The organism is Pandoraea sp. PE-S2R-1, from assembly GCF_002179865.1.
Lineage (GTDB): Bacteria > Pseudomonadota > Gammaproteobacteria > Burkholderiales > Burkholderiaceae > Pandoraea.
Genome location: NZ_NGUR01000002.1, coordinates 1 through 57,005 on the forward strand (window position 1 = coordinate 1; position 57,005 = coordinate 57,005).

Sequence of the window (57,005 nt, forward strand, 5' to 3'; positions counted from 1 at the left end):
TTCCTTCTGCTTCGCTGCTTTCGCTGCGTCGCTGTCGTTGCGAGAGACGGAATATTAGTGAAAACCCCGAACGCTGGCAAGCACTTTGTGAAAATAATTTGAAAAGCCATGAAAAAGCCCCGTCACGACGGGGCTTTTTCCTTATTCCATGCACCTGAGCCGTTACTTCTTACCGAAGTAGCGCTGATAGATGGCGTCGTACGTACCGTCGGCCTTGACCGCCTCGATCCCCTTATTGATCTTCGCGAGCAACTCGGCATCGCCCTTGCGCACGGCAATCCCGTAATACTCCTTCGGGAAGTTGCTGTCCGCCACGGTGCGCAGGCTGGCGTTGGGATTGTTCGCGATGAAGTTCACCACGACGCCGTTATCGGCCACCACCGCATCGACACCGCCCGCCTCGAGTTCCTTCATGGCGAGCGGCGTGCCCTCGAAGCGTTTCACCGCCGGGTTGTTCTTGCCCATCAGCTTCTGCACGACTTCATCGCCCGTCGTGGCCGTCTGCACGCCCACCTTGAGCGACTTCAGATCGTCAAAGCTCTTCACGCTGGAGCTGGCCGGCACGGCAATCAATTGCGACGCTTCGAAATAAGGCGTCGAGAAGTCCATCTGCTTGCGGCGCTCATCGGTAATCGTGATCGCCGAGATCAGGATGTCGCGATCGCCCTGCACCAGTGAATTGAAGATGCCCTCGAACGGCGTGTTGATGAAACGCACCGCAATACCCGCCTTGTCGGCGACGGCCTTCATCACATCGATATCGAAGCCGGCAATCTGCCGGGTGTCGGTCTCATATTCGAACGGCGCATAGGCCGCGTCCGAACCCACGACGTAGACAGGCTGGGAGCCATCCGGCCCGACCGAGCGGCCGGCAGCCGTTTCTTCTTTCTTCCCGCAGGCACCCAACAACAGCCCGGAAGACACTACCAGGGCCAGCGCAAATGCACGTCGCTTCATCGACATCGTCTCGTCCTTGCTGAAAAAACCGGCAGCCTAACATACGACGACCTCCAAAAAGGAGGCCGTCCCAGTTTCTCACTCAATTTCAGCGATGCTTGAAAACCGGCTTACGTTTTTCAACAAACGCCGCCATGCCTTCCTTCTGATCTTCAAGCGCGAACAGCGAATGGAACAGACGGCGCTCGAATTGCACGCCTTCATCCAATGTCGATTCGAAAGCGCGATTCACCGCTTCCTTGGCTGCCATCACCACCGGCAGCGAGTATTCGCAAATCGTATTGGCCGCGCCCAGCGCTTCATCGAGCAGCGTCGCGACCGGCACCACGCGCGACACCAGCCCGGCACGTTCTGCTTCGGCGGCGTCCATGAAGCGCGCCGTCAGACACATATCCATGGCCTTCGCCTTCGACACCGCGCGCGTCAGGCGCTGCGTGCCGCCTGCGCCCGGGATCACGCCGAGCTTGATTTCCGGCTGGCCGAACTTGGCGTTGTCCGCAGCGATGATGAAATCGCACATCATGGCCAACTCACACCCGCCGCCCAGCGCAAAACCCGAGACCGCCGCGATCACCGGCTTGCGGATGCGGCGCACCGTCTCCCAGTTACGCGTGATGTAGTCGCCCTTGAAGACATCGGCGAAGGTGTACTTCGACATCATGCCGATGTCGGCGCCCGCCGCGAATGCCTTCTCGCTGCCCGTGATCACCATGCAGCCGATCGCCTCATCGGCGTCGAACGCCGTCAGCGCGGCGCCCAGTTCATCCATCAGCGCGTCGTTCAGCGCGTTGAGGGCCTTCGGGCGGTTCAGCGTGATCAGACCGACGCGGCCACGCGTCTCCACCAGAATGTTCTCGTACGTCGTCATCCTCTTGTTCCTCCAGTCAAAGTCTCGTCTTGTGATTCAGGGGCTGGCATCTGCGCGACGCTTATTACAGTAGCGTCGGCGCAGTCACCGGAAACAGCCGTAAGGCATAAGGCGATGGGCACGCTGCCGGTTCGCAGCAGCGCGGCGGCGCGGGCGGCAGACCATGGATTGCGGCCGGCCGGGCGTCGACTGTAGTGGATAGGCATGATGCCATCGTTCCCCTGCCCACGCATCTCCCGTTCCACCATGCAAACGGCCCGCCAGACGTCGCCCCGCCGCCCATTCGCACCACCGAAAAATTCGGGGAAAACCCGGCGTCATGACCTGCCACGCCCGAAAGATTTGATGCTATATTAACAAACCAACCGGTCGGTCAATTAATGTTGATCGCTACCGAATGACAGCATGCCGTCTCCGCCGCCCGCAAGTCCTCGCTCGCGAGGGGGTGCGGGCAGACAGCGAACCCGCCAGCCGCACTCCGATACGGATAGACCCGCCACCATGACCCATCCCCTCTTCGCCAAACACCAAGAGACCCTTGAGCGCGCCCTTCAGGCCATCGCCACGCGTGGTTACTGGAGTCCGTTTACCGAAATGCCGAGCCCGCGCGCCTATGGCGAGACGGCCGCCGCCGACGGTGAAGCCGCCTTCAAGCAGTATCTGAACGCCGCCTTCCCGCTCGAACAGCGCGGCAGCACCGGCAGCGCCGGTCAGGAAGCCTCGCCGTTCGGCTTCGCGCTCGGCACGACCTACCCCGGCTTCGAAATCGACACCCTGCTCGCCCGCGTGAGCGAAGCGCACAAGACGTACCGCGCCGCCACCCCGGACGCCTGGGTCGGTGTGTCGCTCGAAATTCTCAAACGCCTGAACGCACGCAGCTTCGAAATGGCCAACGCCGTGATGCACACGACCGGCCAGGCCTTCATGATGGCGTTCCAGGCCGGCGGCCCGCACGCGCAAGACCGCGGCCTCGAAGCCGTGGCCTACGCCTGGGACGAACTCCGCCGCATCCCCGCCGACGCTTACTGGGAAAAGCCGCAGGGCAAGAACCCGCCGCTCGCGATGGAAAAGCGCTACACCGTCGTGCCGCGCGGCGTCGCGCTGGTGCTCGGCTGCTGCACGTTCCCGACGTGGAACGGCTACCCCGGCCTGTTCGCCAGCCTCGCCACCGGCAACGCCGTGATCGTCAAGCCGCACCCGGGCGCGATTCTGCCGCTCGCCATCACCGTGAAGATCGCCCGTGAAGTGCTCGCCGAAGCCGGCTTCGATCCGGATGTGGTCACGCTCGCCGCGACCAACCCGAACGACGGCGAAATCGTCCAGCAACTGGCCAAGCGCGGCGAAGTGCGCGTGATCGACTTCACCGGCAGCACGGCCAACGGCGACTGGCTCGAAACCAACGCCCGTCAGGCGCAGGTCTACACCGAGAAGGCTGGCGTGAACCAGATCGTGATCGACTCGGCAGACGACCTCAAGGGCGTGGCACGCAACATCGGCTTCTCGCTCGCCCTGTACTCGGGCCAGATGTGCACGGCACCGCAGAACATCTACATCCCGCGTGACGGCATCCAGACGGCCGAAGGCAAGGTGTCGTTCGACGACGTTGTCGCCGCCATTGCCGGCAGCGTGCAAAAGACGTGCAGCGACCCGGCCAAGGCCGTCGAACTGCTCGGCGCCATTCAGAACGAAGGTGTGCTCGCCCGGATCGACGAAGCCCGCAAGGTCGGCCGCGTCGTGCTCGACAGCCAGACGCTGCAACACCCGGCCTTCGCCGACGCCCGCGTGCGCACGCCGCTGATCGTGGCGCTCGATGTGGCCGACGAAGCCGTCTACACCCGTGAATGGTTCGGCCCGATCGCCTTCGTGATCGCCGTGGACAGCGGCAAGCAAGCCTTCGAACTGGCCGGCCGCATCGCCGCCGAACATGGCGCACTGACGCTGTCGGCTTACACGACGTCCGCGGAAGGGGAAGCGCAGGCACTCGACGCCGCCATCGAAGGCCGCGTGGCCCTGTCGCTGAATCTGACCGGCGGCGTGTTCGTGAACCAGTCGGCGGCGTACTCGGACTACCACGGCACGGGCGGCAACCCGGCCGCCAACGCCAGCCTCGCCGACGCGGCCTTCGTGGCCAATCGCTTCCGTGTCGTGCAGAGCCGCCACCACGTGCCGGCCAAGTCCGACGCGGGCGCTGCCTAAGGCGGTCGGACGACACCCGAGCGACACAGCACCCTTATATATAGAGCGCGAACGCGCGCACCGGCAGCGGGAAGTCACTACCATAGTGACTCCTCGCGGCACGGTGGTACCGGTGGTACGGGTGGCATCCGAGGCACGCATCGCCCGACGCCACCACACTGCGCGAACCCCGCCTTCCAAGACAGGAACGAGACATCATGACCGAAGCCTTTATCTGCGACGCGATCCGCACCCCCATCGGCCGTTACGGCGGTGCCCTGAAGGACGTTCGTGCCGACAACCTCGGCGCCATTCCCCTCAAGGCGCTCATGGCGCGCAATCCGAACGTGGACTGGCGCGCGATCGATGACGTGATCTACGGCTGCGCGAATCAGGCCGGTGAAGACAACCGCAACGTCGCACGCATGGCCGCCCTGCTGGCCGAGTTGCCGATCGACGTGCCGGGCGCCACGCTCAACCGTCTGTGCGGCTCGGGCATGGATGCCATCGGCAGCGCCGCGCGCGCCATCAAGGCAGGCGAAGCCGGTCTGATGATCGCCGGCGGCGTCGAATCGATGACCCGCGCCCCGTTCGTGATGGGCAAGGCCGACAGCGCCTTTGCGCGCCAGGCCGCCATCTTCGACACGACCATCGGCTGGCGTTTCATCAACCCGCTGATGAAGGCGCAATACGGTGTGGACTCGATGCCGGAGACGGCCGAGAACGTCGCCGACGACTTCAAGATCAGCCGCGCCGATCAAGATCTTTTCGCCCTGCGCAGCCAAGAGAAGGCCGCTCGCGCGCAAGCCGACGGCACGCTGGCTCAGGAAATCACGCCGGTCTCGATCGCCCAGAAGAAGGGTGACCCGATCGTCGTCGAACACGACGAGCATCCGCGCGCGACCAGCCTCGAATCGCTGGCCAAGCTCAAGGGCGTCGTGCGCCCGGACGGCACCGTGACCGCCGGCAATGCCTCGGGCGTGAACGACGGCGCCTGCGCCCTGCTGCTTGCCAGCGAAAGCGCCGCCAAGCTGCATGGCCTGACGCCGCGCGCTCGCGTGCTGGGGATGGCAACGGCAGGTGTGGCACCGCGCATCATGGGCATCGGCCCGGCGCCGGCGACCCTCAAGCTGCTCAAGCAACTCGGCATGACGCTCGACCAGTTCGACGTGATCGAATTGAACGAAGCGTTCGCGAGCCAAGGGCTGGCGGTGCTGCGTCAACTCGGCATTGCCGACGACGATGCCCGCGTGAACCCGAACGGCGGCGCCATTGCACTGGGCCATCCGCTCGGCGCTTCGGGCGCCCGTCTGGTGACGACCGCGATGTATCAACTGCACCGCACCGGTGGCCGCTACGCCCTGTGCACGATGTGCATCGGCGTGGGTCAGGGCATCGCCATCGCCATTGAGCGTGTCTGATCGCACTTGAGTCCATTGGCGCGCGTGGCCATAACAACTGACGACTTGACCACGCGCCTGCACGAGACACCCGGAGGAAGCCCCCGATGACTGCCACGATTCAACTGACGCTGGAAGCCAACGTCGCCACGATCACGCTCAACCGCCCGGAGAAGCTCAACAGCTTCACGCGGCAGATGCACGCCGAACTTCGCGAAGCCCTCGACGCCGCACAGGCACAGGGCGCACGCGCCATTGTGCTGACCGGCGCCGGACGCGGTTTCTGCGCGGGACAGGATCTGGCGGACCTCGACTTCACGCCGGGCGCCTCGACCGATTTGGGCGCGCTGATCGACGAGAACTTCAACCCGCTGGTGCGCAAGCTGCGCGCGATGCCGATGCCGGTGATTGCCGCCGTGAACGGTATCGCTGCGGGCGCGGGCGCCAATCTGGCGCTGGCTTGCGACATCGTGCTCGCCGCCAGTTCGGCGAATTTCCTGCAAGCGTTCGTGAAGATCGGCCTGCTGCCTGACACGGGCGGCACGTGGTTCCTGCCGCAACGTATCGGCATGGCACGGGCGATGGCGTTGGCGATGCTCGGCGACAAGCTCTCGGCCGAACAAGCCGCCGAGTGGGGTCTGATCTGGCGCTGTGTCGACGACGACGCGCTGACGGCCGAAGCCAACAAGCTCGCCACGAATCTCGCGACGCAACCGACGCGCGCGCTCGCCACCATCAAGGAAGCGCTTTACGCATCGGCCACCAACACGCTCGACCAGCAGCTCGATCTCGAGCGCGATGGCCAGCGTGCGCTGGGCGCATCGTACGACTATGCCGAAGGCGTGAACGCGTTCCTCGAAAAGCGCGCGCCGAAGTTCGAAGGCCGTTAATTTTTCAGCACCGAAATAGCATTCGAAGAAAAAGCAGCGACGCACACGAACCGCCAAAACCACACGCGCCGCGCGAGAGACCGGACCACAAGAAGACTTAATAAGACTGACGAGACGAGAGACACCATGAGCCTGACCGCCCCCGCAGGAAACGCCGCATCCCCGGAAACCCTGTCGCCCGAAGCCCTGGCCCGCGCCACCGGCGAAGCGATGTACAGCACCGACCGCGCCAGCCAGTGGCTCGGCATGGAGTTGCAGGAAGTGCGCCCGGGCTACGCGCGCATGACGATGCGCGTGCGCGACGAATTCCTCAACGGTCACGCGATCTGCCACGGTGGCCTCATGTTCACGCTGGCCGACTCGACCTTCGCATTCGCCTGCAACAGCTACAACATCAACACGGTCGCGGCCGGTTGCAGCATCGAATTCCTGAAGCCGGTGTCCGGCGGTGACACGCTCACGGCCGAAGCGCAGGAACAACTGCTGTCGGGCCGTCACGGCATCTACGACATTCGCGTGACCAACTCGGCCGGCGAAGTGGTGGCGATGTTCCGAGGCAAATCCGCCCAGATCAAGGGCAGCGTCATCTGACGCCGTCTGGCAGTGCGCGAGCCCGTGCTCGCGAGCAAAACCAACAGTATGTGTAAGACGTAAGCCCCAAGGAGACAGACATGACCACCGCCTTGCCGCTCGATCCGATCGAGAAAGCGAGCCTCGACGAACTGCGCGCCCTTCAGCTCCAACGCCTGAAGACCACGCTGCGGCATGCCTATGAGAACTCGCCGGTGTACCGGCGCAAGTTCGACGAGGCCGGCGTCCATCCGGATGATCTGAACACGCTGGCCGATCTGGCCAAGTTCCCGTTCACGACCAAGAAGGATCTGCGCGACAGCTATCCGTTCGGCATGTTTGCCGTGCCGATGGAACAGGTCTCGCGCATTCACGCCTCGTCGGGCACGACGGGCAAGCCGACGGTGGTCGGTTACACGGCCAACGACATCAGCACGTGGGCCGATCTGGTGGCGCGCTCGATTCGCGCCTCGGGCGCACGTCGCGGCGACAAGGTGCACGTGAGCTACGGCTACGGCCTGTTCACGGGCGGTCTCGGTGCCCACTACGGTGCCGAGCGTGCCGGCCTGACGGTGATTCCGTTCGGCGGCGGCCAGACCGAGAAGCAGGTGCAGCTGATTCAGGACTTCAAGCCCGACATCATCATGGTCACGCCGAGCTACATGCTCGCGATTGCCGACGAGCTTGAGCGTCAGGGCATGGCGGCCTCCGAGTCGTCGCTGCGCATCGGTATCTTCGGCGCCGAGCCGTGGACCAACGACATGCGTCTGGCGATCGAGAAGCGCATGGGCATCGACGCGGTCGACATCTACGGCTTGTCGGAAGTGATGGGCCCGGGTGTGGCGTGCGAATGCGCGGAAACCAAGGACGGCCCGACGATCTGGGAAGATCATTTCTTCCCCGAAATCATCGATCCGGAAACCGGCGAAGTGGTGCCCGATGGCGAATTCGGCGAACTGGTGTTCACGTCGCTCACGAAGGAAGCGCTGCCGATCATCCGTTACCGCACGCGCGACCTGACGCGTCTGCTGCCGGGTACGGCACGCACGATGCGCCGCATGGAAAAGATCACCGGCCGCTCGGACGACATGATGATCATCCGTGGCGTGAACGTCTTCCCGTCGCAGATCGAAGAGTTGCTGCTGCGCCAGCCGGTGCTCTCGCCGCACTATCAGATCGTGCTGGACAAGGAAGGCCCGATGGACACGATGGAAGTGGACGTCGAAGCCGCCGTGGGCTGCCATGACGATGCGGCACTGAAGTCGGCAGGCAGCGAGCTCAAGCGCGACATCAAGACGCTGATCGGCGTGTCGTGCGCGGTGCGCGTGCGTCCGGTGGGCGGCATCGAGCGCTCGGTCGGCAAGGCACGCCGGGTGGTGGATAAGCGTCCGCGTTGAGCGACGCATTCCTCGCCAGTCGTTACTAAGAAAAAAGCCCGCGAAACTCGCGGGCTTTTTTTCATCGGGCGTCTTTCATTGATTCGGCAGAAACACCCACATGCGGCCACTCTGGCGCATGCGGCCCGCCAGATCGCCGGCGTCGTCACCCAGCCCCCAGAAGAAGTCGGCGCGCACGCCGCCCTTGATGGCGCTGCCGGTATCCTGCGCGAACATCAGGCGGTTGATCGGCGCGTTGGCCTGCGGCCCGAACGGCGGACGGGTGGTCGAGAGAAACACCGGGCTGCCGAGCGGAATCGACGCGGGGTCGACGGCAATCGAGCGCTCGGCGGTCAGCGGCACGCCCAAGGCACCGACAGGCCCTTCGATACCGCCCACGCCGTGATTCGGCATTTCGCGGAAGAACACGAAGCGCGGGTTCACGTCGAGCAGCGCATCGACACGCGACGGATTGGCGCGCGCCCAGGCACGAATGCCCTGCATGGTCGCCTGTGCGGCGGTGATCTCGCCACGATCGATGAGCCAGCGGCCGATCGACTTGTACGGCTGATCGTTGTTGCCGCCGTAACCCACGCGCATCACGGTGCCGTCGTCGAGCAGCACCTGACCGGAGCCCTGTACTTGCAGGAAGAACGCTTCGATGGGGTCGTCCACATAGACCAGTTCGTTGCCGCGCAGGATACCGCTGCGGTTAAGTTCAGCGCGCGCGGGCAGCGAGCCCACCTTGCGTCCGGCCGGCCAGCGGTAGAGCGGCGTCTGGTAGATACCGGTGCGCACGCGCGAGCCATGCAGCAGCGGTTCGTAATAGCCGGTGATCAGGCCCGATTGCGTGCCGTCGGAGTTTGCGATGCGAAACGGCGTAAAGTATTGCTCGAAGAACTGGCGTACCGAAGCCGGGTCCAGATCGTCGAGACGTTCGGACGCGCGGCAGGCCGGCTGCCAAGTACTCTGCCGGCCCAGCTTGACGCAGGTTTGCGCAAGCGCAAGCCGTGCGCCGATCAGCGAATCGTCCTGCCAGCCGTCGACTTGCGACCACGACACGGCCTGCATGCGGCCAGCCCCCGTCGGTGGCGAAGGCACGTTCGACGGCGGTGTGCCTGGACGATAGGCGTCCTTCGGCGGCACACTCGAACATCCGTACAGCAATGCGGCAAACGCGGCGAGCGCCAGGCCCCGGCCGGCACGCCACCGCCCGAACACATTCAGGGAAAGCATCATGGGTAATTTGTTCGATGAATATCCGGCCTTGCTGGTCTTGCCGGAAGTCTTGCTGGCGATCGTGATCGTCGCCGCAATTGTTGTGATGCGCCGCAGGCCCTCGCCCATGCGCCGGGTGCGCCAGATGCGGGAAGCGCCGGCGCGTCCGATCAGACCGATGCCGAGCGATACGGTCGACGGCATCGATGCCGGTGACCCGGCGGAGCGCACGTCGACCAAGCCGCTGGACGACCCGCTCAAACGCGAAGACTGGTCCGACGACCGCCGCTGAACTTCCTGCTCCGCCTTCCCTGCGTTCCCCGCCTCGCTCATGCCGCCCCTCACCCTCAATGCAGGGTGCGCGGCATGGTGAGCGCAAATTCGGCGATTGGCGCTTCAAAGCGCGTGCCGTCCTCGGCCACGCAGAAATACTCGCCGCGCATGGTCCCGACCGGCGTGCCGACCATGGCCCAGCTCGTGTATTCGAACTGTTCGCCCGGTTGCAGGAACGGTTGATGCCCGACCACGCCCAGGCCATTGACTTCCTGCACCTTGTTGTCGCCGTCGGTGATGACCCAATGGCGCGAGATCAATTGCGCAGGCACTTCCCCGCTGTTGCGAATCGTGATCGTGTAGGCAAAGGCAAATTGCCGCCGATCCGGTTCCGACTGCTCGGGCAAGTATTGCGGGCGCACCGTGACGGTAAATTCATACTGGCTCATCGGGTGTTCCTATTGCGCATACGTGCGGTATTTGGGTCTGTCTGGTCACGCTGGCGGCGCCGATACCCTCGATTCGGGCACCTGCCGCGCGTCCAGCGCGTGTCGTATTGATTTGCAAGGCATTCTGCGGCAAGTCGTCGCACGGGGCAACCGGCTTTCAGACAGGCGTCAGGCGAAAGCTTTAAAATAGCGCTTTTGACGCTCCAGCCCCCTCACGCCATGACGCAATTCTGCATCGCCCCCAGCATCCTGTCCGCCGACTTTGCCCGGCTGGGCGAAGAAGTCCGTAACGTCGTGGCCGCCGGTGCCGACTGGATTCACTTCGACGTGATGGACAACCATTACGTTCCCAACCTGACCATCGGCCCGCTGGTCTGCGAAGCGATCCGCCCCCACGTGGACGTGCCCATCGACGTGCACCTGATGGTACGCCCGGTTGACCGCATCGTGCCGGACTTCGCCAAGGCCGGTGCCAATCTGATCACGTTCCACCCGGAAGCCTCGGAACACATCGACCGCACGCTGGGCCTGATTCGCGACAACGGCTGCAAGGCCGGCCTCGTGTTCAACCCGGGCACGCCGCTGAACTACCTCGATCATGTGATGGACCGCCTCGACATGATCCTCATCATGTCGGTCAACCCGGGCTTCGGTGGCCAGTCGTTCATTCCCGAAGCGCTCAACAAGCTGCGCGCGGTGCGTGCCCGTATCGACGCCTACACCGCCGAGACCGGCCGTGAAATCCGTCTGGAAATCGACGGCGGCGTGAAGGTCGACAACATTGCCGAGATCGCTGCGGCCGGTGCCGACACGTTCGTGGCCGGTTCGGCCATTTTCGGCAAACCCGACTACAAGGCGGTAATCGACCAGATGCGCGCAGAGCTGGCCAGTGTGGCGAACGCTGCGAACGCCAACCCCGCCACGAAGTAAGGCCGACACCATGTCCCTGCCCCCGAACGATATTCATCTGGACGGCATCCGCGCGGTGCTGATCGACCTCGACGGCACCCTCGTCGACACCGCCGGCGACTTCGGCGTTGCACTGAACGCCATGCTGGCCGACTTGGGGGCTGCCCCCGTGCCGGCCGAGCGCCTGATGACGTTCGTGGGCAAGGGCACGGCCAATCTGGTGCGCAAGACGCTCGCCGAGCGCTTCTCCGAGCCCGAGATCGACGCTCACTTCAGCCGCGCCCAAGACACGTACGAAGCCGTCTACACGTCGATCAACGGCGAGAACACGGCCCTCTACCCGGAAGTACGCGAGGGTCTGGCCGCATTGCGCGCCGCCGGGTTGCCGGTGGCCTGCATCACCAACAAGCAGCATCGCTTCGCCATCGGCCTGCTCGAGCACTACGGTCTGCTCGACCAATTCGATCTCGTCTACGGCGGCGATTCGTGGCCCAAGCGCAAGCCCGACCCGATGCCGCTCGTGAAAGCGTGCGAAGCGTTCGGGGTGGCACCGGCACAGGCGGTGCTCGTCGGCGACTCGGGCAACGACGCCCAGGCGGCGCGCGCAGCGGGCTGCCGGTCGCTCACGGTGCCGTACGGCTACAACCATGGCGAATCTATACAAACGATTGACACCGATGGTATAGTCGGCTCAATTCTGGGCGCTGCCCGGGCCATCGTGCCCAAGGCGACGCCCTCACTGGCTGGCTGAAACCCTTCAGCGCATTGCCAACTTCCACACTGCATTCAAACGCATGTTCCTGAACAAGAAACGGAGTCTGAGCGTGATCGACCGGGGGGCCTGGCCCTGGCGACGCTGGTCCTGCTAAACCCTTCTCACAGGGTGGCCGGGACCGCTGGAGCTCGTCTTCAGCAACCCGTTTCTTGCATCGTTGTTGTTCCCAAGATTTACTGCACTCACGCGCCGTTTTGCACGGCGCGCGTCTTCGTCAAAACACGATTCTTTCGTCGCACCGCCGTACGCTTGCGCGTATTGACGGTGCGTGCGCGGACCGGCAACCGACGAGGGGTGCAAGAGCGATGCAGTTCGACCGCAGGTCGGCCTCCCCGAAATACCTTTCAGGTTTTCTTAACGCCAATCCACGCCGAATCTGCGGGACCACCCGCCGGCAAACTTGCAGGCAGAGTGCACCATGACCGAACTCGAATTCAAATCGCTGGCCAACGAAGGCTATAACCGCATTCCCCTGATCGCCGAAGCCTTCGCCGATCTCGACACGCCGCTCTCGCTCTATCTCAAGCTGGCCTTGGGCGACCGGCGCGGTGCGAACACCTTCCTGCTCGAATCGGTCGTCGGCGGCGAGCGCTTCGGCCGCTACTCGTTCATCGGACTGTCGGCCCACACGCTGCTGCGCAGCTTTGGCCCCAAGACCGAAGTGGTACGCGACGGCGTCGTCGTCGAAACACACGAAGGCGACCCGCTCGAGTTCATCACGCAGTTTCAGGCGCGCTTCAAAGTGGCGCTGCGCCCGGGCATGCCGCGCTTTGCCGGCGGCCTCGCCGGTTACTTCGGCTACGACGCCGTGCGCTACATCGAGAAGAAACTCGCCCACACCGCGCCGCGTGACGACCTGAACCTGCCCGACATCCAGTTGCTGCTCACGGAAGAACTCGCCGTAATCGACAACCTGACCGGCAAGCTCTACCTCATCATCTATGCCGACCCGACGCAGCCCGAAGCCTATTCGAAGGCGCGCCTGCGACTGCGCGATCTGCGCGCGCGCCTGAAGGCGCCGGTCGACGCGCCGGTTACCTCCGGCAGCGTGCGCACCGAGACCTTCCGCGAATTCGCCAAGCCGGACTATCTGGCGGCCGTCGCGAAGGCCAAGGAAGCCATCGCTGCCGGTGAGCTGATGCAGGTGCAAGTTGGCCAACGCCTGATCAAGCCATATCGCGACTCGCCGCTCTCGCTGTATCGCGCACTGCGCTCGCTCAACCCGTCGCCGTACATGTACTTCTACAATTTCGGCGACTTTCAGGTGGTCGGCGCGTCGCCCGAGATCCTCGTGCGTCAGGAGCGTCGTCAAACGCCGGATGGCGTGCATGAAATCGTCACGATCCGCCCGCTCGCCGGCACCCGCCCGCGTGGTGCCACGCCCGAGCGCGACGCGGAACTAGCCACTGAATTGCTTTGCGATCCGAAGGAAATTGCCGAACACGTCATGCTCATCGACCTGGCACGCAACGACGTGGGCCGTATCGCGCAAACCGGCACGGTCGAAGTCACCGACAAGATGATCATCGAGAAGTACTCGCACGTGCAGCACATCGTGAGCTCGGTCGAAGGCCGCCTGCAAGACGGCTTGTCGAACATCGACGTGCTGCGCGCCACCTTCCCGGCCGGCACGCTCACGGGCGCACCGAAGGTTCGCGCCATGGAGCTGATCGACGAACTCGAACCCGTCAAGCGTGGCTTGTACGGCGGCGCCGTGGGTTACTTGTCGTTCGGTGGCGAGATGGACGTGGCGATCGCCATTCGCACGGGCATCGTGAAGGACGGCAATCTCTATGTGCAAGCCGCCGCCGGTATCGTGGCCGACTCGGTCCCCGAATCGGAATGGCAAGAGACGGAGAACAAGGCACGCGCCGTGTTACGCGCGGCCGAGCAAGTGCAGGACGGACTCGACGCCGAGTACTGATCTGCACAACGGATCTGCACAACGGTGCAACGCTGCCATGAACGCGTTGCACCAAAGTGAAGCCGGTTGCTGTTTGAAACGCGATCGCTTTACATATATTGCATACGAATAAGCAGACTCAATAAGCAGACGCAATAAGCAGGGCTCCGAATCGATCCTCTATTCGATTCGGGGCCCTTGTTGATTTAGCACAACCGTTCGCTTTTTTTCGGCCACTTTGGTATACGCCGATTGACGTCACCACGCTATAGTTGGCATGTCCTTCGGGAGGCCGAAACATCTATGGCGAAACCATGCAATTCACGTATGCGTTCGGGCGTTGCGAATACCCTCGCACTGTCTGCCAAAGCCGCACTGATCGTTACTGCACTCAGCACATTGAGTGCGTGTATTTCGATGGCGCCCACTTACGAGCGCCCCGCTGCGCCGATCGCAGGCACCTGGGCGTCTGATGCCCCCGCAGCACGCACAGCATCCACTTCCGCTGCATCGCAACCCGCCGCCACGTTGAGTTGGGGTGAATACTTTGCCGATCCGCAGTTACGCAGCCTCATCGAGACCGCGCTGGCCAACAACCGCGACTTGCGCGTGGCGCTCTCGCGCGTCGAGCAGGCTCGCGCGGTGTATGGCATTCAACGCGCCGATTTGTTTCCGTCACTGGGCGTGGGCGCGAGCGAAACCCGTCAGCGCCTGCCCGGCGATCTGAGCCTCACCGGCAACCCGTATATCAGCAGTCAATATCAGGTCGGGCTCGGCCTTGCCTCATGGGAGCTCGACTTTTGGGGCCGCATCCGCAATCTGAAAGATGCCGCGCTGGACGACTATCTGGCGTCCGACGCCTCTCGCCGCGCGCTCGAACTGAGCCTGATCTCGCAAGTGGCTCAAACATGGCTGAGTCTGCGCGAATACGACGAGCGCCTCACGCTGGCACAGCAAACCGTCGATAGCCGTGCCGAGTCGCTGCGCATCTTCACGCGCCGCGAGCAAGTCGGTTCTACATCGAAGCTCGATCTGACGGAAGTGACCACACTGTGGCAGCAGGCCCGCGCGCTCGTCACGCAGCTTGAACAGCAGCGTGCCGTGCAGGCGCATGCCTTGCAGGTACTCGTGGGCGCGCCCATCGATACCTCACCGCGCGCCCTCGACCGTACGGTCGACGATGCCGCCCTGATGCGCGACCTTGAACCCGGCCTGCCCTCGGCGTTGCTCGAAGACCGCCCCGACATCATCGCCGCCGAATATCAACTGCGCGCCGCGCACGCGAACATCGGCGCCGCACGCGCCGCCTTCTTCCCGCAGATCACGCTCACCGGGTCGGTGGGCACGGCCAGCAGCGCGCTCGACGGTCTTTTCAAAGCGGGCAGTGCCGCGTGGGCGTTCACGCCGAGCATCAACATCCCGATCTTTCAGGGCGGGCGTCTCGTGAACAATCTCGATCTGGCCGAAGCGCGCCGCGTGGAGTCGGTCGCGAACTACGAGAAGACGATTCAGGGCGCATTTCGCGATGTGGCCGACGCTCTGAGTGCACGTCACTGGCTCGCCCAGCAGGTCACGATTTTGCAAGCGACGCAGGACGCGCAGGCCGAGCGCGCCCGCTTGGCCAAATTGCGTTACGACCACGGTGCCGCAGCGTTCCTCGAAGTGCTCGACGCCCAGCGCGATTTACTCGCTATCGAACAACAGACGGTGCAGACGCGCCGCGCGCTGCTCTCGGCGCGCGTCTCGCTCTACTCGGCGCTTGGCGGCGGCAGCCGCCTGATGCCTGCGGCCGACGCGCCCGGCGGTCCGTTCGCGCGCACGCCGCGTGTGATCGTGCCCTCGACGCAAAGCGTTTCCGGCACGGCAACCGCAGCGCCCGCACAGCCCGTCCAATAATCAAGAGGTCAACGAACATGACGCTTCCGAACGCCAAGAAACTGGTTCCCGCACTGATCGTGCTGGTCGTCATCGGCTTGGGCTGGTACGGATGGAAGACCTACAGTCACACGGGCCCGGGGGCAGGCTTTGCCAGCGGCAACGGACGCATTGAAGCCACCGAAGTCGACGTCGCCACCAAGCTCGGCGGCCGTGTGCTGGATATCTACGTGAAAGAAGGCGACTTCGTCAAAGCGGGGCAAGTACTCGCCAAGATGCAGATCGACACGCTCAACGCGCAGCGTGACGAAGCGCGTGCGCAGTATCAGCAGGCCGTCACCAACGTCGCAGCGATTCAGGCACAAGCGGCAGCACGGGTGTCGGACAAGGCCACGGCGGAAGCCAACGCCGCCGCGCGCGAAGCCGAACTCGATGCCGCACAACGCCGCCTCGCCCGCTCGGAAACCCTCTCGAAGGAAGGCGCGTCGTCGGTGCAGGAACTCGATGACGACCGCGCGCGCGTGCGCAGTTCGCGCGCTGCCGTGAACGCTGCACGCGCACAGATCGCCGCCGCACAATCGGCAGTGGAAGCGGCCAACGCGCAAGTCACTGGTGCCAAGTCGACAGTCGAAGCCGCGCAAGCCACCGTCAACCGCATCGAAGCCGACATCACCGACAGCGACCTGAAAGCCCCGCGCGACGGCCGCGTGCAATACCGCGTGGCGCAGCCCGGCGAAGTGCTGGCGGCCGGTGGCAAGGTGCTGAATCTGGTCGATCTGTCGGACGTGTACATGACGTTCTTCCTGCCAGAGACCGTGGCCGGGCGTCTCGCCATGGGCGCTGAAGCGCGCATCATTCTCGACGCCGCGCCGCAGTACGTCATTCCCGCAAGCATCTCGTTCGTTTCGAGCACCGCGCAGTTCACACCGAAGACGGTGGAAACCGAGAGCGAGCGCCAGAAGCTGATGTTCCGCGTGCGTGCGCAGATTTCGCCCGAACTGCTGCAACAGCATCTGAAACTCGTGAAGACCGGCCTGCCCGGTGTCGCGTGGGTGAAGACCGATAGTCAGGAAGCGTGGCCGGCCCAGTTGCAGACCAAGCTGCCGCAGTGAGCGCCGCATCATGACGGCGCCCCTCCCTCCTCCTGCCGGCGGCAGCGGCAGCGATATCGGCAGCAACAGCACCGTGCCCGTCGTGCATGTGACGGGCGTGACCCTGCGTTACGGCCGAAAGACTGTCGCGCTCGACGATGTCTCGATCGACATCCCCCCGAACCGCATGGTCGGCCTGATCGGCCCGGACGGCGTGGGCAAGTCCACGCTGCTCTCGCTGATTGCCGGAGCGCGCGCGGTACAGACGGGGACCGTGGAAGCGCTCGGCGGTGACATGGCCAGCAAGGTGCACCGTGACCTCGTGTGCCCGCGCATCGCCTACATGCCGCAGGGGCTCGGCAAGAACCTGTATCCCACGCTCTCCGTCGAAGAGAATCTGCAATTCTTCGCGCGCCTGTTCGGGCACGACGCCGCCGAGCGTCGCCGCCGGATCGACGACCTGACGCGCAGCACCGGGCTGCACCCCTTCCTCGCGCGGCCTGCGGGCAAGCTCTCGGGCGGCATGAAGCAGAAGCTCGGTCTGTGCTGCGCGCTGATTCACGATCCCGATCTGCTGATTCTCGACGAGCCGACGACCGGCGTCGATCCGCTCGCCCGCGCACAGTTCTGGGATTTGATTGCACGCATTCGCCGCGAGCGGCCGACCATGAGCGTGATCGTCGCCACGGCCTATATGGACGAGGCGCAGCGCTTCGACTGGCTGGTGGCGATGGACGCGGGCAAGGTGCTCGCCACCGGCACACCGGCCGAACTGCTCGCCCGCACACATCGCGACAATCTCGAAGCGGCGTTCATCGATCTGCTGCCCGACGACAAGAAACTCGGTTACGAGCCCGTCGTCATCCCGCCGCTGCACATCGACGAACACACCGAGATTGCGATCGAAGCCAAGGGCCTGACGATGCGCTTCGGCGATTTCGTGGCGGTCGATCATGTGGATTTCCGCATTCAGCGCGGCGAGATTTTCGGCTTTCTCGGCTCGAACGGTTGCGGCAAGTCAACCACCATGAAAATGCTCACCGGCCTGCTGGAAGCCAGTGAAGGTCAAGCGTGGCTATTCGGTCGCGAGGTCAATCCGAAAGACATCGATACGCGCCGTCGCGTGGGTTACATGTCGCAGGCGTTCTCGCTCTATACCGAGCTGACCGTGCATCAGAATCTGGTGCTGCACGCGCGCCTGTTTCACGTACCCGAGGCGGAAGTGAGCGCGCGGGTGGACGAGATGGTGCTGCGCTTCGGTCTGGCCGACGTGCTCGACGCCCTGCCCGACAGCATTCCGCTCGGCATGCGTCAGCGCCTGTCGCTCGCGGTCGCGATGGTGCATCAGCCCGAGCTGCTGATTCTTGATGAACCGACGTCCGGCGTCGATCCGGTAGCGCGCGACAATTTCTGGCGCCTGTTGGTGGAACTATCGCGGCGCGACCGCGTGACGATCTTCATCTCAACGCACTTCATGAACGAGGCCGACCGCTGCGACCGCATCTCGCTGATGCACGCCGGGCGCGTGCTGGTTTCCGATCCCCCCGCCAAGATTACGAAAGACAAGGGCGCCGCGACGCTGGAGCAGGCGTTCATCGAATATCTCGTGGAAGCGGGCGGCGGCACGCCTGAAGCGCCTGAATCCCCCAAATCGCCGAAGACCGAACCGGCTGCCGCAGCGCCCACTGAGACCGCACACGCACAGCACAAAGCGTTTTCGTTCGGCCGCATGATCAGCTATCTATGGCGCGAAACACTGGAGTTGCAGCGCGACCCCGTGCGCGCCACGCTGGCACTCGTCGGCTCGCTGGTGTTGATGCTGGTGATGGGCTACGGCATCAGCATGGACGTGGAAGACCTGCGCTACGCCGTGCTTGATCGTGACCAGACCACACTCAGCCAGAACTACGCCCTCAATATTGCGGGCTCACGCTACTTCATCGAGCAGCCGCCGATCGTCGACTACGACGACATGGACCGGCGCCTGCGTGACGGCGAACTGGCACTGGCGATCGAGATTCCGCCGGGCTTTGCCCGCGACGTATCGCGCGGCAAGAACGTGCAGATCGGCGCGTGGATCGACGGCGCGATGCCGATGCGCGCCGAGACCGTGCAAGGCTACGTGCAGGGCATGCACCAGAACTGGCTGGCCGATCAGTCGTTGCGACGCCTTGGCCAGCGCGCGACCGCCTCGCTCGACATCGAGACACGCTATCGCTACAACCCGGACGTGAAGAGTTTGCCGGCCATGGTGCCCGCCGTCATTCCGTTGTTGCTGCTGATGCTGCCGGCGATGCTCACGGCGCTGTCCGTCGTGCGCGAGAAGGAACTCGGGTCGATCCTGAACCTGTATGTCACGCCGGTCACCCGTACCGAATTTCTCATCGGCAAACAGATTCCGTACGTGGCGCTCGCCATGCTGAATTTTCTGCTCATGGCGCTGATCGCCGTGACGCTTTTCGGCGTGCCGATCAAGGGCAGCTTCTTCACGTTGCTGACGGCCATCTTCATCTTCAACGTGGTTGCCACAGGCATCGGCCTGCTCGCGTCCACCTTCACCCGCAGCCAGATCGCGGCCCTGTTCTTCACGATGATCGGCACCATGATCCCGGCGATTCAGTTCTCGGGCATGCTCACGCCGGTGCCATCGATGGAGGGCTCGGGCCGGTTCATCGGCGAGATCTACCCGGCGACCTACATGCTGATCATCAGCCGGGGCGTCTTCAACAAGGCGCTTGGGTTTGCTGACCTCGGCAATGCCTTCTGGCCGATGCTCGTCGCCGTGCCCGTGATTCTGGGCGCCACGATCCTGCTGCTCAAGAAACAGGACAAATGATGGCGAGCCCCTCGACCCCTCAATCGCCAACGCCGCCGGCACCCCCGACACCTCCTGCCGCGCCAGCGCAAACCCCGGCAGGCGCTGACAAGCCGCGTCGCTCGCACGCGTGGCGGCGGCATCTGGCCAACATCTACCGCCTTGGCGTGAAAGAGCTGTGGAGTCTGGTGCGCGACCCGATGATGCTCGTGCTCATCATCTACACATTCACGGCCTCGGTGTATTCGTCGGCCACGGCGCAGCCCGACACGCTGCACCTCGCGCCGATCGCCATCGTCGACGAAGACGCGTCACCGTTGTCCGCACGCATCGTCTCCGCGTTCTACCCGCCGCAGTTCACGCAGCCGCGCATGATCAGCGCCGACGCCGTGGACCGGGGCATGGACGAGGGCGCTTACACCTTCGCGCTGAACATTCCGCCGAACTTTCAGGCCGACGTGCTCGCGGGCCGTCATGCGGAAGTGCAGTTGAACGTGGACGCCACGCGCATGAGTCAGGCGTTCTCGGGCAGCGGTTACGTGCAGCAGATCGTGTCGGCGGAAGTGCGGGAATTCGTCCAGCGATACCGATCGAATGCGGAGCTGCCGGTGGAACTGGCGTTGCGCGTGCGCTTCAATCCGACGCTGGAGCGGGCGTGGTTCGGCGCGCTCATGCAGATCATCAACAACATCACGATGCTGTCGATCATCCTCACCGGAGCCGCCCTGATTCGCGAGCGGGAGCACGGCACCATCGAGCATTTGCTCGTCATGCCGGTGACACCGACCGAGATCATGCTGGCGAAAGTCTGGTCGATGGGGATGGTGGTGCTGATCGCCGCCGCCATGTCGCTCTGGCTGATCGTGAGCGGCGCGCTGCACGTGCCGATCGGCGGGTCGGTGGCGCTGTTCTTGTTAGGGGCCACGCTGCACCTGTTTGCGACCACGTCGATGGGCATCTTTCTGGCGACGCTGGCCCGCTCGATGCCGCAGTTCGGCATGTTGCTGATTCTGGTACTGCTGCCGTTGCAAATGCTCTCGGGCGGGAACACCCCGCGCGAAAGCATGCCGAAGGTGGTGCAGGACATCATGCTCGCAGCACCCACGACGCACTTCGTCGAGCTGGGGCAGGCGATCCTGTTCCGAGGCGCCGGGATCGGCGTCGTGTGGGTGCAGTTCGTGGCGCTGGCCGTGATTGGCGCCGTGTTCTTCGCCATCTCGCTGCGACGTTTTCGCCGCACGCTCAGTTCGATGGCTTGATGTTGGTAACAGAGGTAGCGCGGGCATCACCGGGGTCTCTGGTGACGCCTGCGCGCTCACAGCATCCGCCAAGCCCTGTCATGCCGGATTTGCGAGGTCATTGCCATGCCTGCCAAGTCGTCTGCCGCACTCCAACGCCGAACGTCCCGCGCGACGTCTTCTACCGCCGCCGCATCGGCGGCTTCCACTGATATGCCGTGGCTCGCCGCCAATCCGTGGCTCGACAATATGCCGTGGATGGCTGCCGCTGCCGAATATGCGGTCGACGCGTGGCAGCGCAGCGTGCTCTTCGCAGACGTGATGCGTCAGCGCGGCAATCAGTATCAGGAACATCTGGCCGAATCGGCACCGAACGTGCTCGACTTCCCGTCGGAGGTGATTCTCGATGGTCACGATCTGCCGCGCCCGTGCAACTACTGCCTGATGCGGATTCAACCGCCCGACGACGCGCCGACGCTGCCTAACGCGCGCCCGTTCGTCGTGGTCGATCCGCGCGCGGGCCACGGTCCGGGCATCGGTGGCTTCAAGCCCGACAGTGAAATCGGTGCCGCCTTGCGGGCCGGTCATCCCTGCTATTTCGTCGGCTTTCTGCCCGACCCGGTGCCCGGCCAGACGGTCGAAGACGTGATGCATGCGGAAGCGGCGTTCCTTGAGAAGGTCATCTCGATGCACCCCGAGGGGGCGGGCAAGCCGGCTGTGATCGGCAATTGTCAGGCGGGCTGGCAGGTGCTGATGACGGCAGCCATGCGCCCCGAGCTGTTCGGCCCGATCATCGTGGCCGGAGCGCCACTCTCGTACTGGGCGGGCTGGCGCGGACGCAATCCCATGCGTTATTCCGGCGGCCTGCTGGGCGGCAGTTGGCTCACGGCGCTCACGAGCGATCTCGGCGACGGCCGCTTCGACGGCGCATGGCTCGTGCAGAATTTCGAGAATCTCGACCCGGCCAACACGCTGTGGCGCAAGAAATACCACCTGTACGCCAATGTCGACACGGAGGCCCCGCGCTACCTCGGCTTCGAGAAGTACTGGGGCGGGCATGTGTTTCTCAACGCGGTGGAAATGCAGTACATCGTCGACAACCTGTTCGTCGGCAACCGGCTCACCAGCGCCGAGCTGATCACGAGCGACGGTATCCGGCTCGACCTGCGCAACATCCGCTCGCCGATCGTGGTGTTTTGCTCGTACGGCGACAACATCACCCCGCCGCCGCAGGCACTCGGCTTCATCACCGATATGTATCGCGACGACGCGGAAGTGTTCAGCCACGATCAGACCATCGTGTACGCCACGCACGACAGCATCGGCCATCTGGGCATCTTCGTGTCGAGCAGCACGGGGCGTAAGGAGCACCGCAAGTTCGTCAACAACATCGATCTGATCGACGTGCTGCCGGCGGGCATCTATCAGGCGCAGATTGCCGACAAGACCGCCGATACGCCGCATCGGGAGTTGATCGACGGCGACTATGTGATGTCGATCCAGCGGCGCAGCATCGAAGACGTGCGCGCCATCGTGCAGCCGGACACCGAGAGCGACCGGCGCTTTGCGGCCGTGGCGCATCTGTCGGATATCAATCTCGGCCTGTACCGGAGTCTCGTGCAGCCGTGGGTGCAGGCAATGGTCACGCCCAACTCGGCGTACTGGATGCGCATGCTGCATCCGCTTCGCGTGAGTTACGAAATGTGGTCGGATCGCAATCCGTTTGCCGCCCCGATTGCCGAGAAAGCCGAGCGCATTCGCGAGACCCGGCAGCCGGTGTCGCCGGACAATCCCTTCCTCGCGTTTCAGACCGCCATGTCGACGGCCATCGAGCAGTCGCTCAACTTCTATCGCGATATCCGTGACGACGGCTACGAGAAGGCTTTCGAGCTGATCTACGGTCAGCCGTGGGTGCAGGCGCTCGCGGGGTTGCACGGCAGCGACGGGGCGGCGGTGCGCGTGCATCCGGGCACCTCGCCGGAGCACATTGCGTTCGTGAAAGAAGCACTGGCCAATCGTCAGCACGAACTGCATCACGGCGGCGCACTGGAGGCAGGGATTCGTGCGCTGCTGTGGGTGCATCGTCTGCATGGCGAGGCCGATGAGCGTCAGTTCAATCTGGCGCGGTCGCTGCCGCGCAGCGAACGGGACATCCCCATCGAAAGTTTCCGCGAGATGATCCGCCGGCAGGCGGGCTTGCTGCGGATGTCGCCGGACGCCGCCATGAACGCCATTCCGGGCATGCTGGCGCACGCCTCGCCCGAACACATCCGTCTGGTGGCGAAGGCGGTGAAGGATCTCAGCTTCGCGGTGCCGATCGACGGCGACGAGCAAAGTGATCTGGAACGGGTTCTGGCGGTATTCGAAGACGCCGCATTGAAGCAGGAACCCAAGCAGGCACAGAAGCAGGCAACAAAGCGGACACCCGCTGCTGCGCCCCGCAAACGCACGACGGCGGTCAAGAAAAGCGCCCCAGTGGCGACGAAAGCCGCGACGAAACCTGCGACAAAAGCCACAACGGCCCGGAAGCCGAAAAAGGGCGCCTGAGCGTCGCATTCTGCCCCCTGACCGGGGGGCAGAATCATCGAATGACGGGCCCAGTCGCGCGCACATTCTTGCGAGAAATGGCCCGATCACGCGAGAAATTCGCCGTTTGACCGCTTTTTGCGACACCCCGCCCACGAGCAACGGCGGTTACTGCTACAATCGCCGTCACTATGAAGTCGATTCAGTCTTCCTCCCTCCTCTGGTCGTCCCTGACCGTCGCCCTGCGCTGGTGGCGGTAACCCGCCACGTCTATCTCATCCCCATAGCGCCCTCCCCCGCGGACCGCGAAGTCAATGTGGGGGCACGCTCAGGGGAAATTCGCAAATCTCACGCGTTCGACATTTCAATGTCACCAGACGAACAGGGACCATCATGCTGCTGATGATCGACAACTACGACTCGTTTACCTACAACATCGTCCAGTACTTCGGTGAATTAGGCGAAGACGTCCGCGTCTTCCGTAACGACGAGATCACGCTCGACGCCATCGCCGAGCTCTCCCCCGATCGCATTTGCCTCTCGCCCGGCCCTAGCTGCCCGGCCAACGCCGGCATCACGCTCGACGTGCTCAAGCGTTTCGCGGGCGAAATTCCGATTCTCGGCGTCTGCCTCGGCCATCAGGCCATCGGCGAAGCCTTCGGCGGCAAGGTCATCCGCGCCCAGCAGATCATGCACGGCAAGGTGAGCGAGATCGAAACCACGCAACAAGGCGTGTTCGCCGATCTGCCCAAGCGTTTTACCGTCACCCGCTATCACTCGCTGGCCATCGAGCGCGACTCGCTGCCCGATTGCCTCGAAGTGACCGCCTGGACCGACGACGGTGAAATCATGGGCGTGCGCCACAAGACGCTCGACGTCGAAGGCGTGCAGTTCCACCCGGAGTCGATTCTCTCGGAACACGGCCACGCCGTGCTGCGCAATTTCCTGCAAGCCGCGCCGCGTGTGGCGCAGGCCGCCTGAATTCAGCACAGCGCTGCACCCCAAGCGATTTCGAATGACATGAGCAGGTTGCCCGGCATCGATGCCGGCACCTGACGGACAAGACAGCGGATCGCCGCGACAATCGCGCGGCCGGCCCGGCAGAGGAGAGAAGTCTTCCATGATTACCCCGCAAGAAGCCCTGCAACGCACGATCGAACACCGCGAAATCTTTCACGACGAGATGCTCCATCTGATGCGTCTCATCATGAAAGGCGAAATCTCGCCGGTCATGTCGGCCGCCATCATCACCGGCCTGCGCGTGAAGAAGGAAACCATCGGCGAGATCGCTGCGGCCGCGCAAGTAATGCGTGAGTTCGCCAATCACGTCGACGCCCCGGCCGACGAGCATTTCGTCGATATCGTGGGCACCGGCGGCGATGTGTCGCACACGTTCAATATCTCCACGGCATCGATGTTTGTCGCCGCCGGCGCGGGCGCGAAGGTCGCGAAGCACGGCAATCGCGGCGTGAGTTCGAAGTCGGGCAGCGCCGACGTGCTCGAAGCGCTGGGCGTGAACATCATGCTCTCGCCCGAGCAAGTGGCCGAGTGCCTGCGTGAAGTCGGCATCGGCTTCATGTTCGCGCCGAACCATCACCCGGCAATGAAAAACGTGGCCGCCATCCGCAAGGAAATGGGCGTGCGCACGATCTTCAACATCCTCGGCCCGCTGACCAACCCGGCCGGCGCACCGAATCAGTTGATGGGCGTATTCCACCCCGATCTGGTTGGTATTCAGGTGCGCGTGATGCAGCGTCTGGGCGCAGAGCACGTGCTCGTCGTCTACGGCAAGGACGGCATGGACGAGGTGTCACTCGGCGCATCCACGGTCGTGGGTGAGCTCAAGGACGGCAAGGTCACGGAATACGAAATTCACCCGGAAGACTTCGGTTTGCAGATGGTGAGCAACCGCAGCCTGAAAGTGGGTAGCGCCGACGAGTCGAAGACGATGCTGCTTGAAGCGCTCGACGACAAGGCAGGCACCGCACGCGAAATCGTGGCACTCAACGCGGGCACGGCGCTGTATGCCGCCAATCGCGCAGCGTCGATCGGCGACGGCATCCGCATGGCACGCGAGTCCATCACGAGCGGTGCCGCGCGCGCAAAACTCGACGAGTTCGTGACGTTCACGCAACGATTCAAATCGTAATCTGACGGTCGGACGTCGAACGTGTCACGTCGACGTCCGACCCACTATTGAAGCCCGAAATACTGATCGCCATGTCTACCGTTCTCGACAAAATCCTGGCCGTGAAGGCCGAAGAAGTTGCCGCCGCCAAGCGCGCCCGCGACCTGATCAGCCTGCGCCGCGATGCCGAAGCCACCGTGGGCGACAGCGAGTTGCGCACGCGCGACTTCGTGGGTTCGCTGCGCACGAAGATCGACGGCGGGTTGTCCGGCGTGATTGCCGAAATCAAGAAAGCGAGTCCGTCGAAGGGCGTGATTCGCGAGAACTTCGTGCCGCCAGCCATCGCCGAGTCGTATCAACGTGGCGGCGCCGCGTGTCTGTCGGTACTGACGGACGAGCAGTTCTTCCAAGGCAAGACCGAGTATCTGAAGGCCGCGCGCGCCGCGTGCGATCTGCCGGTGCTTCGCAAAGACTTCATGATCGACGCCTATCAGGTGTATGAAGCCCGCGAGATGGGGGCGGACTGCATTCTGCTGATCGCCGCTGCACTGGAACTGGCGCATATGCGTGATCTGGAAGCGCAGGCGCACGAGCTGGGTATGGCGGTGCTGGTGGAAGTGCACAACGGTCGCGAGCTCGATGCGGGCCTCGAGTTGAGCACGCCGCTGCTGGGCATCAACAATCGAAACCTGCATAACTTCGAAGTCACGCTGGACACCACGCTGGGTCTGCTCAAACACATTCCGCAGGATCGTCTGGTGGTGACGGAGTCGGGCATCCTGTCGCGTGACGACGTGACGCGCATGCGCGCGGCCAACGTCAACGCCTTTCTCGTCGGCGAAGCCTTCATGCGTGCGCCCGAGCCGGGCGATGCCCTCGCCACGCTGTTCGACATGCCGCGCTGATACAGGAGCGGCCCATGGCCATCGAACGCGAACTCAAACTTGCCCTGCCGGGCGATCTTCCCACCGCACGCGCCGACGCCCTTATCGCGCATCTCGATCACCTGCCCGGTGCCGAGGCGCGGGGCGAGCGCCATCTCGTGAACCGCTATTTCGATACGCCAACGCTCGCGCTGTCGCGGGCCAAAGCGGCCTTGCGCCTGCGTTTCGTCGCGCGCGACGGTCATCCGGGGCAGTGGCTGCAAACGTTGAAATCGGTGGGTGAAGCGCGTGACGGCTTGCATGTGCGCCACGAGTGGGAACAGCCGGTCAAGGGCGAGGCACTGGAGCTTGATGCGCTGATCGCCGCGTGCGACGTTCCGGCGACGGCGGCGATGCTGCGCGACGAAGGCGCTAGCGTGGTTGCCCAGTTCGAGACGAACTTCGTGCGGCGGTTGTGGCGCTACGTTGCGGGTGACGGGACCGCGGTGGAGATTGCCTTAGATCGTGGCGAAGTCGCCGTCGAAGCCAATGGCCAGCGCCACACGGCACCGCTGCTGGAAGTCGAACTGGAATTGCTCGAAGCGCCCGATGACGACCGCAACGCTCAGGGCGAGCGCATTCTCTTCGCGCTGTCGCAGGACCTGCGGCAAGTGCTGCCCGAGCTTCACAGCGACGACGTGAGCAAGGCGCAACGCGGCTATCGTCTGCGCCAGAAGGTGCTCGGCGGCTGACGCCGTTGAGCGGGCGCAACCGTCGCAACGCGCTGATGGGACAACGCCTGACGGGCGTCGTCTGCCTTCCGAATTCACGCATTTCAAAAGACCTATCGCATGACATCACGCGCACGAGCGAAAGCCAACGACGAGCATCAGCGCTCCCTGTTCGACGATCCCGCACCGGCCGCCGAGGCTGCCGACGCCGACGCGAACGCCAATGAGCCGGTTGAACCAAGTTCGCCTGCGGGGGTGAGTGGCGCGAGTGAGACCGTGGCGGCACCTGCCGTCGCGGGGCCGCTGCAAGGCCGTGTCGAAGATCAGTTCGGCGCGCTGCCTGCCGCATGGAAAGCACTGACCGCCCCGTTCGTCGCCAGCGATGCGTATGCGCCGTTGTGCCGGTATGTCGACGCCGAAGTGGCCGCAGGCAAGACGGTCTATCCGGCCGACATTTTCCACGCGCTGCGCATGACATCGCCGCAGGACGTCAAAGTCGTGATTCTTGGACAAGACCCGTATCACGGCGACGATCACGGCATTGCGCAAGCGCACGGCATGGCGTTTTCGGTGCAACGCGGGGTGCGCGTGCCGCCGTCGTTGCGCAACATTTATAAAGAAATAGAGCGCGATCTCGGGCTATCGCCGCCGTCGCACGGCAATCTCGATGCGTGGGCCAAGCAAGGCGTGTTGCTGCTCAACACCACGCTGACGGTCGAAGCAGGCAATGCGGCAAGTCACGCGAAGCCGTTCAAGAAAGGCGGCTGGCAGGCGTGCACGGACACGCTGCTTGGCGGTCTCGCCGCGCAACAAGGGCCGCTGGTGTTCCTGCTCTGGGGCAGCCACGCGCAGGCAAAAGCGCCACTGCTCGCCGGGCACGGTCATCTGCTGCTCGAAGCCCCGCACCCATCGCCGCTCTCGGCGCATCGGGGCTTCCTCGGCTGCGGCCATTTCAGCGCCGCCAACGCCTTCCTCGAACAGCACGGCAAGTCGCCCATCGACTGGCGTTTGCCGGATTGAAGCTGCCGATGATCGCTTTGGCGATCATTTTCAACGTTTGGTGCCAATTTGATAGTTTCAGCTATCAAAAAGCCGGACCGTGTCGGTTCAATGCCATTCCGGTTTTACCCACCGAAATATACGAACGCATAGATCATTTCAAACGTTTACACGCTTTCTTGAACATATTAAACTTCCGGCCGTAATGAGAATTCGTCTCATTATCAACTGATAAGAATCGTGCGTTGCCCGGCCCGTCAGGCGTCCGACGGTGACGCCATAGCCGGAACACACGTATGTCTACCGCTTTCCAGACGCGCCAGCGTCTGCTCGTGACCGCCTGCGCCCTGCTCGTCGCCGGTGGCGCCCTCGCCCTCCCCGCTACCGCACAGACCACCCAGCCAGCCCAGCCAGCCCCGACCGGGAACACGGACCCGGCTGCCAGCGTCGCCCCTGCCGCCGCCAATGCCGTTACCCTGCCGACCACGCAGGTGAACGACAGCGCCGTGCCGTCGGCCATGCAGACCAAGACGTTGCCGTCGTACAAGTTCGTCGACCCGCTGCGCGACACGCCGCGCTCGGTCACGGTCATTCCCGAAGAGCTGATCAAGCAGACGAACGCCACCACGTTCGCCGACGCGCTCAAAACGGTGCCCGGCATCACGTTCCTCGGTGGCGACGCCGCCGCGAACCCGTCGGCCGACCGCCCGGTCATTCGCGGCTTCGAATCGCGCAACTCGATCTTCGTCGACGGCATGCGCGACTCCGGCGTGCAGAACCGTGAAACGTTCGCCATCGAGAACATCAGCGTCATCAAGGGCCCGGATTCGGTCTACGCCGGACGCGGCGCCGTTGGCGGCAGCATCGACATCACGACGAAAACGCCGCGGCTGGAAGACTTCACCAACGCCAGCCTTGGCTTCGGCACCGACAGCTACAAGCGCCTGACGCTGGACGTGAACCGCCAGCTCAACGACCAGACCGCCGTGCGCCTGAATGCCATGGGCTTCGACGCCGATCAGGCCGGCCGCACGAACGCCTACAGCAAGCGCTGGGGTATCGCCCCGTCGGTGGCGTTCGGCCTGAACAGCCCGACCACCGTCACGTTCAGCTACTACCACCTGAACTCGTACGACATGCCGGACTTCAGCGCACCGTTCCGCTCGGCAGGCGGCACGCCCGACGGCGGCTTCCAGCGCAACCAGTTCTACGGTCTGAACAACCGCGATTACCGTCGTGGTCAGACCGACACCGGCGAAATCAAGATCGAGCACCGCCTGAACGACACGTGGAAAGTGAAGAACACCACGATGGTCGGCCGCTCCACGCTCGATTACGTGGCGACGAACCCGCAGTTCCAGTCGGCCAGCTCGAACATCATTTCGCTGCAAGCCAAGAGCGGCAAGTACGCCACCAACAGCATCGCCAACCAGACCGAACTCACCGGCAAGGCCACGTTGTTCGGCTTCGAGCACACGCTCACGGGCGGCGTCGAATTCAGCAACGAACAAAGCCGCTACGAGGGGTACCTCGTCGCAGACAGCGCCGGTAACAACATCCGCTCGGGCGGCCCCTGCTCGGTGGCCTACAACTGCACGACCATCGGCGGCTGGAACCCGGACAACCCGTGGACGGGCAAGCTCGTCCTCAACGGCGACAAGGCCTTCCCCGGCGCCGCAACGAACACGCGCACCGATGTGGCCTCGGCCTATCTGTTCGACAGCGTGAAGCTCTCGGAGCGCTGGCTGCTCAACGGCGGCATGCGCCTCGATCGCTTCGACGTTCACGCCGTGCAAGCCGGTGCCCCTGACCTGAAGAACATCTCGACCCTGTTCAGCTTCCAGTTGGGCGTGGTCTACAAGGTGCTGCCGACGCTGAGCCTGTATGCGTCGTACGGCACGTCGGCGAACCCGCCGGGCGCGAACAGCGGCCTCGGTGGCGGTACGGACCAGATTACGACGGGCAACTCGAATCTGTCGCCCGAGCGCAGCCGCAACATTGAAATCGGTGCGAAATGGGATGTGCTGGAGCAACGCCTGTCGCTCACGGCAGCACTGTTCCAGACCGACAAGACCAATGCTCGCGTGAGTGATGGTCTGGGCGGCACGATCAACGCCGGGAGCCAGCGCGTGCGCGGTGCCGAACTCGGCTGGGCCGGCAATCTGACGCAACACTGGCGCGTGTTCGGCGGCTATTCGTATCTGGATGCGATCACGACCGATGCGGGTCCGAGTGCGCCGGGCGCGTCGGGTCTGCCGATGGTGATGGTGCCCAAGCACAACGTCACGCTGTGGACCGACTACGAAGTGCTGCCCAAGCTCACGCTCGGTGCCGGCATGACGCTCTCGAGTCTCACCTACGCGTCGGTGTCGGCCACCACGCGCAAGTGGACGCCGGGCTATGCACGCTTCGACGCCATGGCAACGTATCGCGTCTCGCGCAGCGTCGATCTGCAACTGAACGTGCAGAACATCTTCGACAAGAAGTACTACGCCAGCGCCTACCCGATCTACGCCACGTGGGCCCCGGGCCGCAGCGCCATGCTGACGCTGAACTTCCATCAGTGATGCATGACGGCCGTAGTGCCGCAGTGCCATTGCTGCAACGTGATGCAGTGACTTAGTGCGCTGAAGTCATACGGCAGCGTAAAAAGGGGGATTCGGTCGCAATGGCCGAATCCCCCTTCTGCATTCATTGGTCACTGACTTCAGTCACGCAGCATCAAAGCGTGCCCATCGAGCCTTGCTGGTAACGCCGCATGAGGTTGATGAGATCGCCCTCGTCGCGCGCCGCGAAGTTGCCGCGAAAGACCACCGGCTCATCGAGTGGCGTACCGCCGACGAGCAGCAGGCGTGCGCCAGCGCGCCCCGCCATCTGCCATTCACCGGGCGGCAGCAACATCGCTTCCACATCGCCGCCATCGGCACGCAACGCATGGCCAGCCAATGCCGCCTCGCCCTGCGCGATCAGCGCAATCCAACGGCGGCCGTCGCACGGAATGGTGAACGTACGCACATCGTCGTCGCGCCAGTCGAGTCGCAACAACGTTGTCGGTTTTTCCTCACAGGAATGGCCGCCACCGCTTTGAGGCGTCTCGTCGCTGCTTACGCAATCAGAACGATCAGCACGATCAGCACGATCAGCGCGATCGACTTGCAGCTCACCCCACTCGCCACACACGAGCGTCAGGTCGAGCCCGCCTGCTTGCCACTGCGGCATCGCGGCGGCGCGCACCACGGTCTGATCGGGGGCGCCATGCGCATGCCGTCCGGCGCGATTGACGACCAGACGCACGCCGCGCACGGTCTTGCAAAGGTCTTCCGGGACGTCGTCATGCACGGTGCCGCAATTCGCTTCCAGCCAGAGCAGATCGCCCGGTTGCAGCGTGTCGTCACCGCCTTGCGCGTTTCGACAGCGCATCGACGTCGTAGATTCGGGAAACAGATAGGTCGCCACGGCACACCCTGCATGCGGATGCGGCGGAATGCACGCGCCGTGACGGCGGAATACATCGACCGAGAGGAACGGATCGGTCTCGGCGGTCTGATCGAAAACACCCGCCCCCGCGGCCGCAGCACAGCGGCCGGGCCGGGAGACGGGAAGCACGCGCGGAATGACCGGCGCGTCGGCATGGGCGGCCGGGCGCTTCTTGACACGAGTCCGTAACGACACGAGAGATTCGAGAGATACGGGACCCGATGCGAGACCCGGGACGGAATTCGGGTTGGTCATTGGGGGTTCCTGCGCGTGCGGGACAACTAGCGGTAAGCGACGCGGCGCGCCCGCTCGCCGGGAGGATCCGGCGAGTCGGGCTACGTTCGCAGCCCGACCGGGCGCGCCACTTCAGTACGCTGAATTACAGCGCTGCGATGGCGTCGCGGGCGTTCTTGAAACCGGCAGCGGCCGATTCCGGGCCACGTGCAAGACCTTCGGCGAAGATGAACGTCACGTCGGTCATGCCGAGGAAGCCCAGAATGGCCTTCAGGTACGGGGTTTGGCTGTCGGCCGGCGTGTCCTTGTAGTTGCCGCCGCGAGCAAACGCCACGAGCACCTTCTTGCCTTGGATCAGGCCTTCCACGGTGCCGTCTTCACGGTAACGGAACGTCACGCGGGCACGGGCGATCCAGTCGAAGTACGCCTTCAGTTGCGACGGCACCTGGAAGTTGTACAGCGGCACGCCGAACACGACATAGTCGGCGGCTTGAATTTCGGCGATCAGCGCATCGCTGCGCGCGATGATGGCGTTCTGCTCGGGCGAGCGTTGGTCTTCCGGCGTGAAGAACGCGCCGATCACGGCTTCGTCCAGATGTGGCACGCCGTCGGCCAGCAGATCGCGCACGACCACCTTGGCACCGGGGTTCTTCGCGACCAGTTGCGTCACCGTTTCGTTGGCGAGCGTGGTCGAGTTGGCACCCTGCGAGCGGGCGGCGGAATTGATTTGCAGAATCGTGGTCATTGCTGTGGCTCCTGAGCCTGGGTTCGGAAAATCCGTCCACGCAGGCCCCCTTCACCGGGGATGCCGTCAATTGCGTGTCGGCTTAGGGTGAATTCTAGTTACCCACAAAAATGAAACAAGCCGCTAAAATCGAATTGTTTGTTCCTATTTTGGAACAATGAATTCGTCCCTCCCAGGTAGCGGATTCACGGGCGGTTCATGAGCGGTTCATGGGTGATTCAGCGGGTTTGACCAGATGCCATCAGGCGTCACAAGGAGCGCAGTGCGATGATTGACGATCTGAACGACATGCTGATCTTCGCCGAAGTGGTGCGCTCCGGCAGCATCACCCGGGCCGGTGAACGGCTCGATCTGCCGAAGGCAACGGTCAGCCGCCGCTTGTCCCGGCTGGAGACGCGACTCGGCACGCGGCTGCTGCACAAGACCACCCGGCGCCTTGAACTCACGGAAGTGGGCGAGGCGTATTACGAGCGCTGTCTGCCGATTCTCGAAGAAGTGGAAGAGACGCGCGACTTCGCTTCGCAGCTCTCGAACAAGCCGCGTGGCCGTTTGCGCATCACCGCACCCGCCGACTTTGCGACGCAATGGCTGGCGCTTCCGCTCGCCACGTTCTGTGCGGCGTATCCCGAAATCACCGTCGATGTCGATCTCAGCTCGCGGCAGGTCGACCTGATCGCCGAGCGTGTGGATGTCGCCATTCGCGCGGGCCAGCTCTCGGACTCCACGCTGGTGGCGCGTCCGTTGCTGATGCTCACGCGCAGCCTCTACGCCAGCCCGCTCTATCTCAGCGCCACCGGCCTGCCCGGTGAGCCGGAAGAACTTGCCGGCCACCGGTACGTGATTCTGCAAGGCGCGCGGCGGCTCTTCAATACCGACACACTGCACAAAGGGCGGCAGCGCGTGGACATCACGATGCACGGCGCGATTCAGGTCAACAGCATGGGGATGGTCAAGGAGATGGCGCTGGCGGGCAGCGGCATTGCCGCGCTGACCGACATTCTGGCCGAGGATGCGTTGCGCACGGGCCGTCTGGTCAAAGTGCTGCCCGAGTGGTCGTTACCGGCCAGCCCGGTGCATCTGGTCACGCCCTCGCGCCGCTTTTTGCCGAGAAAGACACAGGTCTTCATCGAACATATGCTGGCGGTCGCGCGGACGTGTCCCGAAGAAAACCGCGACCCGACGGTGCCGGGTCCGGCACCGGTCGAGGCCAAGCGGTAATTGGGCGCGAATCAAAGACGAATCAAACGCGATTCAAACACCCATCAAACACGGATCAAATACAGATCAGGCGCTCAGCCACTTCTCGCGGCGTTGCGCTGCGGCGCGATCGCGCGTGGCGGTAATGCGGTATTGCGTCACTTCCGGGGCATCGAGCGTAAGCGTGGTTTCACGCAACTCGTCACGACGGAACGCATGCACGCGCACCTGATCGCCTGCACGATAGCGTTCGAGCAACTTGTCGAGATTGCCCGCCGTCACGCGCAGACCGTCGATGGCGACGAGCGTATCGCCTGCCGACAGACCCGCCGCTTGCGCAGCACCACCGTCGAGCACCTGCGCGAGCGCGAGATCGTCACCGCGCTTGGCCGTCTTCGCGCCCAGTGACGGACGGCCGTGATCCGGTGTCACCGGCGCCAGCGTCAGGCCGACACGTTCCAGCAACGACGCGAGCGGCAAGTCGCGCGTGCCGTTGACGGCCGTCGCGAAGAACTCCGACAGGTCGATACCCGACACCTCTTCAAACAACGGCTGCACCGCGTCTTCATCGATGCCGACCGGCGAGCCGCGATAGAAATCGCGTCCGTAACGCTGCCACAGCGCGCGCATGATGTCGTCGAGCGACTTCTGGCCACGGGTCTGCGTGCGAATGGTCAGATCAAGTGCCAGCGCGATCAGCGAGCCCTTCGTGTAGTAACTCACGATGGCGTTCGGCGCGTTCTCGTCCTGACGGTAGTACTTGGTCCACGCGTCGAACGAACTCTCGGCAACGGTCTGCTTGAGACGGCCGCTGCCGCGCAGCACATTGGCCACCGTCTTCGCGACCAGATCGTAATAAGCGGGCGCGTCGATCACGCCGCTGCGCACGAGCATCAGATCGTCGTAATACGACGTGAAGCCTTCGAACAACCACAGCAGGCGCGTGTAATTTTCCTGATCGAGCGTATAGGGCGCAAAGGCCGCCGGTTTGATGCGTTTGACGTTCCACGTGTGGAAATACTCGTGGCTCACCAGACCGAGGAAGCCGCGATACGCGTCGCTCATCTTGGCCTGACCCTGCACCGGCAAATCGTTACGACCGGCCAGCAACGCCGTGGATGCGCGATGCTCCAGCCCGCCATAGCCGTCGCCCACGGTCATCAACAGGAAGACGTAACGCGACATGGGCACACGCGAGCGCGCGCTGGCGCCCGGTTCGAACAATCGGATCTGCGATTCGCAGATCTTCTTCATGTCGCGCAGCAAGCGATCGAGATCGAGCTTCGGCACGGGGCCGGTGATGGCCACCTCATGCGTCACACCGCACGCCTTGAAGGTGCCGTGCACGAAGGTGCCCAGTTCCACCGGCGAATCGATCAGTTCGTCGTAATCGGCGGCGGCATAGCGTCCGAAGTCGAGCGCCGCCGTCCCCTGTGCAGGCTCCAGCGCCGTCGCCACGCGCCATGCCTTGTAGACAGCACCGCGCGGACGCAGGATGTCGACTTCGCACGGCGAGTTCTCCTGCCCGTGCACACGCAGAAACACGCTGGTGCCGTTGAAGAAGCCGTGCGTGTCGTCCAGATGCGCGGCGCGCACCGAGAGATCCCACGCATAGACCTCATACGTCACGATCAGCGTGCCCTTGCAGGGCGCCGCCTGCCACGTGTGCTTGTCGAGCTTGTCGAGCGCCACCTTGCGGCCACGGCACGTCGCGCCGATGGTCACGATGTTGCGCGCGAACTCGCGCACCATATAGCTGCCCGGAATCCACGCCGGCAGCGTGAAACGCTGGCCTTCAGGCGCAGGGCTGGAGACCGTGACGCTCACTTCGAACAAGTGAGCGGCGGGCGACTTCGGGACAACGGCGTAGCGAATGGAAGGCGTAGCTTTCATGACGTGGGCGGCGCGGGCAGGCGCTTCTTATGTGAGAGGGCTTACTTGACGGTGGCGAGGGCTTTTTCGAGCTCGTCGGCGGGCACGGCACCCGGCAGGCGGCGGCCGTCCGACAGAATGATCGTCGGCGTGCCCGTCACGTTGTAGCTGTGACCCAGCGCCACGTTCTGCTTGACCGGACCGTCGTCGCACTTGGCGCTCGGCGTGGCCGGTGCCTTCTTGTCGAGCATCCAGTCGTGCCATGCCTTGAGGCGATCGGTCGAGCACCAGATGGCCTTCGACTTGGCGTCCGAATCCGGGCCGAGCACCGGGTACAGGAAGGTATAGACGGTGATGTTGTCGATGTTCGACTTCAGGGTCTCTTCGAAGCGCTTGCAGTACGGGCAATTCGGATCGGAGAAGACCGCGATCTTGCGGCTGCCGTTGCCCTTCACGAACTTGATGGCGCGATCGAGCGGGAGCTTCGAGAAGTCGACCTTGTTCAGCTCGGATTGACGCGCTTCCGTGAGGTTCTGACGCGTCTTGGTGTCGATCAGATTGCCGCCCAGAATGACGTACTGTGCCTTTTCGTCGGCGTAGATGATCTCGCCGCCGACCGCCACTTCATAGAGCCCCGGCACCGGCGTGCGCGACACCGACTTCACGGGGGCATCCGAACCGAGCGTCTTTTGCACGGCGCTCTTCACGCGGTCGAGCGTCGCGTCCGGCTTGTTCTGCGCGACGGCCAGCGTGGTGACACCGGCGGCGCAAACCGCTGCGATAGCAAGCGCCGCGGCGCGATAACGTTGCAACATCGAATTTCTCCAGAAGTAGTGTCGTGCTTGATGGTGCGTATGGGGATGCGAGGGCGTGCGCAGATACTTGCACTGTCCCGCGCGTCGTTTCGCCAGTTGCGAATCGACGCCGTAGACGAATGCCTTAACCCAGCGCGCGGCCGATCAGGAATTTCTTCACGAAGGGCAGCATGTTCACGCCGTCGAGACCGGCGTTGCGTGCAAATTTCGCGAGCGGGCTGCTGGTCGAGAACAGTTTGTGCAGCCCATCGGTCGTGAACGCCATGCTGCCGATATCTTCCTTGCGCGCACGCTCGTAGCGACGCAGCACGGTGGCATCGCCACAGTCGCGGAACGATTCCCGCGCAGCCACGGCGTCGCCCAGTGCGGCAACATCGCGCAAACCGAGGTTCATGCCCTGCCCGGCCAGCGGATGCACTACGTGCGCCGCGTCGCCGATCAACGCCACGCGTTGGGCAATGAGACGCTTCGCTTGCGCGAGCACCAGCGGAAACCCCTGTGCGCGGGCTGAGACCGGCGTGAGCTGACCAAGTTCACCCTTCGAGAACGTACCGATACGCTCGGCAAGGTCTTTGGGGTCGAGCGCAAGCAACTGACTGGCGTGGCTCTCGGCCGCCGACCAGACGAGCGAGACGTGCTGATCCGGCAGTGGCAGCAGCGCGATGATCTCGCCGTCGTGAAACCATTGAAACGCGGTATCGCGGTGCGATCGCTCCGCGCGGAAGTTGCACACCACGCCAAGTTGTTCATACGGGCGCACCGTGCCATCGAGGCCTGCCGTGCCACGTACCCACGAGTGCGCGCCGTCGGCCCCGACCACGAGCGATGCGCGCAGTACCTTGCCGTCGGACAAACGCACCGAAGCGGCATCCGCGTCGACTTCGAGCGCATCGGCGCGGGCGTCGACCCAATGGACTTGCGGAGAGAAGCGCAGCGCGGCGTCGAGGGCGCGTTCGAGATTGGACGATTCGGCGATCCATGCCAGTTGCGGCACGGCGGCCTGATAGGCCGAGAAGTGCAGGCTGCCACGTTCGTCGCCGAACACTTCCATGTCGTAGACGGGATTCACGCGTGCAGGATCGACCGCCTGCCAGACACGCATGCGCTCGAAGAGGGCTTGCGAGCTGGACGAGAGCGAATAGATGCGGGCGTCCCAGAGGTCGGCGCCGGGGGCCGTCGCCGGTGCTGGCGCGGCGGCGGGCTGGGCGAGCAGTGCGACCGACAGGCGCGCTTGCGAAAGCAGCAAGGCGGCGGCCTTGCCGATCAGACCGCCACCGACGACGATGACGTCGTGCGTCTGGCTGGAAGTTTGGGATTGGGCCATGCGGCGAATGCAGCGCCCGCGCCATGACTGCGCGAGCCGACTGGTTCAGAAAACGAGATGGCGTATTGTCGCACGCCTGCCGCCGGGGCGATGACCGGCCGCGCGGGGCCCGGCTGCGACCGAGCGTCGCGCCGTCGACGCCCGGCGCTATACTTCCGCGCAGGTAACGGGCATCCATGCAGGGGAGATTCAAAATGCGTCTCGACGACGAACAGGAAAGTCAGAACGTAGAAGACCGCCGGGGCAGTGGCGGCGGCTTCGGAGGTCGCGCGACCATCGGGATCGGCACGATCGTGGTGGCGCTGGCGGCCTCGTACTTCTTCGGCATCGACCCGCGCGAGATCATCGAAGGCTCGCAGATGATTCAGGGGCAAACGCAGTCGCAGCCCCAGCGGGCACCGGCCAACACGGCACCCGCCAACGACCCCAAGATTGTTTTCACGCGCAAGGTGCTGGGCAACATCGAGCACACGTGGGCGAGCGTTTTCCCCGCGCAGTTGAACCGTCAGTACGTGGCGCCCAAGCTGGTGGTGTTCTCCGGGGCGACGGCCACGGCGTGCGGGACGGGGCAAACGGCCATGGGGCCGTTTTACTGTCCGGGCGACCAGAAGGTCTATATCGATCTCGAGTTTTACGACGAATTGCAGCGCAAGTTCGGTGCGGGTGGCGACTTCGCGCAGGCTTACGTGATTGCGCACGAGGTGGGCCATCACGTGCAGAACCTGCTGGGCATTTCCGAGCAGTTCGACGCGGCGCGCCGGCGGGTGAGCGAAGCGCAGGCCAATGCGCTGTCGGTGCGGCTGGAGTTGCAGGCGGACTGCTTTGCCGGCGTCTGGGCCAACAATGCGGCCAAGGCGAACCAGCAGTTGTTCGAGCCGGGTGACATTGAACAGGGGCTCAAGGCGGCGGCGGCCATCGGCGACGACCGGTTGCAGCAGCAATCGCAGGGACGCGTGGTGCCGGAGTCGTTCACGCACGGCACGAGTGCGCAGCGGGTGTATTGGCTGCGTCAGGGGTTGCAGTCGGGCGATGTGCGCAAGTGCGACACGTTCTCGGCCAAGCAACTGAGCTGAGCGCCTGCGCCCCCCGAGGCCCCGGGGGTGGCGGAGCGGGTGTTTCGGGCACGAACGGGTACAATAGCGGACTTTCCGCGACGCAATACCGGATTTCACAGGATTTAGCATGAGCCTCAAATGCGGCATCGTCGGCTTGCCCAACGTCGGCAAATCGACCCTTTTCAATGCGCTGACCAAGGCGGGCATCGCTGCCGAGAACTACCCGTTCTGTACGATCGAGCCGAACGTCGGCGTGGTCGAGGTGCCGGACCCGCGACTGGGCAAGCTGGCCGAGATCGTCAAGCCCGAGCGGATCATGCCGGCAACGGTCGAATTCGTGGACATCGCCGGTCTGGTGGCGGGCGCGTCCAAGGGTGAAGGGCTGGGCAACCAGTTCCTCGCGAACATTCGCGAGACGGACGCGATCACGCACGTCGTGCGTTGCTTCGAGGATGAGAACGTCATCCACGTGGCCGGCAAGGTCAACCCGATCTCCGACATCGAAGTGATCAACACCGAACTCGCGCTGGCCGATCTGGCCACCGTCGAGAAGTCGTTGCAGCGTTACACGAAGGCGGCCAAGTCGGGCAACGACAAGGAAGCGGCCAAGCTGGTGGCGGTACTCGAGAAGATTGCGCCGGTGCTCAACGAGGCACGTCCGGTGCGCTCGCTCAAGCTGTCAGAAGACGAACAGGCGTTGATCAAGCCGTTCTGCCTGATCACGGCCAAGCCGACGATGTATGTGGCGAACGTGAAGGACGACGGTTTCGAGAACAACCCGCATCTGGATGCGGTGCGCAAGTACGCTGAAGCGGAAAATGCGCCGGTCGTGGCGGTGTGCGCGGCGATCGAAGCGGAAATCGGCGATATGGAAGATGCCGACAAGGCCGAGTTTTTGGCCGACATGGGCATGGACGAGCCGGGTCTGGACCGCGTGATTCGTGCGGGCTTCAAGCTGCTGGGCTTGCAGACGTACTTCACGGCCGGCGTGAAGGAAGTGCGCGCGTGGACGATCCACGTGGGCGACACGGCCCCGCAAGCGGCTGGCGTGATCCACACCGACTTCGAGCGCGGCTTCATCCGCGCGCAGACGATCGCGTTCGACGACTACATCCAGTTCAAGGGCGAGCAAGGCGCGAAAGAAGCCGGCAAGATGCGCGCCGAAGGCAAGGAATACGTCGTGCATGACGGCGACGTGATGAATTTCTTGTTTAACGTGTAACGTCTGACAGACTGATTGTCGTGGCGCTCCCGTGCAAAACGGGTCGCCACAAACAAAAACACCCCGGATCACAGCGGTACGCCGCTGATCCGGGGTGTTTTTGTTTAGTCGAGTGAAAGCGAGTGAGTCGGCTAACTTGAGAGTAAGCGATCTTCGAGAACCGACTGCATATCGCGCCGACCGTCAGCGACGACGTAGATCACGATTTGTTTGCCGAAGATCCGATAAATGACGCGATAGGGTTTGAAGGCAACTTGACGGAACTCCTTGATACCGAGCGACACCAGCTCTCTGGGATAACTACCGCGTTCAGGCCATTGAGCGAGGCTCTCTACAACGCTCAGCAACTGATCGAGAACTCGCTCTGCATTCTTCGGACAATCGAACTCGGCAATGTAGTCGTAAATCGCTTCGAGGTCACTTTCTGCACCGGCAGTCATGGTCACTTTGTACTTGACCCTCCCTCCCGTCATTCCGCGGCGCTCCGCTTTTTTCGAATACGCGCCACGACATCGGCGACTGGTGCAACGTTGCCCGCCTCCACATCTCGATTCCCAAGCGCCAGCAGTTTGAGAAGTGCGAGCGTTTCCTGCGTCGCTTCATACGAAGCCACATCCACCAGTACGGCTTTGGCTTCGCCATTCTGCGTGATAATCATCGGCACGCGTTGTTTCGCGAGCGTCGCCAGGACTTCCGCGGCGTTCGCCTTCAGATAGCTGATAGGCTTGACTTGCGTTGAGTAGCGCATTTCCATAGTTCCAAATCCCAGTGAGACTGAATATAGTCCTTTTAAGGTCCACCCTCAATGACATCGGTCGAGAGGAGGTACTTAAGGGAGTATGGAAGCGCTTCGCTGACATCTCGTTCGATAGGCTGCGACGATCAGGATGTGTTCCTCGTCTCTCTTCCCTCGGCAATGGTTCTCCGAGCACAAACCATCACAAGCAGATGTGACACTTATCAGACAGCACTCAATCGGCAGCTCATCAAGCTCGGGCAACCACGGTCACCATATCCTCGTAATCCCCCTCTTCCGACGTCCCCGCCCCGGTCACAACACAACCGTGACGCAAGTAGAACGCCCTCGCCCGCGAGTTCTTCACCAGACATTTGAGTCGATATACGCGCGACTGCCAGCCCGGGAGCGCTTTCAACAACGCCGCCCCCACACCTGCGCCTTGCGAGGTCTCACGCACGTAGAGCATGTGAATGAAGTTATCCGCAGGCCAGACAGAGATGAATCCGAGGATCTCCTCGTTGGCAGCTCTCGCTACTTGAATCGTCTCGCCCGCGGCATCCGACGCGAAGTCTTCATACCGGAACCGGTCGGGCGTCAGCCACGTCATCGTCTGCCGTCTGACGTCGAGGTACAGCTGTGCGAGCACAGGCAAGTCCGCCGGTCTCACCACTTCAATGACAAAGGCGCGGCCGTTCGTGTCGACATAGCTCACGCGTCCCAACCCTCTCGAATGATTTGCGCAATCCGCTCGCCGGTTTCCCGGTTATGCGCCTGCACCAGTGCCACCGCCCCTGCATCGTCACCGGCCGCACAAAGACGCAGTAGCTCGCGATGTTCCTCGTGCGAGCGCTGCGCATTCCCCTGCGTGCGCCACGCCAGAAACAGATACCGGCCGAGGTTCAGCCGCGCCGTCGCCACTGCACGCTGAAAGTAAGGGCGCTCCGCCTTCGCGTAAAGCATCGCGTGAAACGCCGCGTTGCGTGCCACCACATCCGCAAGATCCGACGTCGCTTCCAACGCATCCAACGACGCCTCGGCCCGCGCCAAATCGGCGCGCGACAAGTTCGGCATCGCCAACGCCATCAACCGCCCCTCCAGCAACGCGCGGTAGTCGGCCAACTCCAGCGCGTCGCGCTCGGTGAGCGACGCCACCACCGTGCCGCGATTCACGCGGCTGAGCGCCAACCCGTCAGCCGCGAGCATCGTCAGCGCTTCACGCACCGGCACATGGCTCACGCCCAGCGCCGCCGCGAGATGGTCCTGCCGCAGCGCTTCGCCCGGCTTCAATTCACCTCGGCCAATCTGTTCACGCAACGCTTCATAAGCCCGCTCCGTCGCAGTGCCCGCCTGCGACTCCGATCCCGCTTCCGATCCGGCATCTTTCGCCATTCGTCGACTCTCCCGGCAAATTATATATAATCACGCAAAATTATATATTATCTGGAGTCACCATGTCACAAACCAGCCCGACACCTGCTGCTGGCAGCACGGTCGCCCCCATCCCCGGCGACGCCTTCGCGCCCGGGCGACGCTCGCGGCATGGCTTGCTTGTGGGACTCAGCGCCCTCGTTGGCTTCGCGCTGTACTCGGCAGGGTTGCGTGGCGACACGCTCTCGGTGGCCGTCATCGTGACGCTTTGCCTCGGCTACTGGGCCACCGGCTGGCTGCCCGACTTCCTCGTGTCGTTGCTGTTGATGTTCCTGCTGGTTGCGGGCACATCGCTCGGCGCAGGCGTGGTCTTCTCGGGCTTCACGTCCGGTGCCTTCTGGCTGGTGTTCAGCGGCGCCGTCATCGGCATGGCGCTCGCCGTCACCGGACTCGGCGAACGCGTGGCACGCCGCCTCGCCGCCCACTGCGGACACGCTTACGGGCTCGCCCTCACCGGGTTCGTCGCCATCGCCTTCGTGCTGTCGCTGGTCATGCCCTCCACGCTGGGACGCATCGCCATTCTGGTGCCGATCGTGCTCAGCTTTTGCGACCGCGTCGGCTTCGTCACCGGCCGCCCCGGACGCACCGGGCTGCTGCTCGCCACCGCACTCGCCAGTTGCGAGTTGTCGACCGCCATCCTGCCCGCCAATCTGCCGAATCTGGTGATGGCCGGCAGCGCGGAAACGGTGCTGGGCATCCGCCTCGGCTATGCCGAATACGCCAGCGCACTCGTGCCCGCGCTGGCCGTCGTGCGCGGCGCGCTGTTGGTCGTCGTTGCCATGTGGATGTTTCCGGACCGTCTCGTCGCAGCAGACCTCGCGTCGTCATCCCCCTCGCCCGCAACCGCATCGATGAGCGCTGCCGAACGCCGCCTGCTCGGCGCGCTGACGCTGATGTTGGGGCTCTGGTTCACTGAACCGTGGCACCACGTCTCCGCCGGTTGGGTCGGGCTCGGCGTGGCGCTGCTTTGCCTCGGCCCACTACGCCTCGTGAATCCGGAAGCGTTTCTCAAGCAGGTGAAGCTCGCGCCGCTGTGGTTTGTGGCCGCGATCATCGGATTGACAGCGGCCGTCGATCACGCAGGTCTGGCCGATGCGTTGCGTCCCGCGCTCTCGCGCCTCGACCTTGCGCAAATGTCTGCAACGCCCGCCTATCTCGTGCTGGTCGTACTTTCCGTCGTGCTGATGTTTGCCGTCACCTCGAACGCCGCGCCCGCGTTGTTCACCCCGTTAGTCCCCGCCCTCGCACAGGGCGCGCCACTCAGCATGAAAGCCGTGTTGCTCACGCAGGCCGTCGGTATCTCGACGATCGTGCTGCCGTATCAAGCGCCGCCGCTGATTCTGGCCATGGCGCTCGCCGGTATCGGGCTGCGCGACGCGACCCGGTTTTGCGTCGCCACCGCCTTGCTGTCGCTCGTCACGGTGCTACCGGCCAATGCGCTTTGGTGGCACGTCATCGGCCTGATGTGACGCGCCGTGACGTTTTGCGTTGCCATCCGAATTAACACTTCAAACGCCGGTTTGCCACAGTCACCCGATAGACGTGATCCTTTCGGAGACCGTCTCGTCTAATATCAGAGCGTGGCCCTGCCATCTCGGGAATGCCCTGCTTGAGCTCGGCGTGCCCGCGCAGTGACAATCGTTACAACAACAACTCGCAACACCAAAACAGCAGCGCAATCGAGCATCGCAGTCTTCATGCAGCCAGGGGGGTGTTGGCATGACATCGAAGCCGTCCGCAGTGGTTGACGTAGCAGCGCCCTCGCGCCGGCACTGGAGCGACGATCGCGATCGCATTCGCCTGTATGCCGCCGCCGGCCTGCTTTGCGTGCTCGGCGTGATCGGCATCTGGTGCTATCAGCATTTCATTCAACAAAACCCCAAGGTCGGCCCGTTCGGTCTCGACTTCCTGCCGTTCTGGGGCGCGTCGCATCTCGTGCTGCAAGGGCATCCGCTCGATGCCTACAACATCGAGATCATGAACGGCGTACAACTCGCAGAAGAACCGTGGACAGCCAAGATGGGCGGCTACATGCCGTGGCTCTATCCGCCCGTGATGATGGTGTTTCTCGCCCCCGTCGCGCTGCTGCCTTTCACTTTCGCTTACGCGGCCTATGCCTGCGTCGGCTTCGGCTTTTTCTACACGGCGCTGCGGCGTACCGCGCCGTGGCAGGACGCGCGCTTGCCCATCATCGGCTTCCCCGGGGTGTTGCTCGTCGTGGTCGCCGGACAGATCGGCCTCTACACCACGGCCATCGCCGGCTTCTCACTGGTGTTCCTGCGAAAACGCCCCGTGTGGGCCGGCATCTTCGCGGGCCTGCTCTTCATCAAACCGCACATCGCACTGCTCTTTCCGCTGGCATTCCTTTGCGCCCGCCAATGGCGCGCCCTTGCCGCCTGTATTGCCACCGTCGCCGTCACCACATTGTTGGCCGCAGCGCTCTTCGGCATCGACGTCTACGCGGCCTTCCTTCATGCCAACGAGTACGCACGCCAAGGCGTCGCCAACGGCACGGCGCAGGTTGCACGCATTCCCACGTTCTTCATCACCGGACGCATGCTCCGCCTGCCGGTCGTCGTCGCACTCGCGATTCACGCCGTGATTGCGCTGGGTGCTGTGGCCGCCATGATCGACTTCTGGCGACGCCCCACGGCCTTCGCGTTGCGTGCCGCCATGCTCATTTGCGCAACCACGCTCGTGAGCCCATACCTCTACGACTACGACCTCGCGCTGCTCGCGCTCGTCATCGCCTGGTACGTGCGCGATGGTATGGCGCGTGGCTGGCTGCGCGGCGAGCGAGAATGGCTCGTGCTGCTGTGGATCACACCGCTGCTCGGCCTGTTCGGCGTGCTCTTCATTCACTTCCAGTTCATGCCGTTCATCACGCTGGCGACACTCGGCATGCTCTGGCGCCGTCGTCGCAAGCTCGCACATGTTCCCGATCTGCCCGATGCGTTCGATCGGCGAATCGATGCCGCCGACCGCCGTGCCCCCGGCATGGCCCATGTGTTCACGAGGTGACCCGATGCCACGCGCTGCCGACACCCGCCACACACCCGACACCACTCGCGCACCGCTCGTCTCGCTCGTGGTGCCCTGCCACAACGAAGCCCCGGCGCTCGATGCGTTCTTCCGGGCCGTCGTCCCCATTCTCGACAGCGTGGCCGGCGTTCACTTCGAAATCGTTTGCGTGAACGACGGCAGCACCGACGACACGCTCAACACGTTGCTCGCGTTACGCCGTCGCGACGCCCGCATCCGTGTCGTGGACTTCACGCGCAACTTCGGCAAGGAAGCCGCACTCAGTGCCGGCATCGACGAAGCCGTCGGCGACGCCGTAATTCCCATCGACGCCGACTTGCAAGACCCGCCCGCCCTCATCCCCGTGATGATCGAGCGCTGGCGCAACGGCGCCGAAGTCGTGCTCGCCAAGCGCACCAACCGCGCGAGCGACAGCTTCGCCAAACGCGTCGCCGCCGGGTTGTACTACCGCGTGCACAACCGGCTCTCCGAAGTGAAGTTGCCCGAGAACGTTGGTGACTTCCGGTTGATCGACCGGCGCGTGGTGACAGCGCTCAAGCAGTTGCCCGAGCGCCGCCGCTTCATGAAGGGTCTCTTCGCGTGGGTCGGCTTTCAGACGGAAATCGTGGAGTACGTGCGCGAACCGCGCAGCGCGGGGGAGTCGAAGTTCTCCGGCTGGCGGTTATGGAATTTTGCGTTGGAAGGCATCACCAGCTTCAGCACCGTGCCGCTGCGCTGCTGGACTTACATTGGCGTATCGCTGGCGTTCGTCTCATTCGCCTATGGCTGCTTTATCGCGCTGCGCACGATCATCCACGGCATCGATGTGCCCGGCTATGCCTCACTGCTCGTCGGCATTCTGTTCCTCGGCGGTATCCAGTTGGTCGGGATTGGCGTGATCGGCGAATACGTCGGACGGATCTATTACGAATCGAAGGGACGTCCGCTCTATCTCGTGCGCCGGCGCTATCAGACGAGCGGCAAGGTCAGCCATCTGCCCGCTCGCGTGGGCGGCCGTGCGCAACGCCATTTGCATGAAAGCCTCGCGCTCACGCGTCGCGATACGTCCAGAGCCGATGCAGCAAAAACGTCGCGGGCGGCACGATCAGCACGACAGCGATAATGCCCAGCCAGTGATTGCCACCCAAGCGCTCGACGCCTCCGGCAATCATCGTCGTGAGCCACAGCCCGAACAGCGACACGCCCACGAAGCGCAGCAGACTCGTGCGGTGTAGCCGCGCGGAAAAACTCCAGAGCGTATTGAGCAGATAGGAACACGGCGTCGCCACGCAAAACGCCGTCGCGTTCGCCAGCACCGGTCCCACGCCGTACCCATCGATAAGTGTGATCGCCACGATCACATGCACAGCCGTCGAGATCACCCCCGTCACACCGAATCGCCATAGCGGCACGAACAACGTGCGCACATGACGCGACGCACGCCAGCGTTGCAGACGCGAAGCCGGTGGCGGTGACGATGGCGGACGGGGTTCGTGCATCAGCGGCGTTGTGCGTAAAGGCGCGGGCAAGTAAGAGAATTCGGAAGCGCAAGGTGTAAGAAAAACACCGGCGGCCGATCGAGTATAGGGATTTCTTCCACCTCGCGGAATATGGGTTGCAAGTCGCCGGGATCTGCATAGGATTGCTGGGTACTTCGCAAGAACAATAACCCCAAAGAAGACAGGAGGAAGACAATGCAACGTCCCAATGCCACATATGCCATCCACGCCATCGGCGCACTGGCCTGTGCCTTCGCCACGTGGAGCGCGTCTGTGCACGCCGCCGACACTGCCCCCTCGGCCGCCCCCCCCGCATCCGAAACACTTACGGTCGCCGGTCTCTCGCAGCCGGCCGATATCCTGATCGATCGCAACGGCGTGCCGCACATCTTCGCGGCGAACGAGCGCGACGGCTTCTTCGTGCAAGGCTTCAATGCCGCGCGCGACCGCCTGTTCCAGATCGACCTCTGGCGACGCCGGGGTCTCGGCGAGCTGTCGGAAGTCTTTGGCCGCGCTTACGTTGCGCAAGACGACGCCGCCCGCCGCTTCGTCTATCGCGGCGACATGGCGACCGAATGGCGCCGCTACGGCCCCGATGCCAAGCCGGCCGCCGAAGCCTTCGCCGCCGGCGTGAACGCCTATATCGAATGGCTCGCCGCGCACCCCGACCAGATGCCGTACGAATTCCGCACGGTCGGGTATTGGCCAGCGAAATGGACCGCCGAGGACATCGTGCGCATTCGCAGCCACGGCCTCACCCGCAACCTCAAGAGCGAAGTCGCGCGCGCCAAGGTCGTTTGCAAGGCCTCGCTCGACGCCGACAGTGTGCGCGTCGGCCTGCAACCGGCATGGAAGACGCAAGTGCCCGCCGGTCTCGATCCGTGCCTGCCCGACGATCTGCTCAAGGTCTTCGATCTCGCCACGCAAGGCGTGAAGATCACCAAGGAATCGCTGCAACGCGCCGACGCCGACATCATTCAGGTGGCCGAAGCCGGCCCGTACGACGTATCGACCGAATCGGCGGAAGGCAGCAACAACTGGGTCATCTCGCCGCAGAAATCGGCCACCGGCCGCGCCATCATGGCCAACGACCCGCACCGCGCCTATGCCGCACCGAGCCTGCGCTACATCGTGCAGGTGAGCACGCCGACGCTCAATCTGATCGGCGCAGGCGAGCCGGCCATTCCGGGCGTGGCGATCGGACATAACGGCACCATCGCGTTCGGCCTCACGATCTTCAACATCGATCAGGAAGACCTGTACGTCTACGAGCTGAACCCGGCCAACCCGGACCAGTACCGCTATCGCGGCAAGTGGGTGTCGATGCGCACCGCCCACGAGACGATCAACGTGCGCGACGGCGCGCCAGTCGAGACCGATCTCAAGTTCACCCGCCACGGCCCGGTGATCTATGTCGACAAGGACAAACATCGCGCGTACGCCGTGCGCACGGCATGGCTTGAGCCGGGCATGTCGCCCTACTTCGACGCCATGCGCTACATGCGCGCGAAGAACTACGCGCAGTTCCAGAAGGCACTCGACACGTGGGGCGCGCCCACGGTCAATCAGGTCTATGCGGATACGTCGGGCAATATCGGCTGGGTGCCGAGCGGCATGGCACCGATTCGCCCGAACTGGGACGGCCTGATGCCGGTGCCCGGCGACGGCCGCTACGAGTGGGCCGGCTTCTGGCGTCGCGATCAGTTACCCTCGGCGTACAACCCCGCGACCGGCTACTTCACCACGTCCAACGAGATGAACATGCCGGCCGGGTATCCGTACGATCAGCGCAAGCTCGGCTTCGAATGGACCAACGGCTCGCGTCATGCGCGCATCGACGAGGTGCTGAAGGCGAAGGACAAGGTGTCGATCGAAGATTCCGAGCGCTTGCAGAACGACATCGTGTCGATTCCGGCCCGTCGTTTGATGGCGCTACTCGCGCCGCTCTCCAGCGACGATCCGCAAACGGCTGCCGCGCTCAAACTGCTCAAGGGCTGGGACGCCCACATGGGAGCCGACTCGGCACAGGCCGCGCTGGAAGAGGTCTGGTTCAGCCGTCATCTGGGCCGCGCCTACAAGAACGCGGTGCTGCCGAAGGCCGCTGCGGACAGCTTCGGTGCGCCCGACCCGGCACCGATGCTCGACGCGCTTGAGCAACCCGCCGCCCGCTTTGGCGAGAACGCCAACGCCAAGCGCGACGCGGTGCTGCTCAGCAGTCTTGGCGAAGCGTGGGGCGAGATGGTCAAACTGCAAGGGGCCGCCCCGAGTGCGTGGCAGTGGGGCAAGCTTCAGACCAACCTGAACGCGCACCCGCTCGCCGACGCCGTCGACCCGGCCATGCGCGCGAAGCTCAACGTCGGTCCGTTACCCAAGGGCGGCAGTGCCTTTACGCCGAACCAGTCGACGTATCGCGTGAGCGACTTCCGCCAGACCAACGGACCGTCGTTCCGGATCGTGGTCGACGTGGGCAACTGGGACAACACGCGCGCGATGAACCTGCCCGGCGAATCGGGCAATCCGGACAGCCCGCATTACCGCGACCTTGCGCAGAAGTGGCTCGACGGCGAGTACTTCAAGCTGCCGTACACCCGTGCCGCGGTCGAAGCCGAGACGGAGTCGCGCCTGCATCTGGTGCCGGAAGCATCGCGTTGATGTGACGTGATGGATCAGGCTGATTGAATAGAAAACGGCCGGTCGGGGTTGCGCCCGTACCGGCCGTTTTCATTGGCGCGCCTGCATGCCAATCGCAATCTGACGATCAATGCCCGCCGGGCACGAACTCCGGCTTGTCGCGCTTCACGCCACGCGCGCTGTCGACGGCGTTGGTCGGCACGAGCAGCAGCAGAATGACCACGCCCACCGAAATCGCGAGAATCGACAGGAACGTCAGGTGCAGCGAGTGTTGCAACACCGCGCGAATCGCCTGATCGGCCACGGTCGCCACGCCGCGATCTTCCAGCACGTGACGCAACTGGTCGGAGCTGACAGTGCCCAGACCGCTCGAATGCGTCAGCCCGTAGTTGAGCACTGCACCGAACAACATCGCGCCCAGCGTGCTGCCCAGATTCCGCGAGAAGATGTTCGACGCCGTGGCACTGCCGCGCTGCGACGGCGCGACAAGCTCCTGAATCAGCACCAGCGCGCTCACGCTGCCGGTACCCATCGAGAAGCCCATCAGCAACGAGCCGAACCCTGCCAGTACCGGCGAGCTGTTCGGGCCGAGCAACGCGAACACGATACCGCCCATCGGCATCAGCAGGCTGCCTAGCACCAGCACGCGGCGCAGGCCAAATCGGGTGAACGTCTTGGCGGCGAGCGTGGCACCAATCGGCCAGCCCACCATGATCATCGTGAGCGCCATACCGGCGACTACCGGCGTTTGCTTGAGCACGCCCTGCGCGTACATCGGCAGGAACGTCGTCAGTCCCATGAGCACCATGCCCGAAAGCATCGTCGCCGCATTGGCCGCCGCAATCGGACGGCGGCTCCACAGCGCGAACGAGATCATCGGATCCTTCGCGCGGCGCTCCTGCCACACGAACAGCATCGAGGCGATGGCGCATACCAGCACGCCCGACCACACATGCGTATCGGTGAAGGCATTCGCATCGGTGAGCGCAATCATCAGCGCCGCCACGGCGATGGTGAAGAACACGGCCCCGAGGAAGTCGATGCTCGGTTTCTGGCGCGGGGCCTCTTCGTGCAGATAGGCGATGAAGCCCGCCGCGGCCAGCAAGCCGATGGGGATGTTGATCCAGAAGATCCACGCCCACGACAGGTCACGGATGATGATGCCGCCGAGCATCGGTCCAAGCACGGCCGAAATGGCCCACACGCTCGCCAGATAGCCCTGCACCTTGCCGCGTTCGCTGATCGGGTAGTAGTCGGCAATGATGGTCAGACTCACCGGCTGGATACACGCCGCGCCCACGCCCTGCAACAGGCGGAACACGATCATCGCGGGCATCGACCACGCGAGCCCGCCGCCGAGCGAGGCAATCAGGAAGATCACGATGCCCGCGAGCACCACCGGCTTGCGCCCGTAGAGATCGGCGAGCTTGCCGAACACCACGGTCATGGCGGTCTGCGTGAGCAGGAACGCGGAGAAAACCCAGCTGTACAGATTCAAGCCGCCGAGCTGGGCGACGATTTGCGGCATGGCGGTGGAAATGATCGTGGCTTCGATGGCGACCATGGAGGTCGCAGCCATGACGGATGCCACGATGAAAGGCCGCACGGAATTGCGGTTAGCAGTCATTGTTTTTTTGAAGTGGGGGCGACGCGTTTGAGACGGCGGAAGACGGGGATCGAACGTGGCGGGGGTACCGCGCGCGTAGTCAAGACGACTCGGGCCAGAGGATGGCGACAAGCATAGCCGAACACCGACAAACGCGTATGACGTGCGCGGGCGACCGCCCTCGCTTCCCGGAAAGCCTTATGCCACGGGGCTTACGGACTGAGAAAACCCTGACCGGAAGCGGGTTTTGGAAGGTTTGGCGCGGCCAAAGCCTCGCCATGAGCGATCAACGCTCGATTTTTCCGCGATCACACGCCGGTGGTGTTGCTTTTGCCGCGAAACCACCCGGTCGCGATGCGGCCTATCGTCGCACCAGCCGCAACAGCGCGAGCAGCACAATCGCACCGATGGTGGCCGTGATGATGCGCCCGAAGGTGCCGTGCCCGATGGCGATGCCCAGATGCTGAAGCAACCAGGCGCCGATGAACGCGCCGATCACCCCGACGACGATGTCGCCGATCAGCCCGAAGCTGCCGCCGACGACCAGTCCGGCAAGCCAGCCGGCCACCAGCCCGACAAGCAGGAGAATGAGAATGCTCATGATCGCTCTCCGGGCGCGGACGTCAGGCGGTACCGCGGCTGCGCTTGATGGCGCCGTAAATCACCAGCAGGACGATCGCGCCAATGATCGAGGCGATCCAGCCGGCCGATTGGCCTTCGGTATAGAGATGGAGGAACTGTCCGACATACCGGGCGAGCAGCGCGCCGGCAATGCCGAGGATGATGGTCATGATGATGCCCATGCTGTCCCGGCCGGGATGCAGGGCGCGTGCGATGAGACCGACGATCAGACCGACGACGATGGTGCCGATAATGCCCATGACGTGTCTCCAAGGACGGGAACCCGAACGCAGTATATCGCCTATTTCCGGCATGTCGACGGTCGCGTCATCGGCGCCACAACGGCATTTATTGCTCAATATTTCATCACTGCGTCCCGAAATCCGGCCTAAGATGCCCCCACGCTGCACCTCGCCTATGTTCGGTATAAGGGATCGCTATTTGTCAAAAGGGCGTCACTGCGCGATGATGGCAAGCACTGTCCCGGTGCGTCGCGCGTGGGTTGGCCTGAAACGGGCATCGCGTCGACGCGCTATAATCTGGGGCTATTAGATCCCCCACACCATGCAACTGCTCGCTCTCGGCCTGAACCACCACACGGCGCCCGTCTCGCTGAGAGAACGGGTGGCGTTTCCGTTCGAGCGGATCGAGCCGGCACTGGCAGGCCTGAAGAGTTTGTGGAACGACCGGTCGAGCGCCCCCGAGGCCGCCATCCTGTCGACGTGCAACCGCACGGAAATCTACTGCGTCACCGACGATGCCGCCGCCCGCGAGCGAGCCGTGCACTGGCTGTCGCAGTTCCATAACATTCCGGCGAGCGACCTCGCCCCCCATCTGTATGCCCTGCCCCAGTCCGACGCTGTGCGACACGCGTTTCGCGTGGCCAGCGGTCTCGACTCGATGGTGCTCGGCGAAACCCAGATTCTCGGCCAGTTGAAAGATGCCGTGCGCACCGCCGCCGAAGCCGGCGCGCTGGGTACGTATCTGAATCAACTGTTCCAGCGCACGTTCGCGGTGGCCAAGGAAGTACGTGGCCAGACCGAGATCGGCGCGCATTCGGTGTCGATGGCCGCTGCGGCGGTGCGTCTGGCCCAGCGCATTTTCGAGAGCATCAGCACGCAGAAAGTGCTGTTCATCGGCGCGGGCGAGATGATCGACCTCTGCGCGACGCACTTTGCCGCGCAGAACCCGAAAGCCCTCTACATCGCCAACCGTACCGCCGAGCGCGGCGAGAAGCTCGCCGAGCGGCTGGGCGGCAACGCCATCCGTCTGTCCGAGCTGCCGCAGCGCCTGCACGAGTTCGACATCGTCGTCTCGTGCACGGCCAGCACGCTGCCGCTGATCGGCCTCGGTGCGGTCGAGCGCGCCATCAAGGCACGCAAGCACAAGCCGATGTTCATGGTCGATCTGGCCGTGCCGCGCGACATCGAGCCCGAAGTGGGCCGCTTGACCGACGTCTTCCTGTACACGGTCGACGATCTCGGCGCGGTCGTGCGCGAAGGCAATGCGCTGCGTCAGGCGGCGGTCGCACAGGCCGAAGCGATCATCGAGACGCGCGTTCAGCACTTCATGCAATGGCTCGACGCGCGCAGCGTCGTGCCGGTCATTCGCGACATTCACGGCACGGCCGAAGCGATGCGCGTGGCCGAACTCGAGCGTGCGCAACGCATGCTCGCACGCGGCGACGACCCTGCCGCCGTGCTCGAAGCCCTGTCTCAGTCCCTCACCAAGAAATTCCTGCATGGCCCGACGCACGCGCTGAACACGGCGCGCGGCGATTCGCGCGAGCAAATCATTCACCTCATTCCCGAACTGTTCCGCACCTCGGGATCTTCCGACAAATAGATGAAAGCGAGCATGCAAGCCAAGCTCGACCAGTTGACGCAACGTCTGGTCGAGCTTGATGGCCTATTGAGCCAGGGCGACGTCACGCGCGATCTGGACAACTACCGCAAGCTCACCCGCGAACACGCCGAGCTGGCGCCGGTTGTCGCGCAATACCAGCAGTACCGCCAGGCGCACAACGATGTGACGGCGGCGCAGGAGATGGCATCCGACCCGGAAATGCGTGACTTTGCCGAGGCCGAAGCGGCCGACGCCCGCACGCGCATGGACGACATGGAAGCCTCGCTGCAACGCATGCTGCTGCCGCGCGACCCCAACGACGAGCGCAACATCTATCTGGAAATTCGCGCGGGCACGGGCGGCGACGAGTCGGCGCTCTTCGCGGGCGACCTGCTGCGCATGTACACCCGCTATGCCGAACGTCAGCGCTGGCAGGTGGAAATCATGTCGGCCAGCGAGTCGGATCTGGGCGGCTACAAGGAAGTGATCGTGCGCCTGATCGGTCAGGGCGCCTATTCGCGGCTGAAGTTCGAGTCGGGCGGCCACCGCGTGCAGCGCGTACCCGCGACCGAAACGCAGGGCCGCATCCATACGTCAGCGTGCACCGTGGCCGTGATGCCCGAAGCCGACGACGTGGCCGACGTCGAGATCAACCCGGCCGATATCCGCATCGACACGTTCCGCGCGTCAGGCGCCGGCGGGCAGCACGTCAACAAGACCGATTCGGCCGTGCGTATTACGCACTTGCCCACGGGCATCGTCGTGGAATGTCAGGACGACCGCTCGCAGCATCGCAACAAGGACAAGGCGCTCAAGGTACTCGCTGCACGCATCAAGGATGCCCAGATGCGCGCCCAGCAAGCCAAGGAAGCCGCTACGCGCAAGAGCCTGATCGGCTCGGGCGACCGGTCGGAGCGCATTCGCACCTACAACTTCCCGCAAGGGCGGATGACCGATCACCGCATCAACCTCACGCTCTACAAGCTTGAGTACATCATGGACGGCGATCTCGACGATCTCGTCAACGCGCTCGTGACTGAACATCAGGCCGAGTTGCTGGCATCGCTGGGCGAGGCTGCCTGATGTCGCAGGGGCAGGACGGCACTTCGTCGTCGAACGAATCGTCGAACGAATCGTCGAACGATTCGGCGGCCGGGTCAGCCACCGGGGTAACCGCATCCGGCAGCACCACCGTCGAGACGTTGCTACGCGAACCCGGGCTGCCGCCGTCGGAGTCGCGCATTCTGCTCTCGCACGTGCTCGGCTGGTCGCGCACGCAGTTGATCACACGCGACCGCGAACCCCTTGCCCCCGACACCGTGGCGGTCTATCGCGGTCTGCACGCCCGGCGTGTCGCGGGCGAACCGATTGCCTATCTCACCGGTACCCGGGAGTTTTTCGGGCTGACGTTCGCCGTCAGTCCGTCGGTCCTGATTCCCCGGCCGGAAACCGAACTGCTGGTGGAACTGGCACTGGCACGCCTGGAAGGGTGCGCCACACCGCGTGTGCTCGATCTCGGCACCGGCAGCGGCGCGATTGCACTGGCCATCGCCCACAGCCGCCCGGACGCCCAACTCACCGCACTGGACCGCTCGGCGGATGCCCTGCGCGTCGCCACCGGCAACGCGCAGCAACTCGGACTGGCGCCGCGTGTGCGCTTTCTGGAAAGCGACTGGTATGGCGCATTGGCGGCCGATGAAGCGCCGTTCGACATGATCGTCTCGAACCCGCCGTACATCGTGGCGGGCGACGAGCACCTCTCGCAAGGCGACCTGCGGTTCGAACCGGCCGACGCGCTGACCGATCACGCCGACGGTCTGGCCGCCCTGCGCATCATCGTCGCGGGCGCGGTGTCGCGGCTCAAACCCGGTAGCTGGCTGCTGTGCGAACACGGCTACCATCAGGCCGCCGACGTACGCGCGCTGTGCAATGCGGCCGGTTTCCTCGACGTTTTCTCCGAGCGGGATCTGGCGGGTATCGAGCGCACTACGGGCGGGCGCCGCGCCTGACGAGGGCAGCCCGGGCCACCCGCAAAGGGCACCCGGAGGGCACGCACCAACGAGCGCGGCGGAAAACCGCTAAAATGGCGGACACGCCGATTTTCCGGCATCCCCACGGGCTTTCCACCATGACTACCCAGCAACGTATTCAGCAAATCGTCACCGACCATCCCGTCGTGCTCTTCATGAAGGGCAATGCGCAATTCCCGATGTGCGGCTTCTCGGGCCGCGCCGTGCAGATCCTGAAAGCCTGCGGCGTGGACAACCTGTTCACGGTCGACGTGCTGCAAGACGAAGAAGTCCGTCAGGGCGTGAAGGAATTCGCCAACTGGCCGACCATCCCGCAGCTCTACATCAACGGCGAATTCATCGGCGGCTCGGACATCATGATGGAGATGTACCAAAGCGGCGAACTCAAGCAGATCATCGCTGAGCTTGCCTGATCGCCGTCTGATCTCCGCCTGATCCCGGCCTGATGACCGTCTCGACGGGCGCGCCGCGCCCCGCGCGCATGATCGTCGCCATCACTGGCGCGACCGGTGCCGTCTATGGGGTGCGCCTGCTTGAGCGCTTGCGTGCGCTCGGCGGCGTCGAGACCCATCTGCTCGTGTCGAGCGCCGGTTGGCTGACGTTACGTCACGAACTGGGGCTCGAACGATCGGACGTGCAGGCGCTGGCCGACCAGTACCACAGCGTGCGTGAAGTCGGCGCCAACATTGCCAGCGGTTCGTTCACCACGACCGGCATGGTCATCGCGCCGTGCTCGATGAAAACGCTCGCGAGCGTTGCCCACGGCCTGTCGGACAACCTGATCGCCCGCGCCGCTGACGTCACGCTCAAAGAGCGTCGCCGCCTCGTCATGATGGTGCGCGAAACGCCCTTCAATCTGGCGCATCTGCGCAATATGACGGCTGTCACGGAAATGGGCGGCATCGTCTACCCGCCGCTGCCGGCGTTCTACAACCGCCCCGAATCGCTCGACGCCATGGTCGACGACACCGTCGGGCGCGTGCTCGACCTCTTCGGTCTGGCGCCGCAGGTCTCTACCAGTTGGTCCGGACTCGGCAAGGACGCCGAAGCATAAGCGGCTGAACGACTGAGAGACTGAACGACTGAACGAGCCAATCAGCGCACACCATCCAGCCAGCGCTGCAACGTATCGAGCGCCCCTTGCGGCTGCCCCGCCGCCGATTCCGGCGTCGCCACACATAATTCCAGCATGACCTCGTTCGGATCGAGCAGATAGAGATGCTCGCCGTCGCCGTGACGCTCGACCACAAACGCGACGTCGTGCGCCGTCAGACGCGATTTCCAGCGCTCAAGAGCATCGAGATCGCGCACGCGTAGCGCCACGTGATGGATCTGGTTCGCGGGGGTATCGGGATGGGAGACGGGCGCCAACCCGTCGCAATTGAAGAAGGCCACCGCTTCGCCGGGGGCGATCTGATAGCTCACGAGCAGGTACGGTTTGCCCCAGAGGCGACTCATGCCGGTTTGCGCACCCGCGAGCCTGAAGCCCATGACGTCGACGTAGAAACTGTGTGTGAGCGCCGCGTCGTAGCTGGGATACGCGACGTGATCGATCGCCACAGGCGTGACGGGTGCCGACGAGGTGACGGCAGTGCTGGGCTCGAGAACGGCCTGA

50 protein-coding genes (1 of these 50 running past the window's edge) are annotated in these 57,005 nt (G+C 63.9%); 32 read left to right on the plus strand and 18 right to left on the minus strand.

What is annotated here, in order from left to right:
- Positions 1-162: 162 nt before the first annotated feature.
- Both CDV44_RS00010 and CDV44_RS00015 read right to left on the minus strand, forming a co-directional pair.
- On the minus strand, positions 163-963 hold the full coding sequence (locus CDV44_RS00010; RefSeq protein ID WP_087686184.1) for a basic amino acid ABC transporter substrate-binding protein: 801 nt from the start codon (positions 961-963) through the stop codon (positions 163-165).
- A gap of 82 nt (positions 964-1,045) precedes the next feature.
- A complete protein-coding gene (locus CDV44_RS00015; RefSeq protein ID WP_058376209.1) occupies positions 1,046-1,825 on the minus strand; it encodes an enoyl-CoA hydratase in 780 nt (259 codons plus the stop codon).
- 501 nt (positions 1,826-2,326) lie between these two features.
- Here CDV44_RS00015 and paaN point away from each other — a divergent pair.
- The 5 genes from paaN to paaK all read left to right on the plus strand — a co-directional run bounded on the left by paaN (position 2,327) and on the right by paaK (position 8,257).
- Entirely contained in the window at positions 2,327-4,021 is a 1,695-nt protein-coding gene (gene paaN / locus CDV44_RS00020; RefSeq protein ID WP_087686185.1) for a phenylacetic acid degradation protein PaaN, read from the plus strand.
- Between the two features lie 197 nt (positions 4,022-4,218).
- Positions 4,219-5,421 carry a 3-oxoadipyl-CoA thiolase gene (gene pcaF / locus CDV44_RS00025; protein ID WP_087686186.1) on the plus strand — a complete coding sequence of 401 codons (1,203 nt, stop codon included), beginning with the start codon at positions 4,219-4,221 and terminating at the stop codon, positions 5,419-5,421.
- 86 nt (positions 5,422-5,507) lie between these two features.
- Complete coding sequence (gene paaG / locus CDV44_RS00030) at positions 5,508-6,290, plus strand: 2-(1,2-epoxy-1,2-dihydrophenyl)acetyl-CoA isomerase PaaG (RefSeq protein WP_087686187.1); 783 nt, start codon at positions 5,508-5,510, stop codon at positions 6,288-6,290.
- A gap of 126 nt (positions 6,291-6,416) precedes the next feature.
- A complete protein-coding gene (gene paaI, locus CDV44_RS00035; protein WP_140413332.1) occupies positions 6,417-6,881 on the plus strand; it encodes a hydroxyphenylacetyl-CoA thioesterase PaaI in 465 nt (154 codons plus the stop codon).
- Positions 6,882-6,961: 80 nt separating this feature from the next.
- Positions 6,962-8,257 carry a phenylacetate--CoA ligase PaaK gene (paaK, locus tag CDV44_RS00040; protein ID WP_058376214.1) on the plus strand — a complete coding sequence of 432 codons (1,296 nt, stop codon included), beginning with the start codon at positions 6,962-6,964 and terminating at the stop codon, positions 8,255-8,257.
- A gap of 75 nt (positions 8,258-8,332) precedes the next feature.
- Here the strand turns inward: paaK and CDV44_RS00045 are convergent, their stop codons facing one another.
- Positions 8,333-9,475, minus strand: coding sequence for a murein transglycosylase A (locus CDV44_RS00045; protein WP_249277345.1), 1,143 nt, complete (start codon positions 9,473-9,475; stop codon positions 8,333-8,335).
- Here CDV44_RS00045 and CDV44_RS27930 point away from each other — a divergent pair.
- Complete coding sequence (locus tag CDV44_RS27930) at positions 9,474-9,746, plus strand: hypothetical protein (protein ID WP_170935808.1); 273 nt, start codon at positions 9,474-9,476, stop codon at positions 9,744-9,746. The genes CDV44_RS00045 and CDV44_RS27930 overlap by 2 nt on opposite strands.
- 55 nt (positions 9,747-9,801) lie before the next feature.
- Here CDV44_RS27930 and apaG read toward each other — a convergent pair whose 3' ends face one another.
- The gene (apaG, locus tag CDV44_RS00050) at positions 9,802-10,176 is read right to left on the minus strand and encodes a Co2+/Mg2+ efflux protein ApaG (protein WP_058376217.1); all 375 of its coding nucleotides are present in this window, start codon (positions 10,174-10,176) and stop codon (positions 9,802-9,804) included.
- 219 nt (positions 10,177-10,395) lie between these two features.
- Here apaG and rpe point away from each other — a divergent pair, with 219 nt between their 5' ends.
- The 14 genes from rpe (at position 10,396) to CDV44_RS00120 (ending at position 30,596) form a co-directional block, all read left to right on the plus strand.
- Positions 10,396-11,106, plus strand: coding sequence for a ribulose-phosphate 3-epimerase (rpe, locus tag CDV44_RS00055; RefSeq protein ID WP_087686188.1), 711 nt, complete (start codon positions 10,396-10,398; stop codon positions 11,104-11,106).
- Positions 11,107-11,116: 10 nt separating this feature from the next.
- Positions 11,117-11,836 carry a phosphoglycolate phosphatase gene (locus tag CDV44_RS00060; protein ID WP_087686189.1) on the plus strand — a complete coding sequence of 240 codons (720 nt, stop codon included), beginning with the start codon at positions 11,117-11,119 and terminating at the stop codon, positions 11,834-11,836.
- Between the two features lie 442 nt (positions 11,837-12,278).
- On the plus strand, positions 12,279-13,784 hold the full coding sequence (gene trpE / locus CDV44_RS00065) for an anthranilate synthase component I (RefSeq protein ID WP_087686190.1): 1,506 nt from the start codon (positions 12,279-12,281) through the stop codon (positions 13,782-13,784).
- Positions 13,785-14,090: 306 nt separating this feature from the next.
- Positions 14,091-15,659: an efflux transporter outer membrane subunit gene (locus CDV44_RS00070; protein ID WP_087686191.1), complete on the plus strand. Its 1,569-nt coding sequence runs from the start codon at positions 14,091-14,093 to the stop codon at positions 15,657-15,659.
- 17 nt (positions 15,660-15,676) lie between these two features.
- Positions 15,677-16,750 (plus strand): HlyD family secretion protein, encoded by a 1,074-nt coding sequence (locus CDV44_RS00075; protein ID WP_087686192.1) that lies wholly within the window; start codon positions 15,677-15,679, stop codon positions 16,748-16,750.
- Between the two features lie 10 nt (positions 16,751-16,760).
- Positions 16,761-19,565, plus strand: a complete 2,805-nt coding sequence (gene rbbA / locus CDV44_RS00080) for a ribosome-associated ATPase/putative transporter RbbA (protein WP_087686193.1) — start codon at positions 16,761-16,763, stop codon at positions 19,563-19,565.
- Positions 19,562-20,803: an ABC transporter permease gene (locus CDV44_RS00085; protein WP_249277346.1), complete on the plus strand. Its 1,242-nt coding sequence runs from the start codon at positions 19,562-19,564 to the stop codon at positions 20,801-20,803. The genes rbbA and CDV44_RS00085 overlap by 4 nt, the downstream gene beginning before the upstream one ends.
- A gap of 192 nt (positions 20,804-20,995) precedes the next feature.
- Positions 20,996-23,329, plus strand: coding sequence for a DUF3141 domain-containing protein (locus CDV44_RS00090; protein WP_087686194.1), 2,334 nt, complete (start codon positions 20,996-20,998; stop codon positions 23,327-23,329).
- A gap of 372 nt (positions 23,330-23,701) precedes the next feature.
- A complete protein-coding gene (locus tag CDV44_RS00095; protein WP_087686195.1) occupies positions 23,702-24,289 on the plus strand; it encodes an aminodeoxychorismate/anthranilate synthase component II in 588 nt (195 codons plus the stop codon).
- Between the two features lie 139 nt (positions 24,290-24,428).
- Positions 24,429-25,457, plus strand: a complete 1,029-nt coding sequence (trpD, locus tag CDV44_RS00100; protein ID WP_087686196.1) for an anthranilate phosphoribosyltransferase — start codon at positions 24,429-24,431, stop codon at positions 25,455-25,457.
- A 71-nt stretch (positions 25,458-25,528) separates the two neighbouring features.
- Positions 25,529-26,341, plus strand: a complete 813-nt coding sequence (gene trpC / locus CDV44_RS00105; RefSeq protein ID WP_087686197.1) for an indole-3-glycerol phosphate synthase TrpC — start codon at positions 25,529-25,531, stop codon at positions 26,339-26,341.
- A gap of 14 nt (positions 26,342-26,355) precedes the next feature.
- Positions 26,356-27,051, plus strand: coding sequence for a CYTH domain-containing protein (locus CDV44_RS00110; protein ID WP_087686198.1), 696 nt, complete (start codon positions 26,356-26,358; stop codon positions 27,049-27,051).
- Positions 27,052-27,150: 99 nt separating this feature from the next.
- Positions 27,151-28,050 (plus strand): uracil-DNA glycosylase, encoded by a 900-nt coding sequence (locus CDV44_RS00115; RefSeq protein ID WP_087686199.1) that lies wholly within the window; start codon positions 27,151-27,153, stop codon positions 28,048-28,050.
- A 275-nt stretch (positions 28,051-28,325) separates the two neighbouring features.
- Positions 28,326-30,596, plus strand: a complete 2,271-nt coding sequence (locus tag CDV44_RS00120; protein WP_087686200.1) for a TonB-dependent siderophore receptor — start codon at positions 28,326-28,328, stop codon at positions 30,594-30,596.
- Between the two features lie 154 nt (positions 30,597-30,750).
- Here the strand turns inward: CDV44_RS00120 and CDV44_RS00125 are convergent, their stop codons facing one another.
- Both CDV44_RS00125 and CDV44_RS00130 read right to left on the minus strand, forming a co-directional pair.
- A complete protein-coding gene (locus CDV44_RS00125) occupies positions 30,751-31,701 on the minus strand; it encodes a pirin-like C-terminal cupin domain-containing protein (RefSeq protein WP_170935809.1) in 951 nt (316 codons plus the stop codon).
- 184 nt (positions 31,702-31,885) lie between these two features.
- Entirely contained in the window at positions 31,886-32,485 is a 600-nt protein-coding gene (locus tag CDV44_RS00130) for an FMN-dependent NADH-azoreductase (RefSeq protein ID WP_058376229.1), read from the minus strand.
- A gap of 267 nt (positions 32,486-32,752) precedes the next feature.
- Here CDV44_RS00130 and CDV44_RS00135 point away from each other — a divergent pair, with 267 nt between their 5' ends.
- Positions 32,753-33,703, plus strand: coding sequence for a LysR family transcriptional regulator (locus CDV44_RS00135; RefSeq protein ID WP_058376230.1), 951 nt, complete (start codon positions 32,753-32,755; stop codon positions 33,701-33,703).
- Positions 33,704-33,769: 66 nt separating this feature from the next.
- On the opposite strand, the gene CDV44_RS00140 is transcribed toward CDV44_RS00135, so the two are convergent.
- The 3 genes from CDV44_RS00140 to CDV44_RS00150 all read right to left on the minus strand — a co-directional run bounded on the left by CDV44_RS00140 (position 33,770) and on the right by CDV44_RS00150 (position 37,693).
- Positions 33,770-35,575, minus strand: coding sequence for a M61 family metallopeptidase (locus CDV44_RS00140; protein ID WP_087686202.1), 1,806 nt, complete (start codon positions 35,573-35,575; stop codon positions 33,770-33,772).
- A gap of 41 nt (positions 35,576-35,616) precedes the next feature.
- Positions 35,617-36,369 (minus strand): DsbC family protein, encoded by a 753-nt coding sequence (locus tag CDV44_RS00145; RefSeq protein ID WP_087686203.1) that lies wholly within the window; start codon positions 36,367-36,369, stop codon positions 35,617-35,619.
- Positions 36,370-36,493: 124 nt separating this feature from the next.
- A complete protein-coding gene (locus tag CDV44_RS00150) occupies positions 36,494-37,693 on the minus strand; it encodes a UbiH/UbiF family hydroxylase (RefSeq protein WP_087686204.1) in 1,200 nt (399 codons plus the stop codon).
- Between the two features lie 194 nt (positions 37,694-37,887).
- Here CDV44_RS00150 and CDV44_RS00155 point away from each other — a divergent pair, with 194 nt between their 5' ends.
- Both CDV44_RS00155 and ychF read left to right on the plus strand, forming a co-directional pair.
- The gene (locus CDV44_RS00155) at positions 37,888-38,766 is read left to right on the plus strand and encodes a neutral zinc metallopeptidase (protein WP_087686205.1); all 879 of its coding nucleotides are present in this window, start codon (positions 37,888-37,890) and stop codon (positions 38,764-38,766) included.
- A gap of 109 nt (positions 38,767-38,875) precedes the next feature.
- Positions 38,876-39,970 carry a redox-regulated ATPase YchF gene (gene ychF / locus CDV44_RS00160; RefSeq protein WP_058376235.1) on the plus strand — a complete coding sequence of 365 codons (1,095 nt, stop codon included), beginning with the start codon at positions 38,876-38,878 and terminating at the stop codon, positions 39,968-39,970.
- Between the two features lie 131 nt (positions 39,971-40,101).
- Here the strand turns inward: ychF and CDV44_RS00165 are convergent, their stop codons facing one another.
- The 4 genes from CDV44_RS00165 to CDV44_RS00180 all read right to left on the minus strand — a co-directional run bounded on the left by CDV44_RS00165 (position 40,102) and on the right by CDV44_RS00180 (position 42,098).
- Positions 40,102-40,410 carry a type II toxin-antitoxin system RelE/ParE family toxin gene (locus tag CDV44_RS00165; RefSeq protein ID WP_249277347.1) on the minus strand — a complete coding sequence of 103 codons (309 nt, stop codon included), beginning with the start codon at positions 40,408-40,410 and terminating at the stop codon, positions 40,102-40,104.
- 29 nt (positions 40,411-40,439) lie between these two features.
- Positions 40,440-40,718: a type II toxin-antitoxin system Phd/YefM family antitoxin gene (locus tag CDV44_RS00170; RefSeq protein WP_087686311.1), complete on the minus strand. Its 279-nt coding sequence runs from the start codon at positions 40,716-40,718 to the stop codon at positions 40,440-40,442.
- A gap of 238 nt (positions 40,719-40,956) precedes the next feature.
- Positions 40,957-41,421: a GNAT family N-acetyltransferase gene (locus tag CDV44_RS00175; protein ID WP_249277348.1), complete on the minus strand. Its 465-nt coding sequence runs from the start codon at positions 41,419-41,421 to the stop codon at positions 40,957-40,959.
- A complete protein-coding gene (locus CDV44_RS00180) occupies positions 41,418-42,098 on the minus strand; it encodes a GntR family transcriptional regulator (protein WP_087686207.1) in 681 nt (226 codons plus the stop codon). Before CDV44_RS00180 ends, CDV44_RS00175 begins: the two co-directional genes overlap by 4 nt.
- Positions 42,099-42,160: 62 nt before the next feature.
- Between CDV44_RS00180 and CDV44_RS00185 the strand changes: the two genes are divergently transcribed.
- From CDV44_RS00185 to CDV44_RS00195, 3 genes are all read left to right on the plus strand, one after another.
- Entirely contained in the window at positions 42,161-43,606 is a 1,446-nt protein-coding gene (locus CDV44_RS00185; protein ID WP_087686208.1) for an SLC13 family permease, read from the plus strand.
- 250 nt (positions 43,607-43,856) lie between these two features.
- Complete coding sequence (locus tag CDV44_RS00190; protein ID WP_087686209.1) at positions 43,857-45,158, plus strand: glycosyltransferase family 87 protein; 1,302 nt, start codon at positions 43,857-43,859, stop codon at positions 45,156-45,158.
- Between the two features lie 4 nt (positions 45,159-45,162).
- Positions 45,163-46,281, plus strand: coding sequence for a glycosyltransferase family 2 protein (locus tag CDV44_RS00195; protein WP_087686210.1), 1,119 nt, complete (start codon positions 45,163-45,165; stop codon positions 46,279-46,281).
- On the opposite strand, the gene CDV44_RS00200 is transcribed toward CDV44_RS00195, so the two are convergent.
- A complete protein-coding gene (locus CDV44_RS00200; RefSeq protein ID WP_087686211.1) occupies positions 46,208-46,657 on the minus strand; it encodes a GtrA family protein in 450 nt (149 codons plus the stop codon). The genes CDV44_RS00195 and CDV44_RS00200 overlap by 74 nt on opposite strands.
- 195 nt (positions 46,658-46,852) lie before the next feature.
- Between CDV44_RS00200 and CDV44_RS00205 the strand changes: the two genes are divergently transcribed.
- A complete protein-coding gene (locus CDV44_RS00205) occupies positions 46,853-49,309 on the plus strand; it encodes a penicillin acylase family protein (protein ID WP_087686212.1) in 2,457 nt (818 codons plus the stop codon).
- Between the two features lie 106 nt (positions 49,310-49,415).
- Here the strand turns inward: CDV44_RS00205 and CDV44_RS00210 are convergent, their stop codons facing one another.
- The 3 genes from CDV44_RS00210 to CDV44_RS00220 form a co-directional block, all read right to left on the minus strand.
- Positions 49,416-50,915 carry an MDR family MFS transporter gene (locus tag CDV44_RS00210; protein WP_087686213.1) on the minus strand — a complete coding sequence of 500 codons (1,500 nt, stop codon included), beginning with the start codon at positions 50,913-50,915 and terminating at the stop codon, positions 49,416-49,418.
- A gap of 340 nt (positions 50,916-51,255) precedes the next feature.
- Positions 51,256-51,495 carry a GlsB/YeaQ/YmgE family stress response membrane protein gene (locus tag CDV44_RS00215; RefSeq protein WP_087686214.1) on the minus strand — a complete coding sequence of 80 codons (240 nt, stop codon included), beginning with the start codon at positions 51,493-51,495 and terminating at the stop codon, positions 51,256-51,258.
- 22 nt (positions 51,496-51,517) lie between these two features.
- Positions 51,518-51,775 carry a GlsB/YeaQ/YmgE family stress response membrane protein gene (locus tag CDV44_RS00220; protein ID WP_058376243.1) on the minus strand — a complete coding sequence of 86 codons (258 nt, stop codon included), beginning with the start codon at positions 51,773-51,775 and terminating at the stop codon, positions 51,518-51,520.
- A 304-nt stretch (positions 51,776-52,079) separates the two neighbouring features.
- Here CDV44_RS00220 and hemA point away from each other — a divergent pair, with 304 nt between their 5' ends.
- The 5 genes from hemA to CDV44_RS00245 all read left to right on the plus strand — a co-directional run bounded on the left by hemA (position 52,080) and on the right by CDV44_RS00245 (position 56,444).
- Positions 52,080-53,360 (plus strand): glutamyl-tRNA reductase, encoded by a 1,281-nt coding sequence (gene hemA, locus CDV44_RS00225; protein ID WP_058376244.1) that lies wholly within the window; start codon positions 52,080-52,082, stop codon positions 53,358-53,360.
- Positions 53,361-54,443, plus strand: coding sequence for a peptide chain release factor 1 (gene prfA, locus CDV44_RS00230; RefSeq protein WP_087686215.1), 1,083 nt, complete (start codon positions 53,361-53,363; stop codon positions 54,441-54,443). It abuts the gene before it with no gap.
- On the plus strand, positions 54,443-55,369 hold the full coding sequence (gene prmC / locus CDV44_RS00235; RefSeq protein WP_087686216.1) for a peptide chain release factor N(5)-glutamine methyltransferase: 927 nt from the start codon (positions 54,443-54,445) through the stop codon (positions 55,367-55,369). The genes prfA and prmC overlap by 1 nt, the downstream gene beginning before the upstream one ends.
- Positions 55,370-55,488: 119 nt before the next feature.
- Positions 55,489-55,803: a Grx4 family monothiol glutaredoxin gene (gene grxD / locus CDV44_RS00240; RefSeq protein ID WP_087686313.1), complete on the plus strand. Its 315-nt coding sequence runs from the start codon at positions 55,489-55,491 to the stop codon at positions 55,801-55,803.
- Positions 55,804-55,835: 32 nt separating this feature from the next.
- The gene (locus tag CDV44_RS00245; protein ID WP_087686217.1) at positions 55,836-56,444 is read left to right on the plus strand and encodes a UbiX family flavin prenyltransferase; all 609 of its coding nucleotides are present in this window, start codon (positions 55,836-55,838) and stop codon (positions 56,442-56,444) included.
- A 41-nt stretch (positions 56,445-56,485) separates the two neighbouring features.
- On the opposite strand, the gene CDV44_RS00250 is transcribed toward CDV44_RS00245, so the two are convergent.
- A protein-coding gene (locus CDV44_RS00250; protein WP_058376248.1) for a VOC family protein crosses the window boundary here: on the minus strand, positions 56,486-57,005 show its 3' portion. Its footprint extends 17 nt past the window's final position; 520 of the gene's 537 nt are visible here — the last part of the coding sequence; its start codon lies off the right edge, out of view; the stop codon is at positions 56,486-56,488.

Excerpts from the sequence above, each read along its gene's own strand:
- trpD (WP_087686196.1), top strand. The coding sequence starts at position 24,429 with ATGATTACCCCGCAAGAAGCCCTGCAACGCACGATCGAACACCGCGAA.
- CDV44_RS00155 (WP_087686205.1), top strand. The coding sequence starts at position 37,888 with ATGCGTCTCGACGACGAACAGGAAAGTCAGAACGTAGAAGACCGCCGG.
- CDV44_RS00135 (WP_058376230.1), top strand. The coding sequence starts at position 32,753 with ATGATTGACGATCTGAACGACATGCTGATCTTCGCCGAAGTGGTGCGC.
- CDV44_RS00190 (WP_087686209.1), top strand. The coding sequence starts at position 43,857 with ATGACATCGAAGCCGTCCGCAGTGGTTGACGTAGCAGCGCCCTCGCGC.
- paaK (WP_058376214.1), top strand. The coding sequence starts at position 6,962 with ATGACCACCGCCTTGCCGCTCGATCCGATCGAGAAAGCGAGCCTCGAC.
- CDV44_RS00140 (WP_087686202.1), bottom strand. The coding sequence starts at position 35,575 with ATGAAAGCTACGCCTTCCATTCGCTACGCCGTTGTCCCGAAGTCGCCC.
- ychF (WP_058376235.1), top strand. The coding sequence starts at position 38,876 with ATGAGCCTCAAATGCGGCATCGTCGGCTTGCCCAACGTCGGCAAATCG.
- CDV44_RS00130 (WP_058376229.1), bottom strand. The coding sequence starts at position 32,485 with ATGACCACGATTCTGCAAATCAATTCCGCCGCCCGCTCGCAGGGTGCC.
- rpe (WP_087686188.1), top strand. The coding sequence starts at position 10,396 with ATGACGCAATTCTGCATCGCCCCCAGCATCCTGTCCGCCGACTTTGCC.
- CDV44_RS00165 (WP_249277347.1), bottom strand. The coding sequence starts at position 40,410 with ATGACTGCCGGTGCAGAAAGTGACCTCGAAGCGATTTACGACTACATT.
- CDV44_RS00185 (WP_087686208.1), top strand. The coding sequence starts at position 42,161 with ATGTCACAAACCAGCCCGACACCTGCTGCTGGCAGCACGGTCGCCCCC.
- trpC (WP_087686197.1), top strand. The coding sequence starts at position 25,529 with ATGTCTACCGTTCTCGACAAAATCCTGGCCGTGAAGGCCGAAGAAGTT.
- hemA (WP_058376244.1), top strand. The coding sequence starts at position 52,080 with ATGCAACTGCTCGCTCTCGGCCTGAACCACCACACGGCGCCCGTCTCG.
- paaG (WP_087686187.1), top strand. The coding sequence starts at position 5,508 with ATGACTGCCACGATTCAACTGACGCTGGAAGCCAACGTCGCCACGATC.
- CDV44_RS00085 (WP_249277346.1), top strand. The coding sequence starts at position 19,562 with ATGATGGCGAGCCCCTCGACCCCTCAATCGCCAACGCCGCCGGCACCC.
- CDV44_RS00145 (WP_087686203.1), bottom strand. The coding sequence starts at position 36,369 with ATGTTGCAACGTTATCGCGCCGCGGCGCTTGCTATCGCAGCGGTTTGC.
- CDV44_RS00205 (WP_087686212.1), top strand. The coding sequence starts at position 46,853 with ATGCAACGTCCCAATGCCACATATGCCATCCACGCCATCGGCGCACTG.
- prmC (WP_087686216.1), top strand. The coding sequence starts at position 54,443 with ATGTCGCAGGGGCAGGACGGCACTTCGTCGTCGAACGAATCGTCGAAC.
- CDV44_RS00110 (WP_087686198.1), top strand. The coding sequence starts at position 26,356 with ATGGCCATCGAACGCGAACTCAAACTTGCCCTGCCGGGCGATCTTCCC.
- grxD (WP_087686313.1), top strand. The coding sequence starts at position 55,489 with ATGACTACCCAGCAACGTATTCAGCAAATCGTCACCGACCATCCCGTC.
- CDV44_RS00195 (WP_087686210.1), top strand. The coding sequence starts at position 45,163 with ATGCCACGCGCTGCCGACACCCGCCACACACCCGACACCACTCGCGCA.
- prfA (WP_087686215.1), top strand. The coding sequence starts at position 53,361 with ATGAAAGCGAGCATGCAAGCCAAGCTCGACCAGTTGACGCAACGTCTG.
- rbbA (WP_087686193.1), top strand. The coding sequence starts at position 16,761 with ATGACGGCGCCCCTCCCTCCTCCTGCCGGCGGCAGCGGCAGCGATATC.
- CDV44_RS00060 (WP_087686189.1), top strand. The coding sequence starts at position 11,117 with ATGTCCCTGCCCCCGAACGATATTCATCTGGACGGCATCCGCGCGGTG.
- CDV44_RS00010 (WP_087686184.1), bottom strand. The coding sequence starts at position 963 with ATGTCGATGAAGCGACGTGCATTTGCGCTGGCCCTGGTAGTGTCTTCC.
- CDV44_RS00210 (WP_087686213.1), bottom strand. The coding sequence starts at position 50,915 with ATGACTGCTAACCGCAATTCCGTGCGGCCTTTCATCGTGGCATCCGTC.
- CDV44_RS00120 (WP_087686200.1), top strand. The coding sequence starts at position 28,326 with ATGTCTACCGCTTTCCAGACGCGCCAGCGTCTGCTCGTGACCGCCTGC.
- CDV44_RS00180 (WP_087686207.1), bottom strand. The coding sequence starts at position 42,098 with ATGGCGAAAGATGCCGGATCGGAAGCGGGATCGGAGTCGCAGGCGGGC.
- CDV44_RS00245 (WP_087686217.1), top strand. The coding sequence starts at position 55,836 with ATGACCGTCTCGACGGGCGCGCCGCGCCCCGCGCGCATGATCGTCGCC.
- CDV44_RS00200 (WP_087686211.1), bottom strand. The coding sequence starts at position 46,657 with ATGCACGAACCCCGTCCGCCATCGTCACCGCCACCGGCTTCGCGTCTG.
- paaN (WP_087686185.1), top strand. The coding sequence starts at position 2,327 with ATGACCCATCCCCTCTTCGCCAAACACCAAGAGACCCTTGAGCGCGCC.
- CDV44_RS00095 (WP_087686195.1), top strand. The coding sequence starts at position 23,702 with ATGCTGCTGATGATCGACAACTACGACTCGTTTACCTACAACATCGTC.
- trpE (WP_087686190.1), top strand. The coding sequence starts at position 12,279 with ATGACCGAACTCGAATTCAAATCGCTGGCCAACGAAGGCTATAACCGC.
- CDV44_RS00045 (WP_249277345.1), bottom strand. The coding sequence starts at position 9,475 with ATGATGCTTTCCCTGAATGTGTTCGGGCGGTGGCGTGCCGGCCGGGGC.
- CDV44_RS00170 (WP_087686311.1), bottom strand. The coding sequence starts at position 40,718 with ATGCGCTACTCAACGCAAGTCAAGCCTATCAGCTATCTGAAGGCGAAC.
- CDV44_RS27930 (WP_170935808.1), top strand. The coding sequence starts at position 9,474 with ATGGGTAATTTGTTCGATGAATATCCGGCCTTGCTGGTCTTGCCGGAA.
- pcaF (WP_087686186.1), top strand. The coding sequence starts at position 4,219 with ATGACCGAAGCCTTTATCTGCGACGCGATCCGCACCCCCATCGGCCGT.
- CDV44_RS00220 (WP_058376243.1), bottom strand. The coding sequence starts at position 51,775 with ATGGGCATTATCGGCACCATCGTCGTCGGTCTGATCGTCGGTCTCATC.
- apaG (WP_058376217.1), bottom strand. The coding sequence starts at position 10,176 with ATGAGCCAGTATGAATTTACCGTCACGGTGCGCCCGCAATACTTGCCC.
- CDV44_RS00150 (WP_087686204.1), bottom strand. The coding sequence starts at position 37,693 with ATGGCCCAATCCCAAACTTCCAGCCAGACGCACGACGTCATCGTCGTC.
- paaI (WP_140413332.1), top strand. The coding sequence starts at position 6,417 with ATGAGCCTGACCGCCCCCGCAGGAAACGCCGCATCCCCGGAAACCCTG.
- CDV44_RS00075 (WP_087686192.1), top strand. The coding sequence starts at position 15,677 with ATGACGCTTCCGAACGCCAAGAAACTGGTTCCCGCACTGATCGTGCTG.
- CDV44_RS00115 (WP_087686199.1), top strand. The coding sequence starts at position 27,151 with ATGACATCACGCGCACGAGCGAAAGCCAACGACGAGCATCAGCGCTCC.
- CDV44_RS00070 (WP_087686191.1), top strand. The coding sequence starts at position 14,091 with ATGCGTTCGGGCGTTGCGAATACCCTCGCACTGTCTGCCAAAGCCGCA.
- CDV44_RS00215 (WP_087686214.1), bottom strand. The coding sequence starts at position 51,495 with ATGAGCATTCTCATTCTCCTGCTTGTCGGGCTGGTGGCCGGCTGGCTT.
- CDV44_RS00015 (WP_058376209.1), bottom strand. The coding sequence starts at position 1,825 with ATGACGACGTACGAGAACATTCTGGTGGAGACGCGTGGCCGCGTCGGT.
- CDV44_RS00090 (WP_087686194.1), top strand. The coding sequence starts at position 20,996 with ATGCCGTGGCTCGCCGCCAATCCGTGGCTCGACAATATGCCGTGGATG.